The following is a 57671-nucleotide window of genomic DNA, read 5'->3' as shown; positions in this document are numbered from 1 at the left end:
TTTCGAAATGACAACAATCATTTCATTTACTTATGATTTGTAATTTATTTTAGTAATATTTGTAAGTAATAAAAACTTAGTAATCCGATAAATATGAAAGAGATAATTAATGATCCGGAAAATATAATAAGCGAAGTAATGGATGGCTTTATTAGTGCTTATAGCTACCTCTACGAGAAGGTTCCTGAAGTCAACGGTATTTTATTAAAAGAAAGACGTAAAGATAAGGTAACGCTTGTTATTGGCGGGGGAAGCGGACACGAACCTATGTTTGGGGGATTTGTAGGTGAAGGACTTGCTGATGCTGCTGCATGTGGGAATATTTTTGCTTCACCGGATCCCAACACCATTTATGAAACTGCAAAATCTGCACATGCCGGTAAAGGAGTATTATTTCTTTATGGATGTTATGCCGGAGATAATCTGAATTTTGATATGGCCGAAGAAATGCTTCAGGATGAGGGCATAAAAACTGCTCATATAAGAGTCTGGGACGATTGTGCTTCTGCTCCTATAGAACGTATAGAAGACAGGAGAGGTATTGCCGGAGATGTGTTTATGGTAAAAATTGCAGGTGCTGCCTGTGATGCCGGTCTTTCTCTTGAAGAAGTTGTACTGGTTTTGGAGAATGCAAGAAATAACCTTAGAAGTATAGGTATTGCTACTAAACCCGGAAAAATACCCGGTTTAGAAAAACCAACTTTTGAATTAAAAGATAATGAAATGGAGTTCGGAATGGGACTTCACGGAGAACCCGGTATCCAAAGAACCCAAATGAAACCTGCTGATGAACTGGTAGAGATACTTTACGGTCATATAACTAAAGATATGCCTCTTATCTCAGGCGATAATGTATGCATACTTGTTAATGGATTAGGTTCAACTACCATCATCGAAATGAGTATTGTTTTTAGAAAGGTTAGACAATTATTAGAATCTGATGGTATTCAGATTCACGATGCTGATATTAACAGCTATTGCACTTCTTTGGGAATGGGAGGATTTTCAATCAGCATACTTAAATTAGACAGTGAATTGAAAAAATATTATAATTCTCCTTGTTATTGCCCTTATTACGCTAAACAACAAAGATAAATATTTAGTTGTTTTTTGAGATTAATCAAATTTATCAACTGAATACGAATGATTTAATTATTGAATATAGATTATAATCTTAAATTTTTTATACTATGTCGTTAAATGTTATAAATACAAAAAAAGCTAAAGAAATGCTTATATATGTTGCTAATGAGATTATTGATAGTAAGCCATTATTAACTGAAATTGATAGTAAGATTGGAGATGGGGATCATGGTATCGGCATGTCGGGAGGATTAAAAAAAGCAAAAGAGAAATTAATGGCCTATGAAGAAACTTCTAATGTGTACGATGTTTTCAGTTTAACCGGTAAAACCATGCTGATGTCTATGGGGGGAGCTTCCGGAGTCATTTTTGGAAGCTTATTTCTTGCAGGAGCTAAAAATGTTTCTCCTAAAGAAGAACTAAATACCCGTGATGTGACAGAAATGTTTGACAAAGGCTTACAGGCAATTAAAGAAAGAGGGAAAGCCGAAGTTGGTGATAAAACCATGGTGGATGCTCTTGAACCTGCTGTAAAAGCAATGAAATCGTACGAGGATAACAATCTTTTAGAGATGTTTAAACTAGCTGAATCAGCGGCTCAGGAAGGTGTTGAAAATACAAAAAATTATATAGCCAAATATGGTCGGGCAAAATCACTGATGGAAAGGGCTATTGGTTATCAGGATGCTGGAGCAACATCAGTATGGATAATATTTAAATCTATGCGTGAATTTATTGAAAATGATTAATAAAAATTAATTAAAAATCATCCACAAACATGACAGAACAAAAAAAGATATATTTAGGTACCAATACAAAAATGTATAAAAATATATCGCAGACAGAAAGTTTTTTGAGAGAACTGAATCAACTTACTTCAGATATAGGCAGGGAAAAACTGGAATTATTTGTAATTCCTTCTTTCACAGCTTTAGCTAATGCAAGAAACTGTGTCCCTGAAGATAAAATTCTGATTGGTGCCCAAAATATGAACTGGGAAGATGAAGGACAGTTTACCGGTGAAATTTCGCCTCTGATGCTGAAAGAAGTGGGTGTTAACTTAATTGAGATCGGACATTCGGAAAGAAGACATATTTTAAAGGAAACAGATCAGGAGATTAATAAAAAAGTTTTAAGTGCTTTAAATCATTCTTTTAAGGCTCTTTTATGCATTGGAGAAACTTTGGAACAAAAAAATTTTCATACTAGCAATGAAATATTAAGAATTCAATTAAAAATAGGTTTACATGGAATTAAGGAAGAGCAAATTACTAATTTATGGATTGCATACGAACCCGTTTGGGCTATTGGTGTAAACGGAATTCCAGCGACTAAAGAATATGCCGCTGAAAAACATTCAATTATTAGGGATACTTTAAAAGAACTTTTCGGTTCTGATAAGGGAAAATCTATACCTATCCTTTATGGTGGAAGTGTTAACTTAGAAAATGCAAATGATTTAATTCAAATGCCAGACATTGATGGTCTTTTTATTGGTAGAAGTGCGTGGGATGCTAATAATTTTAACACCATTATCAGAAATGTTATCCCTTTATTTTATTCAAAAAAATAAACTTGAACGAAAAATTTAAAACAAGCTTGGTACATGGCAACATATCAAGCTTGTTTTAAATTTTCATGTTTATTACTACAACTTGTTTGCTGAGCCTAATACATCTTTAATTAAATGAATATAAACTGCTTTCATATCTTCTCTTGCTTTAGCCAAGTATAATCTAGGATCGTATTCCTGAGGCTTTTGTTCAAAAAATTCTCGTAAAGTTGCCGTCATTGTTAACCTACTATCAGAATCTATGTTTATTTTACAAACCGCTTGTTTAGATGCTTTTTTAAGTTGATTTTCCGGAATTCCCACAGCATCGTTTAGTTTCCCTCCGTATTTGTTAATTAATTTTACTTTTTCTTGCGGAACTGTGGATGAACCATGAAGTACTATGGGAAAACCGGTCAGCTTTTTTTCAATCTCTTCTAAGACTGAAAATGCTAATGGAGGAGGTTCCAGTATTCCGTTTTCATTTTTGACACATTGCTCTGCAGTAAATTTAAACGAACCGTGAGCCGTTCCTATAGAAATAGCTAATGAATCACAACCTGTTCTTCTGACAAAATCTATAACATCATCCGGCTCTGTGTATAATGAAAGTTTTGAATTTAAATACCCTTCAGCTCCTGCTATTACTCCTAATTCACCTTCTACCGTTACATCATATTTATGCGCATATTCCGTAACTTTTTGAGTTAACTCTATATTTTTTTCGAAAGGTAAATGAGAACCGTCAATCATTACTGAAGAAAAACCATCATCTATACAATTTTTACATAACTCGAAAGAGTCTCCATGATCCAAATGCATTGCGATTTGAGGTGATTCCAGCCCTAAATCCATTGCATATTTTACCAGACCCTGAACCATGTTGGGAACTAATTTAGCACCGATATATTCTCTATCACTTTTTAAAATCTGTAATATTAGCGGAGATCTGGTTTCAACAATCGCCTGAATGATTGCCTGAGCTTGCTCTAAATGGGAAAAATTAAATCCAGGAACTGCATAGCCACCTGCCAAAGCTTTTGACAACATTTGACGCGTATTTATAACGCCTAAATTTTTATAGTTTATCATTATCTCTGTTTTTAAGGTTTGTTTATTTAATCATTACTATTTAAATTTTTTCTCTGTTTTTAAAACAAAAAACCAACATTATAAATGATGGTTTTTTGTTTTCACACGTTTATATATAATAGATTGAATATTTTAATAAGGTGTTAAATCTTTTACTTTTTCTAATTGTAAGTATTTCTGGAATTCAATATTGTAATGTTCATGGTGTTCCTGATTAGGATAATATATGGTTGATATTTCCATTCCCATTTTTTCCTGAGCTTCCTGTACAGATTCATACACTCCGGCGACAACAGCTGCACACATGGCTACTCCTAAAGCACATGCTTCTCTTGTTGCAATTACTTTTATAGGCATACCTATAACGTCAGCCATTACCTGCATCACATAAGGTGATTTTTGAGAAATTCCTCCAACAGCAATAATTTCCTTTAATTCAACTCCATTATTTACAAAACGATCAATAATATTTCTCGCTCCATAAGCCGTAGCTTCAACTAAAGATTTATATACCAGGGGAGCAACACTTGATAGTGCTAACCCTGTTATAGTTCCCTTTAAATCATAATCCACATTAGGTGAACGTCTTCCGTTTATCCAGTCTGTAGCTATGATATGGCTATCTTTAGGCGGAATAACTTTTGCCTGTCTGGCCAGATTAGGTATCATTTCAGCATATACCTCATCTCTTAATTTCTGACGAGTTTCGGGATCACTGATATTAGACTTTAGCATAATATTATCCAGAGGCCACATTAAGAGCTTTTTAAACCAGGCATATAAATCTCCAAATGCTGATTGACCTGCTTCATAGCCTACCATACCTGGTAAAATAATATCATCGGCTTGTTGGGGTATACCGGGAACTAACTTATTTCCGGAACTTTTAGGTCCAACAGTTATAGCACATGTCGAAGTACCTACAATTTCAACCATTGCTTTATCTTTTACACCTGCACCGATAGCTCCTGCATGGCAGTCTAAATTACCTACAGCAATCAAAACCGACTTGGGTAACCCTAACTTATCAGCCCACTCTTCCGTAATAGTTCCCGCTGGTTGATCACAGGTATATGCTTCTTTATGAAATGTATCTACTAAACCGTCTAAAGCAGGATCCATAGCTTTGAAAAATTCATTAGGCGGATATCCACCCCATTCTTTATTCCACATTACTCTTGAACCGGCAATTCCCATTCCTCTCTTCATATCTTCCGGTCGGGTATTACCACATAATACTGCAGGAAGCCAGTCACTTGCTTCTACAAAAGAATGAGCTTTTTGACGAATTTCAGGCTTTTTAAATATATGCAATGCTTTGGTCCAGAAATGCTCGGTTGAATAATCTCCACAACCTGCAGATTTTGTATAGTCAATATGCCATTTTTTAGAAAAACTATTCAAATAATCGTTGTCTTTTTGTCCTGTGTGATCTTTCCAGAGTACAAACATAGCATCGGGATTTTCTTCAAATTCCGGAAGCAGAGATAAGGGTGTCCCTTCCTTATCAACGGCTACAGGTGTGGAACCTGTTATATCAACACTTATAGCTTTTACTTTGCTGGCTGCACCGGGAACTCTATTTAAAACATCTTTAACTATAAACTCTAATACTTCAATATAATCTTTAGGATGTTGTCTGAATTGAGATTTCACTGCATTGCAATACATTCCCTTTTTCCATCTTGGATATTCTTTTATAGATAATGCTAATTCTTTTCCGGTTTCGGCATCCATAAGAATTGCCCTCCCTGAATCAGTACCATAGTCCAAACCGATTACTAAATTATTTGATAATTCCATTTTTGTTATTTTAGTTTCTATTTTTGTGCTTAAAAAGCAACTAATATAGTTTGTTTGATAACTACCTGCCGCTTTTCATCAGTATAGTTATTATGTTAATTCTTTCACCTTTTCAAGTTGTCTGTATTTTTTATATTCATTATTATAATGCTTATGGTTTTCTTCATCTGGATAGTAAATTGTTGAAATACCCATTCCCATTTTCTCCTGAGCATCTTCCAAACGATTGTAAATTCCGGCTGCTACAGCTGCACACATGGCAACTCCCAACGCACAAGCTTCTCTCGTTGCAATTACTTTTATTGGCATACCTAAAACATCTGAGAGCACCTGCATTACATAGGGAGATTTTTGAGAAATACCTCCTACAGCTATGATTTCTTCAATTTCAATTCCATTGGTTATAAATTGTTCTACAATAGCACGAGATCCATAAGCTGTAGCTTCAACAATAGACTTATATAGTAAAGGTGCCGAACTGGAAAGTGTTATACCTGTAATTGTTCCTTTTAATGTATAATCTACATCGGGAGTACGTCTTCCGTTTATCCAGTCTGTTGCTATAATGTGACTGTCTTTTGCCGGAATTGCTTTTGCCTGACGGGCTAGTTCAGGAATCATCTTGTCATATACTTCCTGGATTACTTTTTGCTTTGTAGCTTCATCTATTGATTCTGTTTTAGCAAAAATTTCACGTAAGGGCCACATTAAAACTTTTTTAAACCAGGCATAATAATCTCCATACACAGATTGACCTGCTTCATATCCTACCATTCCCGGTATTACGGAATCATCTGCCTGTCCTGAAATTCCGGGAATCAACTGATTATCAGATTTTTTTGGCCCTACTATTATATCACAGGTTGAAGTGCCTATAATTTGTACAATCGCTTTGTTTTTAACTCCGGCACCAATACCTCCTGCGTGAGCATCTATATTTCCGGCAGTAACTTTAACATGAGTTGTAAGTCCTAGCCTTTCCGCCCATTCTTCTGTTAGTGTACCTATAGTTTCAACGCAAGTGTACACATCTTTTGAAAATGTATCTACAATACCATCCAATGCAGGATCCAAAGATTTAAAGAATTCATTTGGCGGGTATCCTCCCCACTCTTTATTCCAAAGCACCTTAAATCCAGCGGTGCATATATTTCTTTTTAATTCTTCGGGCTTATTTATTCCCACTACAACATTGGAAAGCCAATCACATGCATCTACGAAAGAATGACCTACTTCTTTTACCTGAGCATCAGTCCGGAAAACATGGAGGCATTTTGCCCAAAAATGTTCTGCCGAGTAGTTTCCTCCTCCTCCGGCATAACGTGTATAATCAATATGCCATTTTTTTGAAAACTCATTAATGTCATCACAGTCTTTGATTCCTGTGTGATCTTTCCAGAGAATAAACATTCCGTTCGGATTTTCTGAGAAATCATTTCTTAAAGCAAGTGGTGTTCCTTCTTTATCAACAACTATGGGTGTGGAACAGGTCACATCTATGGATAAGGCTTTTACCTTATTTTTAGAGCCTGGAACTTTATTTATTACGTCATTTACAATAAACTCAAGTACTTCTATATAATCTAAAGGATGTTGCCTAAACTGGTAATTCACCGCATCGCAATATAATCCTTGTTTCCACCGGGGATATTCTTTAACTGAAAGAGCTAGTTCATTTCCTGTTTCTGCATCCATAAGCATCGCTCTTGCTGAATCTGAACCATAATCTATCCCTATCACTAAATTATCTGATAATTCCATTTTTTTGATTTGTTTAGTTTTATTTTTGTATTGTATCGGATCTTATTGTCCGTAATAAGCATGATAACCATGCTTTCTGTCGTAGTGCTTGTTAATGAGAGCGTCTTTTAATCTTGGAGATTCAGGATTAATCTGTCTGGTTAGATAGGCCATTTTCGCAACATTTTCCAACACGGCACTATTATATACTGCTTTTTCTGCAGATTCTCCCCATGTAAAAGGTGCATGGTTTCCCACTAGAACCATTTCCATCTCCTGATGTTTAAGTCCTTTGTTTTTCAATATGTCCAGAATTTGAAATCCTGTCTGATATTCATAGTTACCTTCTATCATTTCATCACTCATTGGAGGAGCACAAGGTATATCTGAGGTGTTATGATCTGCATGCGTAGTCCCGAAAATCGGAATATCTAATTGAGCCTGAGCCCAGGAAGTAGCATAGGTACTATGTGTATGAGCTATTCCATTTACATCTTTCCAATGCTTATACAATACGGCATGCGTAGGAGTATCGGATGATGGTTTTAATTTGCCTTCAACCACATTTCCTTCAAAATCTACGATTACCATACTTTCAATAGTTAATTTTTCATAGGGTACTCCACTAGGTTTTATGGCAAAAACTCCTTCATTATGATCTGCTGCACTTACGTTTCCCCAAGTAAATAATACTAAATTTAATTTTGGTAATTTAAGGTTTCCTTCGTAAGCTTCTTCTTTTATATAACTATATTTTCCCATTTTATTTATTTATCTCTGGTGTATTCAATTAATTCTCCAAGTACTTCAATACTAGGTACAATTAGATCCAATTCAGGTTCTGCATTTTGTGCGTCTTCCAAAGTTGCCTCTCCTGTCAGAACCAAGACTCCAAATGCTCCTGCATTGTGAGCCATCATCATATCGGTATAAATTCGATCTCCTACCATAGCTATCTGCTCAGGTTTCAACTTTTTACTATTCAAGATCCCGTCTAACATCTCTTTTTGAGGTTTTCCTAAAACCAAATCAGGAGTTCTGCCTGTAGCTGTTTCGATACAAGCATAAATAGAGGCACAATCCACTAATACATTAGGTTGATCGGTTGGACATACCCTATCCGGATTAGTTGCTACATAGAGTACACCTTGTTTAGCCCACCAGGCAGCCCTGCATAATCTATCGTAGGTTAAAGTCATGTCAAAGGCCACGACTAAGGCATCTGGCACGTCTTCCGCTGAATCTGAGGTGGATATATAGCCTGAATTTTCAAATTGTTCTACCATACTGGGAGTTCCCAGAATGAAAAGTTTTTTTACTTCCGGATGTTCATTTTTAAGGTAATCAATTGTAGCTACAGCTGAAGAATACATTTCTTCTTCTGTTGCAGGTATACCTAATTTTTCAAGTTTTTTTAAGTAATCCGAAATACTTCTTGATGGATTATTGGTAAGAAAAGAATGACTGACTCCTATTTTTTTTAATCTTTCCAAAAAACTTATCGTATAAGGAAAAAGTGTTGTTCCGTTATAAATGGTACCATCCATATCCAAAGCAACATGTTTTAGTTTTTTTATTTTTTCCTGTAATTCGGGAGTTAATTGTTTTATATCTGTTATATAATTTTTCATTTGATAATCTGGACTTTATTTAAACCACATCCGTAATTGTTTAAATTACGGGATGCGGTTTACTTTAAAATATTAACCTTTTAAAACTCCGTTTTCACCGAATAATTCATTTACCCATTGGTCAAAATATCCGGCTCTGTAAGCAAAATCAAGAATTGTATATCTGCTCCTTATTTTATGCGCTCTATAGAAACTTTCTCTAAGCCTGTTTCTGTCTATTCCTATTTCTTCGGGCTCAACTGGTGCTCCTACAGCTGCCAAGCGTTTTTTAGTTTCATTATAAGGTATTACTTGTTTCCTAATACTTTCTTTTAACGCAGGCCAGTTATTTTTGATTTTAGTCAGCTGTTCTTTTAATTCTTCTTTGGATACATATTTATCTGTAGTCTGAGTTGTAGCAAAAGGATGAATGTCCGAACCTCCAAACATTTCATCTATCTCTTTTAACTGCTCTTCCAGCGAAGGCCATTTTTCTACTGCAGCATCAATATCCAATTCTTCTACAGGAGTTTTTAACATCAGTTCATACATGGCCGTAATTGCCAACGTACCTATACCAACTTTAAACCCATGAGAAGGAGCTTGTTCATCCTGATTGGGATATAAACCGAATTTTTTTGCCATTTCACCTTTGAAAGTATGATGTTCCATATCCCATAAATGACTGAACTGATGTTCAGATCCAGAGGCAGGTCTACTTACTCCTGCGCCCCACGATTCCATAGATTGCATTGCAAAACCTCCTAACATTAAACCTTCAGTTAATAATTCGATTGCTTTATGCTCTCCCTTTTTAGCTCCTTCCGGATCTTGTAATGCTTCAGCTAATCCATCCTGTACTATATTCCATGCACTGGTCATGGGTTCAATTCCTTTTTTAGGATTTTGTGGATCTGCCAATTCTGCTGCTAATAACCAATCTGCACCGGAAACAACTTTAGCGTATAAATCTGCATATCCTGAAGCAGTCATTAATGGTGGAGCATCTGCAATAATATCAATATCCGCAAGCAAAGCTTTTGGTGCTTCACAAGCATGAGTAATTTTAGCCCCTTTGTTAGTTATGGAAGCTCCTGCAGAGGAATAACCATCCATAGATGCAGCTGTTGCTACACACATATAAGACCTTTTAAGTTCTGAACTTGCTCTTTTTGCCAAGTCGTTTATTACTCCTGAACCTACGGCTACTGGCGTTACATCTTTATCTTTCAGATAATCTCTTATTTTTTCTACAAACACATAGTCTGCATATAAATTAGGATCATCTAATATATAAGGCTCCTCTCCTTCTAAACCAGCTTCTTTTAGAGCTTTGTGGACTTTTTCACCCGCTACTTTATAAGTATTAGGATCTGCTATCACTATGGCCTTTTTTCCTGGAAACTGTGCAGCAAATATTTCAGGAACTTTATTAATTATATCTGAGCCAATTTCTAAAAACTTAGTTTCGGTTGCCTGCTTCAGGGCTGAGGCTATACTTTCTTTTGACATTTTGTTTTTTTTAAGGTTAATATATTTAAAGGTCTATTAAAGTTTTTTGGCGTCTTCTATAAATTGTGCTAGTCCATTATCGGTTAAAGGGTGCTTTAATAACCCTACTATTGGAGCTAATGGAGCTGTTATTACGTCCGCTCCTATTTTCGCACAATTGATAATATGCATAGGAGATCGCACTGATGCAGCAAGTATTTCAGTTCTATAGCCATAATTATCATAGATAGTTCGTATGTCTTCTATGAGATTCAATCCATCGGTTGATATATCATCCAGACGACCTATAAAAGGAGAAACGTAAGTTGCTCCTGCTTTAGCTGCAAGGATTGCTTGTCCAGCTGAAAATACCAGCGTACAATTCGTTTTAATACCTTTTCCTGAAAAATATTTAATAGCTCTTATTCCATCATAAATCATGGGAATTTTAACCGTAATCTGATTATCAATTTTAGCCAATTCTTCACCTTCCCTAATCATTCCTTCATAATCTGTGGATAATACTTCTGCGCTTACATCACCGTCTACTATCTCGCATATTGCTTTATAATGCGCATGAATATTTTCTTTCCCTGTAATTCCTACTTTAGCCATAATTGAAGGATTAGTTGTTACACCATCTAATACCCCTAATTCCTGAGCTTTTTTTATTTGCTCTAAGTCTGCTGTGTCAATAAAAAATTTCATCTGATTAAATACTTATAGGTTTATAATTTTATTTTATACGATTACTTATCAGGTAATCTTTTTATATCTAAAAATTAGTTAGTGAAAATGTGCTGATAACGAATTCACGGATGGATTCATCAAAATATCCACCGATAACGCCATACAAAACTCCAGCGATAGATGCTCCGATAAGCGGAGCTATTGAAGCATACAAAAATCCATAGCCCCAATCACTTCCTCCTTTACCTTCAATTGGCAAAATCTGATGCGCCAAACGAGGCATCAAATCTCTGGCTGGATTTAAAGACCATCCTGTAATCCCACCAAATGCCATACCTATGGTAAATATCATGAAACCAGCAGGCAATGCTCCGATAGCTCCAAAACCAACGGTTCCGGCTGCTTCTCCTACACTTGCAGCACCTAAAGGTAGAGATGACATACATGAAACTATTAGCACAAGGAAAAATGTTGCAAGCATCTCTGAACTAAAATTGTTTACTGAATTATTCTCGCGTATTGATGAGCTGGTTGCAAATACCCCTAAAAGAGTACCCGGCTGATCTTTAGTGGCTTTAAAATGACCACGATAAACGAACCAAACGGTTATTGCTCCAAGAAAACATCCTATAAACTGAGCTACTACGTATGGCAATACATAAGCCCAATTGAATAATCCGGCTACTGCCAGACCTAAACTCACTGCAGGGTTAAAATGACCACCACTGTTAAAAGGTGAAGATATAATTACAGACATTGCAACTGCGAAACCCCAGGCAAGAGGCCCACTCAAAGCAGCTTTATTTCCGGCTCCGTAACTTTTATTTAAACTGAGATTCATGTTTATTCCACATCCGAAGGCTATTAGTGAAAAGGAACCTATAAGCTCCCCTACGAATTTTGTTGTTAATACTTGATCCATAATTTCAAATTTTTGGGTTTAGTTAAATTTTCTTTTTTATTAAATGATTAATACTTAATTTTAGACACAACAAATATATTTACTAAATCGAAACTAAACAATGATAAATCGCAATTTTTTTCATGACAGTTGACATAATTACGTAAGTGTTTAATTTCGAACATATAATACAAAAATACAAACAAAACATTAATAAACAATAATTTAACACCAAAAAAACATATTTTCTATTTCGAAAGCTTACTTATTTTTCATGTAAGAAAAAATAACTTTAATTTTTTTCATTGATATAAAATATATAATTTTGCGTTAATCTAAAAGCTTTTATTTTTTCTCTTTAACCTATAAACAAAATAAGAACAGTATAATTAATGAAAAATAATAATATAAACAATATAAGACAACAAGAAATATTAGATGAATTAAATTTAAATCATTACGTTTCCGTAACTGAACTTTGTAAAAAGCTAAACGTATCTGCTGTTACGATTCGGAAAGATTTAACTCATCTGGAAAAAATAGGCAAATTATATCGAACCCACGGCGGAGCCACAAGAGAATCTTTTATTGTTGAAGAGCGTCATATTAACAAAAAAGAAACTATACAGGTAGAAGAAAAAACAAAAATAGCCAAAGCTGCGCTCAACTTTATTGAAGATAATGATTTTATAATTATTTCATCGGGCACGACAACACAAATGATTGCTCAGGTGATCAGTAATAATTATGAAAAATTAACCATTCTTACTTCTTCTCTGAAACCTGCAATGCTACTTTACGGAAATCCTAATTTTGATGTGATACAACTGGGAGGTGACGTAAGAACCAAATCCGGATCTGTAATGGGGCCGTATGCAGAACTAATGATTAGCAACTATGCCTGTAATAAGCTTTTCATTGGAGGTGATGGATTAGATTATGAATTCGGATTATCTACATCAAGCACTATGGAAGCTAAAATGAATCAACTTATGATTAATAATTCAGAAAAAATTATTGTTTTGGCTGATTCAACTAAAATAGGAAAACGTGGATTTGGTAAAATTATAGACCTGGACAAAATACATGTCTTGATTACAGATGAGGGCATTTCTTCCAAAGACGTTGAAAAACTTGAAGATCTTGGCATTGAGGTTGTAATTGCCCGTTAGACGCCGGTCGAAAAGAAATTTTCATTCAAAATTATGGAGTTATCTGCCTTTTCAACTTCATATTCACCTATTTTTGCTCTATGTAAAGATGTAAGATATCCGCCAGTACCTAATTGATTTCCAAAATCGTGGGCTAAAGAACGAATATAAGTTCCTTTACTGCAATGTACTTCAAAGTCTACATAGGGTAATGCTATTTGAGTAATTTTAAAATCGTAAATAGAAATCATTCTAGCAGGAACGTCTACCTGCTCTCCTTTTCTGGCTAATTCATACAGTCGTTTACCCTCTTTTTTTAATGCTGAGAAAACAGGTGGTATTTGTTGAATTTCTTCTCCGATAAATTCATGAACCGCTTTGTTAATCATTTTTTCTGTCAAAAATTCGTAATTTTTTGAATTGATTTCCTCTGTCTCTGTATCGTACGATGGGGTTTGAACTCCTAATTTTATTGTGCCCGTATATATTTTTGAGGCATCCTGAATCTGCTGAATTTGCTTGGTTGCCTTTCCTACACACACAATTAATAGGCCTGTAGCCTTAGGATCCAAAGTTCCTGCATGCCCTACTTTAATTTTTTTTATATTAAAATGTTTGCGGATTCTCCATTTTATTTTATTTACAATATCGAAAGAAGTCCAATCTAATGGTTTATTAATTGAAAATATTTTGCCTTCCTGAAGTTCTTCTAATGAATACATAGAGTTAATGATATGGGCAAATATATTAAATAAAGCTGCATTTTTAGTATTATTTATAAATAGTTGTATTTTTGCACAAAGCAAATCAACCTTGTTGCTTCTATTTAATGGTAGAAGAGGAAAGTCCGGACACCATAGGATATCATAGCGGGTAACGCCCGTCCATCGTAAGATGAGGACCAGTGCAACAGAAAGAATGTACAGTTCGGCTGTAGTGAAATCAGGTAAACTCTATGAGGTGCAATGCTATGTATACCGGCGAATTAAGGGCTATCCGTCCAATGCCGGGGGGTAAGCAGTTTGAAATAAGGAGTAATTCTTATTCTAGATAAATAACAGGGCTTTTTTCAGCAATGAAAACTGACAGAATCCGGCTTATTGATTTGCTTTTTTTATTTTCAATGAATGAATTGTATCTAAAATTGCCCATGATGAATCTAAATAGCTTTGTAAAAACCCACGGACTAGGAAATGAATATATTGTTCTGGATGAAAATGCTATATCCTTTGAACTAAATCCAAAGTCTATATCCCGAATATGTAATGTTAATTTCGGTATTGGTTCGGATGGTATTTTATTAAAAACATCATCTTCACGAGCCGATATTGGTTTAAAAATATACAACCCTGATGGTTCAGAGGCTGAAAAAAGCGGAAATGGTTTACGAATTTTTTGTAAATATGTTTACGATTATCATATTGTTACTAAAAAACAATTTACTGTTGAAACTAAAGGAGGAATTGTAACGGCTGATATTATTGAAACTGAAAACGAAAGAGCGAAAATAATAACTGTCGATATGGGAAAAGCTATTTTTACTTCTCATTTAATTCCTACTCAGTTTAAAGATGAGGAAGTTCAAGATAAAATTATTTCAATAGATAATCATAATTTCACCATCAATTGTGTTTCTATGGGAAACCCTCATTGCGTAATTATTAAAGACGATTTGGTTGTTGAAGAGATTAAAGAATGGGGTCCGAAAATAGAAAATTATTTTATGTTTCCCAATCGAATAAATGTACAGTTTGCTAAAATAATATCCAGAAATGAGGTTCAAATTTTAATATGGGAAAGAGGGGCCGGATTTACTCTTGCATCCGGTAGCTCTTCATGTGCTGTTGCGAGTGTTTTAAGAAAAAAGAATCTTATTGATACCAATGTGACTATAAAAATGCTTGGAGGAGAACTCAAACTTGAGGTTAAAAATAATTGGGAGGTTCGTATGACGGGTGAAGTCAGACAAATTTGTGAAGGAACATTTCACCCGGAATTAATACAGGATTTACTTCTATAATTATTATTATTTTCTATATCATAATCTTCTGAATAGTTTCTAATAGTAAAAACAAGATTAACTGGTTAGTTTTTTAAGATTTCAGCCTTTATTAAAGGTATGAAAGGATTTTGTAAAAAGCCTGAAACCCGCAATTACTTAAGCGATAAAAACTTTTTTTTAGGCTATGATTTATTTTAACAAAAAACTATCCATTTTACTAATATTTTTAAAGATATTTGTGCTTTGAACTTTTTTGCAATTATAAAATGAAAATAAAATACCATGATTTAATCCAGCAGACTTTTGATTTTCCTCAGCCAGAGTTCAAAGTCGAAGATGGAAATTTATTCTTTCATGAAATCCCTTTAATGGAACTAATTGAAAAATTCGGAACTCCTTTTAAGTTTACATATCTCCCCAAGATATCACAAAATATACAACAAACTAAACGTTGGTTTAAAAAGGCTTTCAAAGAGAACGATTATAAAAACGATTATCGATATTGTTATTGCACCAAATCCAGCCATTTTTCATTTATACTGGATGAAGCTTTAAAAAATAAAATAAGCATAGAAACTTCTTTTTCTAATGACATGGAAATCATACGTCGTATGTATGAAAAAGGAAAGGTTACACAAGATATAGAAGTTATATGTAATGGTTTTAAAACCGATGAATATTTGCAGATTATTTCTGAAATGATTAATAATGGATTTTCCCATATTATTCCTGTATTAGATAATTTCCGTGAACTTGATCTTCTTTCAGACAGTATTGATACTAATTTTAATGTAGGAATCAGAATTGCTTCTGAAGAAGAACCTAAATTTGAGTTTTATACTTCACGTTTAGGAATTGGTTATAAAGATATTGTTCCTTTTTATGCGCAAAAAATTCAAAATCATCCGCATGCGCGATTAAAAATGCTGCATTTTTTCATTAATACGGGAATTAAAGATACTTCGTATTACTGGAATGAATTGTATAAATGTCTACGAGTGTATGCACGTTTGAAAAAAATTGCTCCGGAAGTAGATTCTTTAAATATAGGTGGTGGTTTTCCTATTAAAACGTCATTAAATTTTGAATACGATTATTATTATATGATTAATGAAATTGTTTATCAAATTAAGAAATTTTGTGAGGAAGAAGGTGTTGAAGAACCTACTATTTATACTGAATTCGGTTCCTATACAGTCGGTGAAAGCGGTGGAATCGTTTATAAAATACTGAACCAGAAAAGGCAGAATGACAGAGAAAAATGGAACATGATCAATAGTTCTTTCATGACCACTCTTCCAGACTCCTGGGCTATTTCGAGAAGATTTTTGATGCTCCCTGTCAACCGATGGGAAGATTCGTATGAGAGAGTTTTTCTTGGAGGGCTCACTTGTGATAGTGATGATTATTACAATTCTGAACAACATGTTAACGCCATATATCTTCCTATTTATAGTGAAGATAAACCATTATATATTGGTTTCTTTAATACAGGGGCTTATCAAGATGCTATCAGCGGTTTTGGTGGTGTTCACCATTGCTTGGTACCTCAACCGAAACATATTCTTATAAACAGAAATAAAGATGGAGAGTTTACCTATGAAGTATTCCGAGAAGAGCAAACTTATAAGGAAATTCTAAATCTTTTAGGATATTGATATTTTAATGAATAATAACTTAAAAAAAAATTAGTTTATAACTTATATACTGCATTATTTCTGTAGTTATATCAGATAAATGAAAAGATTAACCTTATTCATATTTATTAGCTTCTACTCATATTCTTATGCTCAGATGGGAGAGGAAATTTATACATTTATGAATATGACTGTATCTGCAAGACAATCTGCTTTAGGTGGTAATGCTAATTCGTCATGGGATAACGATCCTAATATGGCCATGTTTAATCCTGCAATGATGAACGAACGCATGCATAATCAGGCCGGACTTAATTATTCTTCATATTTAGCAGGAGTAAAATCAGGCTCACTTTCTTATGTATTTAATCCAGAGGAAAGCGAACATTTTTTTGCTGTTCATGGTAGATATATAGATTATGGTGATTTAAAAGGAGCTGATGAATCAGGAATTGCAACCGGAAATTTTTCCGCTAACGATGCTGCTGTAACATTGGGCTATGCTTATCGAATTTCTGATTTTTTTACAGTTGGAGGTAATCTTTCTTATGTAACCAGCAAAATTGAAAGATATAGTTCTTCTGCTATTTTAGCTGACATTGGAGTTGTTTTTCATGATATTGATTATTACACAACCGTTTCTGCCGTAGTGCGTAACTTTGGTAAGCAATTAACGTATTATAACGATAGAAGGGAAAAATTACCTATTCAGGCTAATCTGGGAATTTCTCAGAGATTTGAAAGAATTCCTCTGGAACTAAACGTTACGTTACATGATTTACAAAAATTCAATATATCTTCTCCTACAGATAAAAATGGACAGAAAGTAGGAGTTGGACGTAAAATTATAGATCACGTTTCTATAGGGGCAGAATTGTTCCCTGAAGCTGGATTTAATTTAAGAGCAGGATACAATTTTAAAAGAGGAAATGAATTAGCTATCGCTGATCAAAGATCCTTTGCTGGTATTACTGCTGGTTTTGGAATAAAATTTTCTTATTTCCGTTTAGATTATGCCTGGGGCAGGTACAATGCTGCTGGGAATACTCATACTTTTGGTCTTCGTATAGACATAGAAAATTTACTTGCTCCCAGATACGACTGGTAACTTACTATAATATGAAAAAAGATATAGACAAATATATTATTGCTATTGATGGTTATTCTTCTACAGGAAAGAGTACTTACGCCAAAATGCTTGCTAAAGAATTTGGATGGAAACATATTGATACCGGTGCCATGTACAGGGCGGTAACTCTTTATGGTATTGAAAATTATTATAAAGGAAACTCTATTGATGTAAGTGAATTAATTAAACATTTAAATTTAATTCAGATAAACTTCAAATTTAATCCGGAAACAAAAGAAAACGAAACCTATCTGAATCAGAAGAATGTTGAATCAGAAATTCGTGATATGCAAGTTTCCGAACAGGTTTCATCTGTTGCTAAAGTTGCCGAAATACGTACTTTTTTAGTTGATCAACAAAGAAAAATAGGTAATGTTGGAGGTATTGTTATGGATGGAAGAGATATTGGAACTGTAGTTTTTCCTAACGCAGATCTAAAATTTTTTATTACAGCCAGTGTTGAGGTCCGGGCTGCAAGACGCTTTTTAGAATTTCAAAACAAAAAAAGCTCCATTACTCTTGAAGAGGTTACTGAAAATCTAAAACAAAGGGATTTTATTGATGAAAACAGAGACATTGCACCCTTAAAAAAAGCTTTTGATGCTTATTTGATAGACAATTCAGAATTAAGTAAGCAAGAAACTTATTCTAAAATTGTAGACATCATTCATGAAAAATTGAATATTTAATTTTTTATATCTTCTTCTTGTTCAAACTTAAGCACAACATTTTCAGCAAATTTCCTTAATTGCTGCATTTGTTTTCTGGATTTAATTTGTCCTAATTTAACAGCAGCATAGGTAATAATTAAACCGATAATGCAAAATATTGAGGCAATTCCAACCCAGTTAAAATCTTCATCATTTTTACTTTTTGCTAAATGCATAGAGTAATAAAGACATCCTAAAGTTATTAATGTTGTTCCTAAACCTATATATAAAAACATAAAAAGTGTCCAGACAGACGGCCTTGGACCAAATATCCCCCTAATATACGTACATTCTCCGGGTTCTTCTTCTGCCCTTAAAGTCAGTCTTGGTTTCCAGACAGGATCATCTGGAGTTAAAACTTCAATATAAGTTTCCTGAGAAGTTATTTTGAATGAAAATTTTTGCCCTTCACTTTCCACTTCACAAATTCTGCTTTCCTTATATTTTTTTAACTGCTCTGTAAACTCTTCCGGAGTTAATGTTGTTTTAATTTTAAAACGGGGCCGATTACGAATTGCATTTAAAGACTCTCCCATTTTTTTAGCTTTTATATAAACTAAATATAATCATATTTTAAAATTAGTACTAAAATAACGTGTACTATTTTTTTAATTACTTATATGGATTAATAAAAGGGGAGTTGTAATTTTTATTATTTTATTTAATAAAAATCATTTTTAGGCAATACAGATGAAAGTGAAAATTGTTACCTAATGTAGGTAAAAAATCAAATTTATTATTTACACTATTTTTATTCGTTAATTTCTTCCTGCTTATGATAAGCTTCCAATATTTTCTTTACGAGTTTATGCCTTACCACATCCATTTCAGTGAGCTTAATAAATCCTATACCTTTAACATTTTTTAGTAAAACTATAGCTTCTTTCAATCCTGATTTTTGTTGTTTAAGCAAATCTATTTGACCCGGATCTCCAGTAATGATAAACTTTGCATTTTCTCCCATACGAGTTAAAAACATTTTCATCTGTAAATGTGTTGTATTCTGAGCTTCATCTAATATAACAAATGCATCGTCCAGAGTTCTTCCTCTCATAAATGCCAGAGGTGCTATTTCAATGATACCTTTATCAAGGTATGATGCGAGCTTTTCGTGGCTTATCATATCTTTAAGGGCATCATATAGTGGTTGAAGATAGGGATCTAATTTTTCTTTTAAATCTCCGGGAAGAAATCCCAGACTTTCACCTGCTTCTACAGCCGGACGAGTAAGAATTAATCTTTTTACTTCTTTATTTTTTAAAGCTCTTACTGCAAGTGCCACGCTAGTATAAGTCTTTCCTGTCCCGGCAGGGCCAACAGCAAAAACCATGTCATTTTTATCAACTAAATCTACCAGTTTCTTTAAATTTTCTGATTTAGCACGTATTAATTTACCTCCTATTCCATGAACAATTACATCATCTTCATTATCAGCTATTTTAATTAAATCGGATCTGTTTAATATTCCTTCCATAGCAAAGTCATTTAACTTATTATATTTATTAATATAATCTGTAATTTCTTTAACTTTTCTTTCAAAAATAGCGATATCTTCATCACTTCCAGAAACTGAAATTATTTGATCTCTTCCCGTTATTTTCAATTTTGGAAAATGGTTTACTAATAACTTAAAATTCTGATTATACTCACCATAGAATATTTTCAGATCTACTCCTTCTAATATGATTTGTAATTGATTCAAATTTTACCGGTTTTAAAATTTTACAAAACAAAAATAAGCAATAACTTTGTGTTAGAGATAAAAATATGGGAATAATAACACTCACAACCGATTTTGGATTAGACGACTTTCATGTGCCTTCAATTAAAGGGGCCGTATATAGTCAGCTTTCTGAGGTTACCTTAGTGGATATATCTCATCAGATTATGCCTTTTGATCTTATTCAAACCGCTTATATTCTAAAAAACTCATATAAAGATTTTCCGGAAGGAACCATACATATTATAGGTGTTGATGCTTTGCCTTCTCCTTTTGTTAAACCTATTGCTGCGGAGATGAATGGTCACTTTTTTATCTGTAATGACAATGGAATACTTTCATTGCTTGATAGTGAGTTCATACCGGATCAATTGGTAGAAATAACAATTAACAAATATGAGGAAATTCGTTTTCTTATAAAAGATATTTTTGTTCCTGTTGCCTGTCATCTGGCTAGAGGAGGAACGCTAGATTTAGTGGGTAGAAAGATTGCTGAATATAAAAAACTGACTCAACCTAAACCTGTAGAAAAAAGTGAAGATTCTTCATTATCAGGTATGGTTATTTATATTGACAATTATGGCAATGCTATTACAAATATTTCTAAGGAACAATTCAGACAGTTCGGAAAGAACAGAAAATTTACTTTATTTGCAAGAAATGTTGAATTTACTGAAATTGTAAATAAATATACGGATATCCTAGATGCTGAATCGGAAGAAAACAGATACCACGGGAAAGCTCTGGCCATTTTCAATTCTTCAGATTATTTACAAATATCTATGTATAAAAGCAATTTACGAACTGTAGGAGGTGCAAGTTCTTTAATGGGACTTGATATTGGCACAAATATCAGAATTGTTTTTTCATAAATTTATATAAATGTTAAAAATTTATAAATTGTTTATGTTATCTAAATTCTAATTATTTTTTTATCTATATTAGCATAAATGTATGAATAAATAGGGTATGCTGGTTATACATATTAGTACTGAATGTTATCCGGTTATTAAAAACGGGGGTCTAGCTGATGTAATTGGTGCATTACCAAAATATCAGTCAAAATATAATATAGACACTCAAACTGTTATTCCTTTTGTCGATAATAGTTTTACACAATCGGAAGAATTGACCACCGTATATGAGGGAAGCTTTTTTTTAGAAGAAGAAAAGATAAGTTTTTCGGTCTATAAAAATGTAAGTTTAAATCATGACTTATATTTTATTTATATACCTAGTCTGCTGGATCGTCCAAATGTTTATGGATATGATGATGATCCTATTCGATTTCTGGCTTTTCAATTAGGTGTATTAGAATGGTTAATTACCTGGAACAGAAAAATTGATATCCTGCATTGTCATGATCATAATACCGGTTTAATTCCATTTTTTATTAAACATACTCAGCCTTACGATTGTTTTAAAGATATTCCTGTTGTATTTACGGTTCATAATACTTTTTTTCAAGGAATTATGCCTTTGGAGATAATAAATAAACTTCCTTCCTTTGATCCGGTTCAGACAAAGTTTATTTTATGGAACAATTCGATTAACTCAATGGCTTCCGGAATATCTTGTGCAGATAAGGTTACAACAGTTTCACCTAATTATATGGATCAACTATGTTTAGATTCAAATGGTTTGGAATATATTTTTCAAATAAACCGATATAAATGCATCGGCTTATTAAATGGAATTGATGATTCAATCTGGAATCCTGAAACGGATCCTATGATTTTTGAAAATTATTCACTAAATAAAGTTGAGAAAGGCAAAACTTTAAATAAAAAATCTCTCTGTAAACAATTTAATCTGGATGATAAAAAACCATTAATTGCTTTTATCGGAAAATTGAATAATGCTAAAGGTGGAGATGTACTTGAAAATCTGATTGAAAAGGTTATTGATACTGGTCTACAATCAAATTTTATAGTTATGGGAAAAGGTGGCTACGAAATAACCAGAAGTTTAGAGTTGTTAAACATATCCAATAAAGAAAGACTATATTTTATTCCTTCCCTTGAGGAAAGCATAGTTCATCAAGTATTTGCCGGTGCAGATTTTTATCTAATGCCTTCACGTGAAGAACCTTGTGGTTTAGGGCAGCTTTATTCTTTAAAATATGGAACTGTCCCTATTGTAAGCAATAAAGGTGGTCTTGAAGACACTGTAAAAAATTTTGAAGATACTGACGGCTATGGTATAAAATTTTCTTATTTTTCGTTAGATGATATTTTATTTTCCATATCCAAAGCTGAAAAAATTTTTCAGGATAAAGGATTATTGCACGTCCTTAGAAAAAGGATGATGAAACTTGATTTTTCATGGCTTAGCCAAGCAAAACAATATATAAATTTATATAAAGAATTAACTGAAAACAAAAAAATAATATGGAAATTGACATAGAAAAATTCCTTGTAAAAGAAGGAGATAAGCTGAATATAAAAAAAATAGGTACTGAAGCTTCCGATAAGTTTCAGGATAAAGAATCAAATAAAAAAGAACTAAGTAAAATTGTTGAACAAATAGATGAATTACAGAATATTCTGTATGCTGAAAACAAACAGTCATTACTTGTTATTTTTCAAGGAATTGATGCTGCAGGTAAAGATAGTTCGATTAGGGCTATAATGACAGGGGTAAATCCTCAGGGTGTTGAGGTTTCTGCATTTAAAACACCTTCATCACTGGAATATGAGCATGATTATTTATGGAGACATATCTTAAAACTTCCTGAAAAAGGTAAAATTGGAATATTTAACCGTTCTCATTATGAAAATGTTCTTGTTTGTAAAGTTCATCCTGAATTTATTTTAAATGAAAATTTGCCCTCTGTTAGCAGCGTTGAAGATATAAATGACGAATTTTTTGCTACTCGTTACAAAGAGATTAAAAATTTTGAAAAATATATGTGTAATAATGGTACTAAGGTGATTAAATTTTTCCTTAATATCAGTAAAGAGGAACAAAAGAAAAGATTTATTAAAAGAATTGAAAATAAAGAAAAAAACTGGAAATTTTCTTCTTCAGATTTAAAGGAAAGAAAGTTCTGGGATAAATATCAGGAAGCCTTTACTTCAGCATTGGAAAATACTTCAACCTCTCAGAGTCCTTGGTATGTGATTCCTTGTGACAATAAATCGTATGGACAGCTTATTATGGCAACTGTTATTAAGGAAACTTTACAAAAAATGAATCCGAAATTCCCTAAAGTTAATCCTTCTGAAGAAGAAGCTTTAAAAAATGCGTATCAGGAATTATTAAATGAAAAAAATTAATAGTTTAATTTAAAGCTTTTTAGTGTTAATTATGCCGTAAATATTATTAATGTAAAGATAGCTTAATTTATCAAATTATTAGATTCGTTATGAGTGTAATAGTTTGTTTTTTATTTCTAATTATAGAATTATAACTGATTATTTTTTCGTTTTATGAAAATTTCAGCAAGTATCTTCATTTATTGGAAGATAAGTTAAGCTATCGTATTAATTTTAAAAAAATTTTAGCAGATTTAAGATTTTTTCTTTCCTAAATTTTCAACGTGCTCATATTGACTCTTGAAAAATTCTATTCTTTGAATTTCACCACTTTGAGAAATCAATACTGCATATCTTTTTAATGATTCAATCCATTCTTTCTGTGCTTCACATACTTTCGGATCCTGATAGCTAATACTATTGATACTAAACACTCTCATATGGCTAACTTGAAATTGTTCAAATTCATAATATGAATAACAGGCTTCAAAATTAATATTGGATATATAAATTAAAACCTCGTTGCCTTTTTTATTTTTCCCAATCCTTGCAAGTTCTTCCATATCTTCAAGCATCTGTTTTAGCTCCTTTTTTAAACTAAGAAGCTCTTCATCTGTTATGAGATTAAGTTTATAGAAGTATTCAATTTCTATGATAAAAGATGTAAAGGTATTTTTGTCTAGTATTATATGCGTGGATGCTAATGTTTCTAAATTTTGAGCGTATTTTGTTTGCGTAGTGAGTAGTTCTTTAGATAAATTTATTGTTGAATAAAAAACGGGAGTTTGTAAACTTACTGACTGATGAATCCATCGAAATAATCTAAATTTAAGTATATGTGAATAGGGGGTATAAAGTACAAACGGTAACGAATTATACGCTAATATTGCTTTAGACTTTTTTATATTTTCAATTTTATTAAAAACCTGAATATATTCTTTTATTGTTGTACAATAACTATTCATAAAAATATGAATACTTTCATTATTAAACAATTGAACATCAAAAACGGCTTTTTTATTGTGATAAATACCAATAATATTATCAAGCGATATTCCTAACTGATACGAAATTTTAGCAGCTTCATCAAGAGTAAATATAACCTCTCCTCTCATTCTTCTATAAGCCGCTTCTTTTCCAATACATAAAGTATCCATCAGTATGTTTACTACGTCATTTTTAGGGACATGATTTCTTATATAAGAAATCAAAGCTTCATTAAACGGGTTTCCCATAGTTAATCTATATTCTACTTTTTGTAGGTTTTATGAATTTAAATAAATGATTTTTAGGTGCTAAAATTGAATACCAAATCTGCAAAATATTCTAAACCGAGAAGTATTATCTAATAAATTAACTAATAAATATTATCTGACTTGCAAATTACAAAAAATATTACAAAGTCTTTTACTTTTAGTTTACATTATATGTATTCTAAATTATAAATTTGTAATAATTATATTTTTATAAATTTATATAATAAGAAGTATAACAGTATTTTAATTATGAAAAATCATTATACATTTAAAAAACTTATTTACATAACTATGTAAACTTAATTTAATGATAACTTGAAATTATTTTTTTTCAATTCTTTTAACTTTCGTTATTCCTTCTAAACTGTGAAGTGCCTGAAGTATTTCTTCCAACTGTACCGTATTTTTAACAAATAATGTTAGATTTCCTTTAAAAATTCCATCATCTGAGTTTATATTAATTTTCTTAATATCTACTTTCAACATATTAGATACAGTAGTTGTTATATCATTAAGTATTCCCGTCCTGTCAATCCCCTCTAATGCTACTTCAATTAAAAAATTTCTATTGGCGCTATTAACCCACTTGGCAGGAATAACTCTATAATCATAATTAGCCCGCATATCTACTGCATTAGGGCAGGTTTCTTTGTGAACTTTAATTCCTTTATTAATGGTTACAAATCCGAAAATTCTGTCTCCGGGAATAGGATTACAACACTGAGCCAATTGATAGTCCAGTTTTTTTTCGTCATCACCAAAGACAATCATATCTAATTTACCTTCTTCTTTGGTCTCTGAGGTTTCTTTAGGGTCTACTAATATGGGACGCTTTCTAAATCGTGAAAGAAAATTATTTAGTACTCCTTTACTATCTGCATATTTTTTTAATTCTTTACTATCTATTACTCCTGTAGCTACCTGATAAAAAATATCATGACTTGTCTTAGCTCCAAAATATTTTTGTATTGAATTAAGTTCTGCTTCTGTAAAGTTTATTTTAAGATGTCTTAATTTTCTAATTAAAAGTTCTTTTCCTTCTTCCGTATATTTTCTCTTCTCTGTATTTAATGCTGCCTTTATTCTTGATCTTGCCTTGGAAGTAGTTACAAAATCCAGCCAATCAGGTTTTGGTTTCTGATTTATAGATGTTAATATCTCAACCTGATCCCCACTTTTAAGTTTATGGCTTAAAGGAACGAGTTTATTATTGACTTTAGCTCCCAAACAATGATCTCCTATACTTGAGTGAATAGAATATGCAAAATCTAAGGCTGTAGCTCCAATTGACAAAACTTTTAAGTCTCCTTTAGGCGTAAAAATAAATATATCTTTTGTATATAAATTAAGCTTAAAATCATCTAGAAGTTCTTTAGTACTAGTTGAATCCTGATTTTCGAGCATTTCACGAACCTGAGTTATCCAGTTTTCAATCTGATTATCTTCTTCTATTTTATATCCTTCTTTATATTTATAATGAGCAGCTATACCTTTTTCGGCTATTTCATCCATTCTTTCTGAACGAATCTGTACTTCTACCCATTTGGATTCCGGTCCTATAACGGTAACGTGAAGACTTTCATACCCTGTAGACCTAGGTGTAGTTATCCAATCTCTCATCCTGCTTGGATTGGGTATAAATTCATCAGTAACTATTGAATATATTTTCCATGCCAGAAATTTTTCATTTTTTACATCCGATTTATAGATGATCCTTATAGCAAATAAATCATAAACTTCTTCAAAAGACACATTCTGCTTTTTCATTTTTTTATAAATGGAAAATATAGATTTGTGTCTTCCTTTTATATAAAAATTTAAATTTTCATCTTTCAGTCTCTCACTTATAATCTTAGTAAATTCGTCAACATATCTTTGACGATGAATTTCTGTTTCCTCTAATTTTTTTACGATTAATATGTAATTTTCCGGATCTGTATATTTAAGACTTAAATCCTCTAATTCGGATTTAATTGTATATAACCCCATACGATGAGCTAAAGGGGCATAAATATAAGTAGTTTCTGCAGCAATTTTCTTTTGCTTGGAGACTTTCATACTGTCCAAAGTCCTCATATTATGAAGTCTGTCCGCTATCTTAACCAGAATTACCCGTACATCTTCAGATAACGTTAAGAGAAGTTTCCTGTAATTTTCAGACTGCATAGACAGGTTCTGATGATCTATATTGGATATTTTAGTCAACCCATCTATAATTTTAGCTATTTTGGGGTTAAATAATCGACTAATATCTTCTACAGTATAATCGGTATCTTCTACGACATCATGTAATAATGCACAAACGATGCTTGTAGCACCTAAACCTATTTCATCTGCTACAATTTTAGCAACAGCCAAAGGGTGATATATATAAGGTTCTCCAGTTTTTCTTCTTTGGTCTTTATGAGCTTCTTTGGCTATTTCAAAAGCTTTTCTTATAAGAATTTTATTTTCGTCAGTCAATACCCTATAGGTATTACGAAGCATATCCTTATAACGTCTGGCTATTTCTTCTTCTTCTTTATCTAGATCAACCTGGTACATAAACTTGTTCTTTATTATTTTAGCGTATAGAAAACTCTTTGTGATAAAAGTCTTTCATAGGTTAATATACAAAAACTTTATCTGCTTATAACAAATTTAATTAATTAATTTAAAATACATTCAATTTGTTAGTATCTCTAATTAAAATCACTTCAATTTTTTTATATTTGAAAAATACGTTTTTTTATATGAAAATAAATACGAAATTAATTCTGATTACTCTGATCTTACTTGTTAACCAACAAGGGTTTAATGCTCAGCAAGGTGGAGGAATGTGGATTCCTAATCAATTAAATGAAAAGGAAATGAAACAAATGGGAATGAAAATTTCTGCAAAACAAATTTTCGATCCTGATAAAACAAGTATTAAAGATGCAATTGCTCACTTTGGAGGAGGTTGTACATCGGAAATAATTTCGCCTCAGGGTTTATTATTGACCAATCATCACTGTGGATATTCTCAAATACAATCTCATTCCACGGTAAATAACAATTTACTTTCCAATGGTTTTTGGGCAAACAGCTTAGAGAGTGAACTCCCCAATGATGGATTAAATGTTACGTTTATTGTGGATATAAAGGACGTTACTACATCTGTTTTAAATGGTATTAAACTAAATTTGTCTGAAACAGAACGCAGTTCTATAATTGATTCAAATATTGCCGCCCTTGCTCAAAGTTTTAAAAAAGAAGACTATCAAGGTATTAAAATTATACCTTTTTACAATGGAAATCAGTATTACTTATTTTTAACAGAAACTTTTGAAGACGTACGATTAGTTGGAGCTCCTCCGTCTTCTATTGGTAAATTCGGTTCTGATACTGATAATTGGGTATGGCCAAGACATACCGGTGATTTTTCATTATTCAGAATTTACGCTGATAAAAATAATAAGCCAGCTAAATTCTCAAAAGATAATGTTCCTTATAAACCCAAATATTTTTTACCTATATCAATTAAAGAAAAAAAATCAGGAGATTTTTCTTTTGTCTACGGGTTTCCTGGAAATACTCAGGAATACTTACCTTCCTATGCATTGATACAGAGAATTGAAACTATTAACCCTGCGAGAATTTCATTAAGAGATGCTACTCTTAAAATTTTGGATAAAAAAATGAGGGAAGACAAAGAAATTAAAATTAAATATTCTTCAAAATATGCTTCTATTGCAAATGGATGGAAAAAATGGATAGGAGAAAAACAAGGATTGGTACAATCTCAAGCAGTAGCTAAAAAGTTAGCTTATGAAAAAGAGTTTTCCTCTTTCTTAAATGCCCACCAGGATGAAAAAAATAAATATGGTGATTTATTAAATTCTTTTAATCAGATCTACTCTAAAAACAATACTTATGTAAAAGGTTTTGTTTATTTTAATGAGGTTTTCTACTATAATTCAGAAACCTTTAAAATGGCCATTTTGTTATCAGATCTACTAAAAACTTTAAGCTCTTTTAGTGTTTCTAAAGAAAAAACAATAGGTACTATAAGCGGAATTTTAAAAAACTATGATGCAGAATTAGATAAGCAAGTTTCGGCACAATTAGTTTCTTTGTATTCTCAAAATATAGAACCTAAATTTCAACCTCAAAATTATATTGAATTTCAATCGAAAGAGTATACAGAAAATTATATGTCTCAGCTTTGGGATCATTCATTGGTAACTGGAAAAAAAGGTAATCTGATACAATTTCTTAAAGATTCAAAACAAGATGAAATAGTTAAAGTGTTAAAAAACGATCCGGTTATTAATTTTGTATCTTCTTATTTAGATATATACAGGAATGGTATTGCTCCTGATTATTATTTTTATCAGGACAAACTGGACAGCTTACAAAGACAGTATATGGAAGCTCAACTAAGAGCTTTTCCTAATAAAAAATTCTTTCCCGATGCTAACTCGACTTTACGTGTAACTTATGGTAAAATTGATGGATATCAGCCCAAGGATGCTGTATATTACGAGCCGTTTTCAACATTAAAGGGTGTTGTAGAAAAATATGTACCCGGAGATTATGAGTTTGATGTATCTGATAAACTATTAGATTTATATAATAAAAAAGAATATGGTTCTTATGCGCAAAATGGTGAATTACCTGTCAATTATATTGCTACGAATCATACGACTGGTGGAAATTCCGGAAGTCCTGCTTTAGATGCTGACGGAAACTTAGTAGGACTAAATTTTGACAGAGTATGGGAAGGAACGATGAGCGACCTTAATTATGATCCTAAAATCTGTAGAAATATTATGGTAGATATGCGCTATGTTCTTTTTATTATGGATAAATACGCAAATGCGCAAAGACTGATTAATGAACTAAAAATTATAAAATAGAAAAAAGCCTCTTAAAGAGGCTTTTTTCAACTACCTATTTTCCAACTATTTTCAAAAGCTACATTGGCAATCGTAATTGTTTTAGCAACAATTAACATTTTTATTGACATGGGATCTGAATTTACTGAATTAAATTCTTCAGAAAATTCTATACAATATCCTTTTTCAAATTTTACTTCCTGCAAACGACTCATAGCATCTCTACGATAAAATATTATTGAGGCATCTTTTGTTTTTTCAGAAGATAACATCCAATCTATAAAATTTGATTTCCCATTAGATTCAACAGTCAATTCAATTTGTCCACCTCTTATAGTTGCCTGAGGTTTTCCGGTACTATCAACACCTTGAACAAAACTGTATCTACAATTTAAAACATTATAACTTTCTCCGTCGATTTCTATTTTAGCTAAAAAAGATGACATAATTGTAATTTTATAATTAATACGCTATGAAAAAAGGGAGTCAAAAACCCCCTTTTATTTTTAATTTCCTATGTGTACTTATCTAGGTGAATGTACTAAAAAAGGGTTATACCCATTCATTAATATGTTCTCCAGTACCCATTTTGATCCCCTTTGCTGATATGGTAAAAGTCTCAGTTAAAGGATTTCTACCAATAGCATCAAAATTTTCTTTGTACTTTACAACGTATCCGTCAAAAAAATTAAGTTCTTTGAGAGTTGCGTCAGAGTCTCTTTTTACAAAGACAACTTTTCCGTCCTTTCTCTCAAAACTGTTGGTCATCCATTCAAAAATATCTGTTTCTCCCGTAGATTCTACAGTAATTTCTATTCTACCTCCTCTTGTTTGAGAAGACGGTCGTCCTGTTGGATCTGTTTCTTGAGCAAGCGAGTAATTAATATTTAAAATATTATACTTTTTACCTGCTACTTCTAGTTTGGCTTTAAATGACATAATAAGAATTTTAATAATATTATTTAGTTAAAAAAAATAAATTTCTGTGTTAACAATCGCTTTTTGAGACTTTGTACAAAAATAGTTATTATACCCTATCTGACAATATTTCAAAATTGTTAAAAATATGTTAAATAAATAACAAAAATCAAAGATAAAACATACAAATATTTTTAATTTTAAATGTTAAACCTACGAATAATGAAATAAAAATAATTATATCAAAATGCATATAATCTGATAATCAGAAAGTTTTATCTAATCTTGTATTAAAATATCACCTGTCATTTCAACAGGGATAGGTAATCCCATTAAAGTTAAAATTGTAGGAGCTATATCTCCTAATTTTCCCTGTTTCAATTTATATTGCTGTTCATCTACAACAACCAAAGGTACCAGATTGGTTGTATGTTGAGTGTTTGGAGATCCATCTTCGTTTTTCATTTTATCAGAATTACCATGATCTGCAATGATCAATGTAGTATATCCATTTTTCAATGCAGTCTGACAAATATCACTAGCACATTCATCCACAACTTCCGCTGCTTTTACAGCTGCTTCAAAAACTCCTGTATGACCTACCATATCAGTATTAGCAAAATTCAGACAAACAAAATTAACTTCTTGTTTTTCTAATTCCGGAATAATTGCATCTCTTATGTCATAGGCTGCCATTTGAGGCTTAAGGTCATAGGTAGGAACATCTTTAGGCGAAGGAGCTAAAATTCTTTGTTCATTGGCAAAAACTTTTTCTTCCCCACCCGAGAAAAAGAAAGTAACATGGGGATATTTTTCAGTTTCAGCAATACGTATTTGTTTCATAGCAGCATTTGCTATAACTTCTCCTAGAGTATTTTTAATTGTATCTTCTTTAAATATAACGTGAATATTGGAAAATGTTTCATCATACTCAGTCATAGTAACAAAATATAAATCCAGTTTTTTTATTCCTACTTCTGGATGATCATGCTGAGATAAAACATCAACAATTTCTCTTGGACGATCAGTTCTAAAATTAAAACAGATAACTACATCTCCTTCCTGAATTTTTGCAACTGGATTTCCATTTTCAGAGACAACAATCGGCATTAAAAATTCATCGGTTATTCCTTCATTATAAGATTGTTGAATAGCTTCTAATGGTTGATCTGTTAAATTTCCTTCTGCATTAATCATAACATCATAGGCAATTTTCACTCTTTCCCATCGTTTATCTCTATCCATCGCATAATATCTACCAACCACTGATGCTAATTTAGCATTGTTTTCTTTACAAAAATCAATAGTTTCACTAATGAACTTTTTACCGCTTTGCGGATCACAGTCTCTTCCGTCTGTAAAAGCATGAACATAGACATTTTTCACATCCGAAGCGTTTGCTGACTCAACTAAAGCCTTTAAATGAGTAATATGAGAATGTACACCTCCATCAGATACTAATCCTATGAAATGTACAGGTTTATTGTTTGACTTTGCAAATTCAAAAGCTTTTTTTAATTCTTCCTCATTTCCAAGTGTTCCATTTTCTACAGCCAAATTTATTTTTGTTAAATTTTGGTAAACAACTCTTCCGGCTCCTAAATTCATATGCCCAACTTCAGAGTTTCCCATCTGTCCTTTAGGCAGTCCTACATCCAGACCGTAAGTAACCAAAGTAGTATTTGAATATTTTTGAAAACAACTATCCATAAATGGTGTATGAGCCTGATCTATAGCTGAGACACTTTTATCTGTAGCTATACCCCACCCATCTAAAATCATCAAGATTACTTTTTTATTCATTGTTTATTTATTTTTTACAAAATTACTCTATTTCTTTATGTATTTTACGATTTTTAAGTGGTAATTTCTATGATATTTACTACCCAAAATAAAAAAAGACCTGAATATTCAGGTCTTTTTTTATTTTATGTAATGTTAAGTATTATTCAACAGTAACAGATTTTGCTAAATTTCGTGGCTGATCTACATTAACACCTCTTAAAACAGCTATATAATAAGCTAACAACTGTAAGGGAATTGATGTTAAAATTGGAGTAAAACATTCGGAAACATCTGGTACTTCGATAGATTCTGTAACCATTCCTTTAACTTGGGTATCACCTTCAGTAACAATGGCTATTACTTTTCCTCTTCTGGAGTTAATCTCCTGAATATTACTTACAATTTTTTCGTAATGTTCTGTTTTTGGAGCAATAACAACTACAGGCATGTTTTCATCAATTAATGCAATAGGCCCATGCTTCATTTCTGCAGCAGGATAACCTTCTGCATGTATATAAGAAATTTCTTTCAATTTAAGAGCACCTTCCAAAGCTATCGGATAGTTATACCCACGTCCTAAGTATAAACAATTACTAACGCCAGCATATTGTTCAGCAATCTTTTTAATCTGTTCTTCAGTTACTTTAATTACTTCCTCTACTTTTTCCGGTATAGTTTCCAGCTCGGTAATTAATGAATTAAATTTTTCTTTGCTAATCGTACCTTTGTGTTTAGCTAATTTAATTGCAATCATTGCGAGAACTGCAAGCTGAGCAGTGAAAGCCTTTGTTGAAGCAACTCCTATCTCAGGACCTGCATGTGTATATGATCCAGCATCGGTTAACCGTGCTATGGATGAATCTACAACATTACAAATACCATAAATAAACGCTCCTTTTTCCTTGGCAAGTTTTAATGCGGCTAAAGAATCTGCAGTTTCACCAGATTGAGAAATAGCTATTACTATATCCTTATCTGTTATAATTGGATTTCTATATCTAAATTCAGATGCATATTCAACTTCTACCGGTATTCTTGCCAAATCTTCAATTAAATACTCTCCAACCAATCCTGCATGCCACGACGTTCCACATGATATTATAATGATTCTTTCAGCATTTAAAAATTTTTCCTGATAATCCCATATACCTGCCATCTGAATAATACCTTCTTCAACCAATAATCTTCCTCTCATGGTATCCATGATAGATTTAGGCTGTTCGTGTATTTCTTTTAGCATGAAATGCTCATACCCGCCTTTTTCTATTTCTTCCAAGCTAAGTTTTAATTCCTGAATAATAGGACTTACTTTGGTATTATCTTTAATTTTATATACATCAACTCCTTTTAAAGTAATGCGTGCCATCTCACCATCTTCAAGGTACATAGCTTCTTTAGTAAATTCTATAAAAGGCGATGCATCTGAAGCAATAAAATATTCATTTTCCCCTATTCCTATTGCTAAAGGACTACTTAATCTGGCTACAACAATTTCTTCCGGTTTGTCAACTTCCATTACTGCAATTGCATAAGCTCCGATAACTTCATTTAATGCATATCTAACTGCTGTGGATAAATCTACTTGCTGAGAATCCTGCATAAACTGAATAAGGTTAACTAAGACTTCTGTATCTGTTTCACTTTTGAATGTAAAACCTTTGGAAGTAAGCATTATTTTCAGTGTATCATAGTTTTCAATGATTCCGTTATGTATAAGTGCTATTTTTCCATTGTTTGATAAATGAGGATGAGAATTGGTATCACTTGGTACACCGTGTGTTGCCCAACGAGTATGACCAATTCCGATAGTAGCCTTTGAATTTAAATCTGTACATCTTTCTTCTAAATCAGAAACCTTACCTTTAGTTTTTCTTAACTCAAAGTTACCATTTTCAATCAGTACTATACCCGCACTATCGTACCCTCTGTATTCCAGTCTTTTTAACCCGTTTATTATGATGGGATAAGCTTCTTTACTACCTATATACCCTGTTATTCCACACATACAAATTTAAATTTAGTATTAAATATAATTTTAATTTTTAGTATAAGTTACTTCTAATCGCAATTTTTTATCCCCGGTAGTTTTATTACCATAAAATACGAGTCTAAATGGTTCGTAAGGTCTCGATGTTCTGTAATATCCTATAGCTACGCTACTACTATTGACTAAGAAATTTCCTATACCAACCTGTAGCTCATCGTTAGCTTCATTTTTTTCAACTATGTTTTTAATGGACTGCGTCACATTTAAAACATAATAACCCGGATTATTTGTAAAATCATAGACTGGGTTAAAAGCATATCCTGTTAAACTTCCAAAACTGGTTAAATCAACCATTTGTTTTTTCTGAGTGAAATTATATCCATAAATACGGTTAGGTTTTGATACAGGTTCTTGCGCTATATAAAATTTTAATTTAGCATCAATAACAGCCCAACCTTTATTTTCAACAGAATCTTTTATTGCTGCTAGCTGAGTATCGTCTAACTTTATGTTAATTGAAGGGCCACCCATTCCTTGTAAAAATAATTGTTCTTCTCCAGAAGTTTTGTCAGGAGCAGACATTTGCTGATTGAATTGATTACTTGCTTTTGTCCTATCGAATCTATATTCACCCAAGGATGAATTATAAGAAGACCCCATGGTGAAAGCATATTGTGCACTTTTATATTCAGTATCCGTACTGGCATCTTTATATCTGTAATAAGCAATCAAAGTGATAGTACTTGTAGGAAAATTAAACATGAATTTTGATGTAATATCCGAAGCTGAAATTCTTATACCTTTAAAGTATTGAATGAATCTTGAATTATCACTTAGATCTGAAGATCCTTTTTTATCAAAAAAGTTTTGTTTAAAATAAGAAGTATTAAGCTTAACTCTATAACCTGGTGTATTCGTTTCTTGTACAACCGTGCCATCAGTTTTCTTTATCCCTGTACTAAAAACTGAATCATTAACCGTTAACGTACCTAGTAAATCTCCAACTGAAACTTCTTTATTAGAATAAAACTGAGATTCTGATGATTCTAAAAAAGTTTCAATTCTATGTACGTTCAAATTCATACTTGTTCCTGTTTTTCCCAAAAAATAAGAAAGTGGATAAGTTGTTACAGTTTTTATTCTATCACCACTTAAAGAAACTTCTTTTGTTTTTGATGATGAAGAGTTGTAAGTTGGAAAAATTGCTAAAACCACAGAATCAACAACCTGTACAGTTCCTGATATTTCATTGGTTGAAGCCAGCCTGACTTGAGTATTGAAAGCTGCTGTAGAAGTACCAAAAACATTATCTTCGAAAATACCTACCAAACCATTGGTTAAAGTTTTGTAGTCAGCACGAATAGAATCGTTATTTGTTACGTTATAAGCAACTGCATCTACATAAGCTACTTTCCCTGTAGATTTATCAGGAATTAAATTGGATCCGATATCTGTCGTATCATTTTCACAACTTAATAAAAAAGTTATTGATATAAAACTTAATACCAATAACTTTAACTCATATTTAAATATTTTCATATATCTAAGTTACTCTTGAATCTTAATTTCGTTAGCCTCCTGATAAACGATAGTAATATCGTCATTTTGAAGAAAATCAAATTTTGGGTTTTCTAAATTAGTAAACATATCTTCCAGCTCATCCAAAAGAATTTCTTCACCTTTGATTACTGTATCGGAATCCTGCATGGCCTGTTTTACAACACTAACGTAAGAATTGTCTGTTAAGTATGTAAGATTACCGGTATTTATATTATCAAATTCAAGAATATCTTTCAAATTATCACTGAACAATGCATCTTTACCATGATTGTAAACAGAAGTAACAATTTTGATATCGCTAAAAAAAGCATCTGAAGAGTAATTGGTTCTCAAATAAATAGGCAAAAAACTGGCCATCCATCCATGAACATGTATTACATCAGGAACCCAATTTAATTTTTTAATAGTTTCTAAAACACCTTTTATAAAAAAAACTGCTCGTTCATCATTATCACCAAACCACTGGTTTGAATCGTCCTGATATGTAGCTTTTCTTTGAAAATATTCCTGATTTTCTATAAAATAAACCTGCATACGTTCTCCCGGAAGAGAAGCTACTTTTATAACTAAAGGTTGATCCAAATCATTGATGATCAGATTCATTCCTGATAGTCTGATTACTTCGTGAAGCTGAAACCTTCTCTCATTAATTAATCCAAATCTTGGCATAAAAATCCTGACGTCATTTCCTTGGGCAAACATTTGTTTGGCTAAATTGTATACTCCTGAAGATATAGGATTCTCATTAAAATAGGGGACTAATTCAGAAGTAACATGAAGTATTCTTTTTGAACTCATTGCTCGAAGTATAAACTGATTACTAAAATTTAATTGCAAAGTTACAAAAAATTAATCAAATGTAGTAAGTTTGCACTTTAAAGTATGATATTTGTCACTAAATAAAACGGAATGCTTATACTAAAAACGAGAGAAGAAGTAGTTGATTTTGTTCAGTCAATACGCTCTAAAGGACTAACCCTGGGTTTTGTTCCGACCATGGGAGCTTTACATCAAGGACACCTTACACTTATAAAAAAATCAATCGAAGAAAATCAATATACGTTGTGCAGTATTTTTGTTAATCCTACACAATTTAATAATCCGGACGATTTACAAAAGTATCCCAGAACTGAGACTGAAGATATAAAAAAACTGGAAATAACAGGTTGTGATGCTGTATATTTCCCCAGTATAGACGATATCTATCCGGAGGGACCTGTAAGTGAAAATATTTATTTAAACGGATTAGATAAGGTTATGGAAGGTACTTTCAGGCCTGGTCATTTCCAAGGAGTAGCTACTGTTGTAAAAAGACTGTTTTTACAGATACAGCCTACACACGCCTATTTTGGTGAAAAAGATTTTCAACAACTCCAAATTATCCGAACTTTAGTGGATGCAGAAAAATTACCTGTGAAAATTGTAGGAATCCCTATCGTTCGAGAAACTGACGGTTTAGCAATGAGCTCGAGAAACATGAGACTGGAACCTGAATTTAGAAATAATGCAGCAATTATTTACCTGAGCTTGAAAAAAGCTGAAGAACTGGCAGAAAATTCCTCACCTAATGAGATAATTTCCAAGGTTGAAAAAATATATTCAGAATCTAAATTAGAACTGGAATATTTCATTATAGCAGAAGAAGATACCCTGTTACCAGCAGTTAATTTTGAAGAAGGAAAAAGCTATAGGGCTTTCGTATCTGCTTACGCCAAAGATGTTCGTTTAATTGACAACCTGCAATTAAAATAATTTAAAAACAATATATTTGTTATCTGTATTTTTAAAATATAAAAAATGTTGATTGAAGTATTAAAATCAAAAATTCACCGGGTTACGGTTACAGGTGCTGAATTGGATTATATAGGAAGTATAACTATTGATGAAACTCTTATCAATGCTTCAGGACTGATTGCAGGTGAAAAAGTGAGTATTGTTAACGTAAACAATGGAGAAAGATTTGAAACTTACGTTATCAAAGGAGCTGAAAACTCGGGTGAAATAACCTTGAATGGGCCTGCTGCCCGAAAAGTTCAAAAAGGAGATATTATTATAATTATTGCTTATGCCTTAATGGATCCTGAAGAAGCTAAAAATTTTCAGCCAAGTATAATTTTCCCGAATGAAAAAACAAATCTTTTAGATTAAAATTTATCTGAAAGTCTAACTATGATTACTATTTATGAATAAAAATTTAAAAAACACTTTAACTATTGGTGTTTCTATATTAATCGCAGGAGGATTAATGTACCTAGTTTCCAGAAGTCTTGGTGGAGATTTTGTAGAAAAAACAATTGCTGTAGTTAAAAAGGCCGATTATTTTTGGATAGGAATTGCTGCTGTATTTGGTCTTGGTGCTTATTGGATCAGAGCTATCCGATGGAACCTACTTTTGGAACCTATGGGATACAAAATCAGCAACTCAAATTCACTATGGTCCTTATCCTTTGGTTATTTCTTAAATCTTGGAATTCCAAGGATGGGAGAAATCGGTCGAGCCAGCGCATTACAGACTGTTGAAGATGTACCCTTTACCGAATCCTTCGGAACCATTGTAACTGAGCGCATCATTGATTTATGCTTTATGCTGATATTTCTTTTACTTGCTCTTATCTTCAATTACAATGCACTTTTGGCCTTTTTTGATCTATTAGGAAAATCAGAACACCCTGAAGCTGTTAAAGATTATACATTATATTACTTTGCGGGATTTTTAGTCGTAATAATTGGACTAATCTTTATTATTTTCAGAAGAAAAATTTTACAATTATCAATATCTAAAAAAATTATTAAATTATTAAAAGGTATAGCAACAGGATTGATTTCTGTTTTTAAATTAAAACAACGAATTAAGTTCATATTACTTTCCTTTGGAATATGGATATGTTACTTTTTTGCTTCTTATCTGGTCATTTTTGCTTTACCTGAGACCTCTTCCATACCATTGCAAACTGGTTTTTATATTCTTGCTGTAGGAACTTTAGGCATGTTGGTTCCAGCTTCTGGTGGAATAGGAGCTTATCACGGAGCAATGATGATTGGGTTTTCTGCTTTATTTTTAAGTCTTGGAAATTCTGCTGTTGAAGGTAAAGATATCGGCTATTCTTATGCATTACTATCTCACGGTTTGCAAATGGTAATTATGATTTTTATGGGCTTGATATCAATCATTATGCTTGCTAAAAACAAAAAAAAGATTGTTAGAAAGGAAACAATATACTAATATCATAGTTTTAAAAAAGGTATTCGTTAAATTTTAAATTTATACTTATTTTTGTTTTTAAGAAATCCTGTAAATAATGAAAACAAAAAAAGTAATAGCTTTAATCAGTAATGATTTTGAAGATTTAGAGCTTTGGTATCCGGTTTTAAGACTAAGAGAAGAAGGTATTGAGGTTATACTTACCGGAGAGAAAAGCAAAGAAAAATATATAGGTAAATATGGTGTTCCTGCCATTTCTGACGATTCTTACTTAAGTATTAATTATAAGGACTATGATGGTATTTTGGTTCCTGGAGGATGGTCTCCGGATTATTTAAGAAGAGTACCTCGCATACTGGAAATGATTCAATATTTCCATGAAGAAAAAAAGCCTATCGGACAAATCTGTCATGCCGGGTGGGTACTTATTTCCGCAGGAATACTTAAAGGGATTAACGTCACAAGCACACCGGGTATAAAAGATGATATGACTAATGCTGGCGCTATCTGGCATGATGCGGCTGTAATAACAGACGGGCATATCATATCCAGTAGAAGACCTCCTGACTTACCGGAATATTTACCCAAATTTATTGAAACTTTGAAGAAATAAAAAAAAGCTGTCGAATATCGGCAGCTTTTTTTATTGATTTTATTTTTGTTATTCTCCAGCAGATTCTTCATCATCAACTGGTCCGGCTTTAACATTACGAGATGTTTTAACTGCTGCAATAACAGTACTATCCGGGTGTAGAATCTGGAAATTTTTCTTTTCAACTTTAGACACTTCAAATTTATTTCCAACGTCTAATGAAGTTATATCAACAACTATTTCATCTGGTAAATCAGCAGGTATAGCTCTTACTTTTAATTTTCTCAAATTAATACGTAAAGCTCCTCCTCTTACTACCCCTTTAGCTCTACCGGTAATAACAACCGGAACTTCCATAGTTACTGGCTTCTGTGGGTTTAATTCATAAAAATCAGCATGTATGATTTTATCTGAAACCGGGTGAAATTGTAAGTCTTGTAAAATAGCTTCTATTTTTTTACCTTCAACTTCTAAAGTAACTGTGTGTGCTTCGGGAGTATAAACCAAGTTTTTAAAACTTTTTTCATCTGTTGAGAAGTGTAAAACTTCTTTTTCTCCATAAACAACACAAGGAACTTTTTCAGCATTACGTAAGGCTTTTGATGAATTTTTACCTACGCTTTCTCTTTTTTCTCCTTGAATTGTAATTGATTTCATAAAATATATTTATATTATAAATTTCTTACTTATTGATTCTCTGTTATGTACCAGATTCATTATCTCGCCGAACAGAGGGGCGCAAGATAACACTTTTATTTTACTTATAAAAGTATTTCTTAATGGAATAGAATCAGTTACAATAACTTCTTCTAATTTGGAATCGTTGATTCGTTCATAAGCTCCACCCGAAAATACAGGGTGAGTAGCCATAGCCCTAACACTTAAAGCTCCGGCATCCATTATAATATCTGCCGCTTTAGTCAAAGTTCCGGCAGTATCAATCATATCATCAACCAGAATAACATTCCTTCCATTAACATCTCCAATCAAAGTCATATAATCTACATTATTAGCTTTTTTACGCTCTTTATAGCAAATAACCACATCTGCATTTAAATGACTGGCGTAAGTTCTAGCTCTTTTAGCTCCTCCCATATCCGGAGATGCTATTGTAAGATTATCTAAATTTAACGATTGTACATATTTAACAAAAATACTGGATGCAAACAGGTGATCTACAGGTATTTCAAAAAATCCCTGAATCTGGTCAGCATGTAAATCCATTGTCATCACTCGTGTAGCTCCTGCTGCACTCAATAAATTGGCCACTAGCTTGGCTCCTATCGGAACCCGTGGTTTATCTTTTCTATCCTGTCTTGCCAGACCAAAATAAGGAATTACTGCTGTAATTTTATCTGCAGATGCTCTTTTAGCAGCATCAATCATCAACAACATTTCCATTAAATTATCTGCCGGTGGAAAAGTTGATCCGATAATAAAAACTCTGGATCCTCTTACCGACTCTTCTAAACAAGGTTGATATTCTCCATCACTAAAATCAAAGAAGCTCATTTTTCCTAAAGGCATCCCATAATTTTGTGATATTTTTTCTGCTAAAGCTACATTTTCTCTGGTTGAGAAAATATGAACAGGTTGACTCATTTATAATTAGTTAAATTAGTTTCGAAACGATTGCTGCAAATTTATAATTTTTTCACACACTATTTATAAAAAAACTGAACAAAAATTTTGCTCAGTTTAATCACATTAAATATTTAATCATGTTAAGGGAATGTTATTCCCTGATATATATTAGGGTTTACCTGTGGTAAATTGGATAAATATTTCTTATTAATTGCTTTTATAAATTCATTAGCTATGAAAGCATACCCTCTGCTTGTTGGGTGTACTCCATCCAGGGAAAAAGCTCCTCCGGTTACAAACTTGCTTGTATAGCTCACTCCATCGTAAATTATTCCGGATTTTCCGCTTAAATCTACCATTAAGCTGTTTACATCAGCAAAAGCTAAACCGTATTGATCTGCTGTACTCTTTATGATAGAATTAAACTGGGTAGTTGCTGTATTAATATTCGCAATTTCATCAGAAGTTAACACCCATTTGTCTGCAAGCGGATATGTAATTCCATTAACTGCTAATTCAGCCGGAACACCAGAATTTATTGCCTCAGAATTCGGTTTCCCTAAAACACCTGATATAGTTAATAATAAGTAATCAGACTTTGTTGCCTGTCTGGATTGACCGTATAATGAACCATATAACGCTGCCTGCGTAGAAGAAATTCCCTGAGAAACCAATACCTGGGTAATCTGTGCACCAAGATCTGTTAGAGCTTTATCTTTAATCAGTACTGGATTTGATGATGTGGAAGAGTAACTTACTTTTCTTTCCGGATGATTTAAATAATCAAAAACTTGATTTAATTGTGAAAAAGCCTGATTTAACTTTTCAATCTGATTAGGATCACTGGCGGTTAGAGTAGCCGGAGTTAATGGATTATAGGGTACCGTTGTAAAAAACGGAATACTGGTTACATTAGGAAGGTTTGCTACTACACCTTTGGCTCCTTTGGCTACTAATGCCTGAACTAATTGTAAATAAGCAGACTGAAATTGCGAGGTTGCAGTGATTGAATTAGAACCGTCTCCACCTGAAGTCGCATATCCCAAGACATCGTTATTTCCAATCCATAATGAAAAAAATGTAGGATTTTGAGAAACGGCATCTTCTAAAACTGTAGCATTCGCACTGGAAGCAAATCTTACGAAATAAGGATTTGCATTACCTGAGGCTAAATTAGCCGGATTTCCATATCCTGGAGCTATCAAATGAAAAGATTTAGCACCTGGAACTCCTAAGTTTTGGAAAGGTCCTTGTGAATAAATATTATCTAATGTAGTGGTTGCTGTACCAGTTACCAGAACCGGAGCTAAGCTACTGCCTACCACAGATAAAATTAATTTGTTATTAACTCCGACTGATGGTATACCTCCTAGCTCATCAGACATATAAGGAATTTTAAAATCTCCTCCTCCAGCTCGTTTCATTTGCTCTGCAATAATTGCCGGATACGATTCTCTTTGTCCTGATATGTATAAAGCATTATCTCTATAACCGGAAGTAAGTGAATTTCCTAAAGCTACATACTTGGAAAAATCAGCAGTTCCAGATTCTACTTTAACGTCTGATACATCATTATTGTTACAGGATACTACCAGCGTTAAAAAAATTAATATTACAGTTATTATATTATATTTTTTCATTTTTTTCATTTTTAAAATTTTGTGTAATTGATTAAAACGGATTCCATGTAATTCCAAATCCTAAAATGAAACTGTTAAGTTTTGCATCTCCATAAAAATTATAGAATTCATTGGCAACTCTTCTTTGTTGACCTACATAGTAAATACCCGTCAAATCCAACATTAATTTTTTATCAAAAAAACTATATCCTACCCCTCCTGTTAAAGCATTATTATCAGTACTTGGTGTTTCCGGATTCCAGTAAACATCTTTTACAGGCGATTGATCGTGATAATACCCCAAACGTAAAGCTAAAACATCAGTTGCTAAATATTCTGCTCCTACCCTAAACGTACTTGTTGATTTGTAAAATTTAGGTGATGTTGAAATATTTGGATGTAAAGGATCATTTCCTATTTTATTTTTTTCAAATTCAAAAGTCAGATATTCGTATCTTTCCCATCCGGATACATTCCAATCTGCAGAAACAGATAATTTGGGAATCACTCTATAGGTCACTCCTAAAGTAAATTCAGAAGCTAATGGTAAAGTTGCATGAAATTTATCATGTGCTGTAACAAATAAATCCGTTCCCACTAATGATGAAGGTAAATCGAAATCAGCTTTTCCGTTTACAGCATCCATATCTACTTTTGAACGGTAGGCAATACTAATATCCAAATCTTTGGTAGGCTTAAAATACATTCCCAGATTAAAACCATTACCTGAAGCATTTTTATCTTCCAATTTCATCCTGCCGTTTACGGCTGAAAGAGAACGTTGTAAATTTACACTTCCCACTGCATGAATAAATCCTACACCTGCACTAAACCAATCGTTAAAACGGTATGCGATAGTTGGCTGTAAGAAAAATGAACGTAATTCAATTTTTGTAATCAGATCCTGACCTGCCCAATTTCTCCCCCAATCAACACCACTTCCAAAGGGAGTAGTTAAACTGAAACCTACAGATAATTTATCCGTTGCCTTGTATGCAATATTGAAAGCCATAGGAGTACTTACAGGATTATCGGTATGAGATTTGTATAAAATTTCTCTATTCTGATATTCTGCTTTTCCAAAAACACCGAAACCTCCGGCTGAAATACTAAGTTTGGAAGGAATAAAGGCTATTCCGGCAGGATTAAAAAAAGCAACGCTGGCATCTCGGGTATGGGCACTTGTATGCGCCATAGCTGCCTGGCGAACTCCTTGCAATGAAACCCTGAAACCTCCGGCCTGCACAAGGATTGTGGTAATAAAAAAGGTGAAAAATAATACTTTTTTCTTCATAATTATAATTTTCAATAGAAAAACAAAACTATATGAATTTTAATATATTTCTAATGTCAGCATTTTTTATTTCGTAATATAATAATGTATATTAAGTTTTTAATTGAGCTAAAAACCAATAATACAACTGATTATAAATACATTAAACATTTTTTAAATTTATTTAGATTAAATACAAATAATTCATATATTTGCGAAAATCATAATATCTAAAATTATGCTTAGCAGTGTTTCTTTATCTATACTTAAACCTACTCAATCAGCAAAGGTTATCGGATTTTCTGAAGAAGAGGTTCCCGCAAAAATATTAGAAATGGGAATTGTACCTGGAGTTGTGGTGAAACTTAAAAGACAAGCCCCATGGAACGGTCCGCTATATCTGGAGTATGGTAAAGAAAAAAGTACTATAATGCTAAGAAAGGAAGAAGCCAAGAGCATTTTGATTGAATTGGTGTAAGAAAAGGAAAATGAACAAAAAAAATATCGCTCTTATTGGTAATCCTAATTCAGGAAAAACTACCCTATTTAATCAATTAAGTGGTTTACATCAAAAAACCGGTAACTACCCTGGAATAACTGTTGAAAAAAAGAAAGGCAAATTTATATTTAAAAATATTGAATACAATCTGCTGGATCTTCCGGGAACTTATAGCTTATGTCCTTCTTCAGCAGATGAGGAACTGGTTTTAAATATTTTAACATCTCCCAACAATCCAGATTATCCTGATTGTATAGTTGTAGTGGCAGATGTTCACAATATGAAAAGAAGTTTATTTCTTTATGAACAAGTTAAAGATTTAGAACTTCCGGTAATATTAGCCATTAATCAGATTGATGATATTGAAAAAGAAGGAATTATTATAAAAGAAAATAATATTCCTGAATTTTTTGATACTCCTGTTGTCCTAATCAGCTCAAGAAAAGGCAAAGGAATTACAGAACTGAAAGAAGCTATTTTTAAAGGGACTACTGCTTCATCTTCTCCATCTTTTAAATATCCTAGCGAGTATGAAAAAGCTGTACAAGAATTTAAAGAAAATTTTAAATTAAATGATTATTTAGCATGGTTGTTATTATCGCAGTCTAAAAACGAAATTATTCCTAACCAATTTAGAGAAAAGGCTGCTGAAATTATAAAAGAATATAAATTAGTTCCTAAAAGGCTCCAATTAAAAGAAACTATTTCAAGACATCAGAAAATTGATAGCTTAGTAGAAAAAATAATTCATAAAGATCCTACGTTTCAGACTTTGACCAATAAAATAGATAAAATAGCAACTCATCCTTTTTGGGGCTATATTTTATTTTTTGGTATTTTATTCCTCATATTTCAATCTCTTTTTTATCTATCCAGCTTTCCTCAGGATTGGATTGAAGAAATATTTGCTTATTCTAGCAACCTACTGAAAGAACATTTACCAAGTGGACCTCTTATGGAGCTTGTTGCTGATGGTATATTACCAGGTATTAGCGGAGTTGCCGTTTTTGTACCTCAAATAGCCATTTTGTTTTTTTTCCTTATGTTAATGGAGGAAAGTGGTTATATGTCGCGTGTGGTTTTTCTTATGGATCGATGGTTTAGGCCAGTAGGCTTAAACGGTAAAAGTGTAGTTCCACTATTGTCGGGTGCAGCCTGTGCAATTCCCGCTGTTATGTCTGCCAGAAACATTGAAAATGCTAAAGAAAGACTCATTACCATATTAGTAACCCCTTTCATTACTTGTTCAGCAAGGTTACCAGTATACTCTATAATTATCGCATTAATTATTCCAAAAGGTAAAGGTTTCTTCAATTATCAAGGATTAACAATGATGCTTATGTATCTTCTAGGCGTAATTATGGCATTCATTGGAGCAGCTATTGCCAATAAATTTATAAAATCTAAATATAAGAGTTATCTGATTCTTGATATGCCTAATTATAAGGTACCATTCTGGAGAAATGTATTTTATGGTTTATTTGAAAATTCGTGGAGTTTTGTTGCTAATGCTGGTAAAATAATTTTAGCCGTCAGCGTTATACTATGGGCTCTGGGTACTTATGGCTTTGCTAAAAATGAAGAAGATCAAAAATTATACTTTTTAAAAGAAACTTCTTTAGAAGATTCTTATTTGGGAAGATTTGGTAAAAGCATTGAACCCATTTTTGAACCGTTAGGTTACGATTGGAAAATTGATATAGGTATTTTATCTTCATTTGCCGCCAGAGAAGTATTTGTTGGAACCTTAGCGTCTATTTACAGTATGGAAGATGATGGTGAAGAAAACCTAAAATTAAAAGAGCTTATGCGCAAAGATATTAACCATAATACAGGAGAACCTACTTTTAACTTTGCAACAGGTGTCTCTATATTACTTTTCTATGCCTTTGCTATGCAATGCATTAGCACTCTTGCCATTGTGAAAAAAGAAACTAATTCATGGAAGTGGCCCACAATTCAATTATTTGCAATGACTGGCATCGCATATTTATTTGCTTTGATGGCGTATCAATTGCTTAAATAATTGATACATAAGACTATTTGATTTGATTTGATTAGCTGTATCCATACAATTATAAACAGTGAGATTATCCTTAGAAACTGCAATCAATGCTTTTTTAATGTTAAAAAATAATAACTTTTATAATAAATTTATCAGCAATTGTAATTTAATCAAAAAAAGAGAGTCTTAGCAAAATAATATTACTTTTTCCCTTAAACATTTAAAAGATTTATACTCATTTATTTACATATAAATGAATTTATTAATTTTTCTCTAAGCTGTTACATTAATGAATATAAATATTTTTTCACTAATATAAAGTTTTTAATCAAATTTAAAACTGTAACTTTAAATATTACAGAATAATTTATATATTTGAAAAAAATAAGAAAATGAAAAAAGTAATCTTAAGCATTGTCGTTTTAATTTTAGGAATGATATCAAGTTGTGAAAAGAAAAAAAATGAAACGGAAAACAAGACTTCAACTGAACGTTTTGAAACAATAAATAATTCGGCAGAAAATAACAAAAAACTAGTATTAGATTTTTATCAGAAACTTTTTGGAGATAAAGACTTATCTGCAATCGACAAGTATGTTGCTGAAGACTATATTCAACATAATCCTACAGTTGCAGACGGAGCAGAAGCATTAAAAAAAGAAGCTGAAATATGGTTTAAAGGTCAGGGAAAAACTAGTATTGACGTGCAGCACGCAGCAGCTGAAGGAGATCTAGTTTTTTTACACATTAAAAATTCAAATCCTGATGGAACACTTACTTCTACTATAGATATTTTTAAGGTAATCAATGGAAAAATAGTTGAGCATTGGGATGTACATCAAAATGTACCTAAAGAATCTAAAAACCAACACCCTATGTTCTAAGATTCTAAAATAATTTAAAACAAATTATGCTTCAAAACTTAAGCTTTTTGAAGCATACTTTTTTATTAAATTTTCGGATAAAATCTTATTTATATATTACTGATAGTAAAAAAATTTTGCTAATATTGATTGGTTCTTAATAATACCAATGTACAGGCCTCTTCTGAAACAATATTGTTATCCTGTGCCAAGTTTACTAACTCATTATTTTCTGTTCCCGGATTAAATATAATTCTTTTAGGCTTCAAAGAAATAATATATTCATAATACTCTTTTTGCCTATCAGGATTTAAATATAAAGTTATGGTATCCAAATCAATGATATCAGGCAATTCTTTGGAAAAAGAGACATCTCCTATTGAGCCCTCTTTATTTCCTATAGCTACAACCGGATGCTCATATTGTCTTAAAAGTTTAACCGCTTTGTAACTATATCTTTCTGGATTTTCCGAAGCGCCTATAACCAACGTTTTTTTCATTTAATTATTTATTTATACTGTTATAGAATCAAATGAAAATTCTATACCAAACTTTATTATAAAAATCTCAACGAATTTACAAACATCTGCCTTTCTAAAGAATATAGTTTTAAAAATTTATATTTAGTAAATGAATTTTGCGTTTACAGCAAAAGGTAACAGGGTTAGAAGATATATTGTAATTTGATGTGTACACTTTAAGAAAAATCATATTTATATTATTAAATTTATTTTTAAAATCAAAGGTACTGCACAAAAATGGCATCACTTGCTTACATCTGGAAGTGGCAAAGCATAAAAGATTTAGCATTTTAGTTATTGCAGAATTTTAAGATAAACCGATATTGAACTAACACTTAAAATTCTATTAAAAATAGCTAAATATAAAATAAAAAAGCAGTTTTTATAATCTTAATATATTGGCAAAATTGAAATAAAAAAAATTTAATTCTAAAATAAAAGTGAGAGATAAATTCTGGATATTTATAAAAAAAACATTCTATAAAGATAAGCAAAAATTATAAGATAAATATTTGCATTACTAGCTTAAGACTTATTATATTTGGAAAAACCAATCAATATTTATTATGCAAAAAATAAAAGTACTTAACCCGGTAGTTGAAATGGATGGGGATGAAATGACCAGAATAATCTGGAAATTTATCAAGGATAAATTAATTCTTCCTTATTTAGATATCGACTTAAAATATTTTGATTTAGGAATTGAAAATAGGGATAAAACAAATGATCAGGTAACTATTGATTCGGCAGAAGCTACAAAAAAATATAATGTTGCAGTAAAGTGTGCAACAATCACTCCTGATGAAGCCCGCGTAAAAGAATTTAATCTTAAAAAAATGTGGAAATCTCCCAATGGTACTATTCGTAATATTGTTGGTGGAACTGTATTCAGAGAACCCATAATCATGAATAATGTTCCTCGTTATGTACAGGGATGGACACAACCTATTGTTATAGGAAGACATGCGTTTGGTGATCAATATAAAGCCACAGACGTTGTCACGAAAGGTCCTGGTAAATTAACCATGACTTTTACACCAGAAAACGGAGAGCCTCAGACCTGGGATGTTTATGATTTTAAAGATAGCGGTGTTGCCTTATCAATGTATAATACCGATGAATCCATCAGAGGCTTTGCCCATTCGTCTTTCCAAATGGCATTAACTAAAAAATGGCCATTATATTTATCTACAAAAAATACTATTCTGAAAGCATACGATGGAAGATTTAAAGATATATTTCAGGAAATTTATGAGAATGAGTATCAGAATAAATTTAAAGAGCTAGGTATTACTTATGAACACAGATTAATTGATGATATGGTAGCATCAGCAATGAAATGGAATGGTGGATTTGTATGGGCATGTAAAAATTATGATGGTGATGTACAATCTGATACTGTAGCACAAGGTTTTGGCTCTTTAGGACTGATGGCTTCCGTATTGGTTACACCGGATGGTAAAACTGTAGAAGCAGAGGCTGCTCACGGAACAGTTACCCGCCATTACAGACTTCATCAGGAAGGAAAAGAAACATCTACTAACCCTATTGCTTCTATCTTTGCCTGGACAAGAGGATTAATACATAGAGGAAAACTAGACAATACTCCTGAGCTGGTAAATTTTGCTGAAACTCTTGAAAAAGTTTGTATAGAAACTGTTGAAAATGGAAAAATGACTAAAGATTTAGCTCTTTTAGTTAAAGGAGATAAACTGACCAGAGCAGATTACTTAAACACGGAAGAGTTTTTGGACGCTATTGATCAAGGTTTACAAACAAAATTAAATTAAGAATAATTATTGCCTGTTCATTTTTTAACTATAATTTTTTAATGTAAATAGACTGAAAAAGGTCATTTATTTTAATAAATAATCTTTTCATTTACATGAAATTAGTAAAAATTAACAGGTAGTCTTTTCTTTAAAAATATATTAATTTTTAAATCTTCTTTTTTTTATTCAAACTTCTTGTCTGTTAGTAAAAAAAATTGTAGATTTGCCACTCAAATTTTTAGCAAAATGAAAAAAGACATTCATCCGGATAATTATAGATTAGTTGTTTTCAAAGACATGAGTAACGACGAGGTGTTTATTTGCCGTTCGACAGCAGAAACAAAAGACACTATTGAGTATGAAGGAACAGAATACCCATTGGTTAAAATGGAGATTTCAAGTACTTCTCACCCATTCTATACCGGAAAAGTTAAGTTAGTTGACACTGCCGGAAGAGTTGACAAGTTCTTTAATAAATACAAGAATTACAAAAAGTAATTTTATTACTTATTAAAATACTCAACCCATTGTATTCATTTACAATGGGTTATTTTCGTTAACATGTATTTGGCACGAATATTGGGCATTTAAATACAATTATAAACAGAATATTGCAAGTATAAATTAATTATTTCAAATACTAACCTGATTTTTTTATACCTTGCAGATACTAAATACATAACTATGAAAAATAAACTTTTAATTTTGTTTTTGAGCTTATTTTCAGTAATTGGATTTTCTCAGGAAAAATATAAATACAGAGAAGATATCCAATCTACAGCAGATAAAGTACAAAGCGTAGAGTCAATAGTTAAGGAAGAATTCGGCAATCCGTCATCTCCAGGAATATGGACATCTGACAATGCTGATTATGGACTGATGGTTAGAACTAAAGGTAATACCTTTTCTATCAGTGCTTGGCAGATTTCCGATAAATCGGATATTAAAGCCAGAGTGGAAAGGCTTATGGCTAAGATCAAACCTTCTTTGTGAAAATCTAGTAAATCTTAACATACTAAATGAAACTTCAGTAATTTTACTGAAGTTTTTTGTAACTATATAAAAACCGATAAAATGAAATTAGATATTTTAGCTATAGGAGCTCATCCTGATGATGTAGAGCTTGGCTGTGGCGGAACATTAGCCAAGATGATTTCTTTTGATAAAAAAGTAGGAATTATAGACTTAACTCAAGGAGAACTTGGTACCCGTGGAACTGCTGAAACCCGTAAATACGAAGCCAGCGAAGCTTCTAAAATTTTAGGAGTTTCAGTTAGAAAGAATTTAAACATGAGAGATGGTTTTTTTCTAAATAATGAAACAAACCAATTGGAGGTTATAAAAATAATACGGAAATATCAACCTGAATATGTTTTAGCTAATGCTGTTGATGATAGACACCCAGATCATGGCAAGGCTTCTAAATTAGTTTATGATGCCTGTTTCTTATCAGGTCTAGTCAAAGTAGAAACATTTTATGATGATAAGCCTCAACCGGTATGGAGACCTAAGTATGTTTTTAATTACATACAATGGAATGAAGCTAAGCCAGACTTTATTATAGATATTTCTGAATTTTTAAATCAGAAAGTAGAAGCTTGTATGGCTTATAAGACCCAGTTTTATGATCCAGACTCCAAAGAACCCACTACACCTATAACTTCTTCTAATTTTAAGAAAAGTATTATTTACAGGGCAGAAAATCTGGGAAGACTTATCGGAACTGATTCAGGAGAAGGTTTTACTACTCAAAAATGGATTGGATTAAAAGATTTTGAAAATTTTATTTGATATTAAGAAATCTATTTATATATTTGCATTCCCAAAACGGTGGCCATAGCTCAGTTGGTTAGAGCGTCGGATTGTGGTTCCGAAGGTCGTGGGTTCGAGACCCATTGGCCACCCTAACAAAAAAGGTGATTTATCAATTGATAAATCACCTTTTTTATTTTAAGAAACCTTTTTACGGTTTTCCTCAATAATTTTTAACTAATAGAGAGTATATTTATATTCTTCAAATCAGAACTTAATTGTTAATAATTCCAAACAATTGATTAATTAGTTTTAAAGCCCTCTAAGTAGGGCTTTAATTATATGTAAAAACCTTGCCGCTAATAATCAAAATCATTAAAAACGGAAATATAAAATCAAGTATTAATTACATCAACTGATTAATTATATCTGAAAGTTGCCTATTGCTTTTCGTAGACTTTAGTCTTGAAAACATTAATATATTCAGAATAGCTTACTTCCTGGCAATCCTTAGGCATTTTCACATCCAGTTCTCCAGTATCTAGCCCTACATACCCATCAGTTAATCCAAAACCGGCATAAAAACATTCATTTTCATCGTATCCGATATAGTCGTTAAAATCTCTAAAATCTACTACCGAAATACCTTTAAATTCAGAAATAATATTTCTTCCATCAATTGTATTAGCCTTCGGGTAATATCCGTTTCTATACTTTTTCCAAACTTTTGGATTAGGATTGGTATCAAACCAGACAGCTGATATCTCTGTTGAGCAATTGTAATCAGGTATCCATCTTTTGAATCCATATTTTTCTGACAACTTTTTAATTTGATTATAAACTTCCTTTCTTTTTTCCAACAATTCTTTGAGCCTTTTTCCTGTCTCAGAATCATCTTTAATAACATAATACATATCCTATATTTTTTAACATATTTTCTTTTTCATGCTTCCTCATTAACTTTTTAAACAAAAAATGTTACAACAAAATTTCCATCATTATTTTTTAAGTATAAATATAGTTATTTTTTTATCTTTTTATATAAATATATTTAAACTTTTTTATAAAAAATCCTTCATATTAAACCTTTTCATATCTAATAATCCTTATTTAGGTAAAAACTTATTTCTAATAAGTTAGTTTTTCACAATCAATTTTAAAATAACATTAGAAAATAAGTATTTTATATTTTAATTTATCATTTATTCAATAATCTTAAAAACAATAAGCTATACATATATAAAATAAAAAAAACGTTAATTTTTTGGAAATTTCATTAATTAAAGCTTAAAAAATAAATAAATTTCCATATAAACACAATATACATTAACATACGTAATATATAATTAAATTTTAATTTACGAATTTTCTTTTTGTTCAGTACTGATATTTAATTTATAGTGGCTTTATTTTATTGCTATCTTTTTCAAATTGGAAAAGACAATAATTTCATAGACTAAGTACAGATTTTTAACTAAAATATTCATGAATTTGAAATAGATAAAAAAATACAGCTTATATAAAGAATGTAATAATAGTATTTTTTTTAATGTTTATAAAACAACAAGTTTTATAAAATCAAATTATGATTATATAAAACATAAATTTTACAAATAAGAAAACTTGAAAATAACTATTTAAATTTTTTAGCCACAGAAACAGTATAAATACCCCAGGGATCAATAAGCTGTTCTACTTTTTCAAAACCAAAATTTTCAATTAGCTGATCCATTTCTGCTTGTATTCTTCTTCTTATAATTTGAGGAGTTTTGTTTTTTAAAGAACTTTTATTCAATATTCTGTTTAATATTTCATTATGCGTATGACCGGATTGATTAGTATAGATTAAGTAACCTCCCTTAGGTATAATTCCGGTAAGAAGCTCTAAAGCGTGATTTAATTTATTATTATCAGGGAACAATTCACAAAAACCTGAAATAATGCTTAAAGTGGGTAGGAATTTAATATTTGAAAAAAGAGATTCGCTAAAAAAATCAGATTTTAAACATTGAGCTTTATTTTGTAATTTATTTTGTTTGATATATTTTTCTCCTGCTCTAACATTCGATTCATTTACATCACATAACAGGATACTGTCAATTTTATCTTTATACAGGTCAACGATATTCAGTATGCACCCTCCGTGCCCGGTAGCTACATCTAAAATACTTACGGAAACTTCAGATTTATTTAATTTTTTAACGTATTTACCTACAAGATTTTCCAAGTTACTTTTCCTAATTCTCAATCCTTTCCATATTAGCCGATCTAAATATTTTTTATCTAAATATTTACCTATACCTACATTTTTCATAACCCCTATAGCCTCTGGTTGATTATTATATATGTACTCTAAAGAAATAGGAGAATTTAAACCGAATTGGTGACTTAATTTCAAGCCTTTGGAAATTCTTTTTCCAACCATCTTTATGTATGACTTTAAGAAAAAATAATAAATATTTTTTATACTATAAAAAGGGATAGGAAGAATTGATTGAACGTATTCATCATACGTTACCCCCTTTTGATCTGAATTTTTTAAATTTATCGGAACATAAATAAACTCTACTTTTTCAATAAAATTTTTAATCGCTTTAAATGCTTTGTATCTTTCTTTTTCTCCTAATGTATCGTGAAAAAAGCCACTGAAATTATGTTTTTCTTTAATGGAAGAACCTAATGCGAGATAAAATTCTTCTTGAACTTTTTTGTGAACTATTTTATCCTCTTCAGAAATGAGCAACAATGTAGGTACTTGTATTGCTTGTGCATCAGATACAATTCGAGCAGATGTATCAAATATACCAATTAACAAATTAGACGATATCTGCAAGGATACTAAGGGATCATTATGATAAGAAGTAGCCCTGTTTAAATCATGGGAAAGTTCTTTACCTTTGATATATGATTTTAAATAAAAATTGCCTTTAATTTTTTGCCATATTTTAACAGCAATTAGAGCACCGGGATATCTTAAATGTAATTTAAATGCTGGTGAAGTTAAAATTAAAGCTTTAATTTTTGGGGCATAATCATGAACCCAGGTTGTTGCTATTACTGCACCTAAACTTTGTGCAATAATTATAATACTGCTTATAGGTATCTGGTACTTTTCAGATATATGTCTTATAAATAATTCCAAATCATTGACAAGAGTTGCAAAATCAGGACTATATCCTCTCTCTCCTTCCGACTTTCCGTTTCCACGTGCATCCCAGGCAAAAAATGAAGTATCTTTAAATCCTAATTCCTCAACTATATGAGCTACCCTGCCAGAATGCTCATGTCCTCGATGCAATATAACAATAGTACGAACATATTGATTAACCTGATTAGGCTGCCAATGTCTGTAATATATAGAGACCCCATCTGCTGTTGCAAAATGGTTTTCGGAAATAGACCAATCGGGTTCGGATTTATTCATTGTAAATGATTTTAATTCATCGCTAAATTTCTTCAACCATTATTATTTCAAATTATACAAAAACAAAATTTAATTACTAAATACAGTAAACTCATTAGATTCGGAAAATTTATTTAAAAAAACTTATAATCATATCGTATCTGCTGATTTTAGCTGATAATAATAATTTTCTACTTAAGTTAAACTACTGTTAATGTGAATTTGCAAAAATGAAATGATAATTTTTCACCCGAATTAATCATAATAATTTACATTATCATTTTCATTTTTCTTTTAATTCAAAAATTTCTCTTTGAATCTGATCTACTATTTCCTGAGGATCATCTGAACTAATCATTTTAGGAGTTCCGAAGGTAAGCGAAGCTTTATGAGGTAAAATTAAATGATCCCCCTTGGGTAAAGCTTTTCCTAATCCTTCAAGATAAACCGGAATATAATTGACCTGCTTATTTGATAGCAATACGTATGCCACACCTTTCTTAAGTGGCTGAGAAACATCTGGATTCCCTCTGCTCCCTTCAGGAAATATTATAAGCGAATATCCTTCTTTTAAAGCATTATCCATTAAATGTATAGGGTCACCTTGAGAATTATTATTTAATAAAACTTTTTTTCTATCTATTAAGAGGGTGTTAACGAAATAATTACTTAATTTTTCTTGCAACCTTGTTTTACCAAAATAATCTTTTGCTGCTACAGGTTTAACTTTGTCTATAAGTGAAGGCGGTAGAGAAGCCATAATGGAAAGTGCATCCAAATGACTGTTGTGATTAGCCACTATTATAAAGCTCTTTTCTTTTAAAAGAAAAGATGATGAATCAAATTTGACTCCTATTACCCACTTGAGAAAATTTTTAATACAAATGGTATATACAAAAATCAGTATAAGCTTTCTCATTCTTAATATGCAAAATAATATACCAGATGAAAAAATACGGGTGCTGTATAAAATAAAGAATCTACTCTATCCAGTATACTTTTCTGTCCGGAAACAGCATTATTCTCTTCTAATATTCCAATATCTTTTTTTATAGCAGTTATCACCAACGATCCAAAAAAACCAGATACCGAAATCATAAAGCTTACCAATAGCAAGGGCCACAATGACAAAGGAGTCAGAAATCCTAAAAAATATCCAATAATTGTTGTACTTATAATTCCTCCTATTAAGCCTTCCCAGGTTTTATTTTCGCTGATTGTGGGTATTATTTTATGTTCTCCCAGTATCTTGCCCCACACATACTGCGAAATATCATTTATTTCTGTCATAAATACTAAAAATAAAAGAAGACCTCTGCCTCCGTTCAAAAAACCATGAATTTCTGGTAAGGATAATAGAAATGCAGTATGGCTGAGGCAAAATATGGATAAAACAGTAATCCATTGTAATGAAGCCATGGACTTAACAATACCTTTAGTATCACCTTTGATGATAAGCCTTACAGGTAAAAATAAAAACATCCATACAGGTATAAATACTATAAATGCACTATACCAACCTGCATACGCCAGATAATAATTGATGGGTATTGCTAAAAATGACCAAAAAACAGCTCTTCGGTCAGAATCTCTGAAATCCAGTATTGAATATAATTCACGGAAAGATAAAAAAGAAAGAAAAGCAATTCCTACAAAGGAAATTCTTTTATCTAAAAAAATAACAATTATAAATATAAAAACGATAATCCACCATGAATTGGTTCTTGACTTTAACTCTTTTAATATGGGCGTAGGTTTTATCAGTCCTATTATAAAAAATAATAGTGAAGCAACTATTAAAAGGACAAAAATTATTGCTATGACTAATAATATTTCATCCTTTTTTAAAATATCCAACCGAAAAAGTGAATTCATATTTAAAAAAAATACAGCCTCAAATTTACGTTTTTTCAGGCTATCATAAAATTATATATGCCGGAAGTTTTAATACCTTCACTTTACGTAAAAATATTTTCATTAATATTTAAATTAAAATTTACATTTATTTAGTTGTTTAATACGCTTTTATAATTGTACTATTTCATTTCGTATTTTTTTAGAACTTACTTTGTTTTAGCTTACGAACCAGATGTTACATGATTAAAATACTTATAAAACCACTTTAAAAATCACCATAATTTACCTGAAAACAAGATAGCTTCAACTCTTTTCTCCACATATCAACGACTTGATTTCTGTCGTCTAATATAAATTCAATGTAATATTGATTTTCAATATATTCTTTATAAATTTCCGTTTTCACTATTGAATCTTTTCTGTAATCGTCAGATTTTCTCATCCATAAATTATCGTATGGAATTTCATATTTTTCAAGAAATTCTAACGTAGGTTCTCTATGCTTTTCTTCTCTCCCGGAAACCAGTAATATTTTATATCCTAATTTAAAATAATTTTTGAGGACATTTCCTACTGGTAAATTTAATTCATCTTCATTTGATTTTCCTGCATCGAAAGGATTCCTTCCCTTCATCAGTGCTAATGTCCCGTCTAGATCACAAATTAAAGCTTTAGGCAGATTCATATCCTGAACCTTATCTGCATTTGCCGGTTGAGTTAATATTTTTGGTCTTGTAGAAAAATCAAAATTTTGTTTTAAATTCTGAAACTGTTCAAACATTCGTTCTAAAACTCT

Annotated in this window: 52 protein-coding genes, 1 tRNA gene and 1 other RNA gene (1 of these 54 cut by a window edge); 25 read left to right on the top strand and 29 right to left on the bottom strand. The window is 31.8% G+C overall.

The annotated features are described in order from the left end of the window. Positions 1 to 93: 93 nt before the first annotated feature. From EOV51_RS08490 to EOV51_RS08480, 3 genes are all read left to right on the top strand, one after another. Positions 94 to 1095, top strand: a complete 1002-nt coding sequence (locus EOV51_RS08490; RefSeq protein ID WP_128151816.1) for a dihydroxyacetone kinase subunit DhaK — start codon at positions 94 to 96, stop codon at positions 1093 to 1095. 95 nt (positions 1096 to 1190) lie between these two features. Further along, on the top strand, positions 1191 to 1832 hold the full coding sequence (dhaL, locus tag EOV51_RS08485; RefSeq protein ID WP_128151814.1) for a dihydroxyacetone kinase subunit DhaL: 642 nt from the start codon (positions 1191 to 1193) through the stop codon (positions 1830 to 1832). Positions 1833 to 1861: 29 nt separating this feature from the next. Then, positions 1862 to 2656 carry a triose-phosphate isomerase gene (locus EOV51_RS08480; RefSeq protein ID WP_128151812.1) on the top strand — a complete coding sequence of 265 codons (795 nt, stop codon included), beginning with the start codon at positions 1862 to 1864 and terminating at the stop codon, positions 2654 to 2656. A gap of 75 nt (positions 2657 to 2731) precedes the next feature. On the opposite strand, the gene EOV51_RS08475 is transcribed toward EOV51_RS08480, so the two are convergent. The 8 genes from EOV51_RS08475 to EOV51_RS08440 all read right to left on the bottom strand — a co-directional run bounded on the left by EOV51_RS08475 (position 2732) and on the right by EOV51_RS08440 (position 11983). Beyond that, on the bottom strand, positions 2732 to 3727 hold the full coding sequence (locus EOV51_RS08475) for a ketose-bisphosphate aldolase (RefSeq protein WP_128151810.1): 996 nt from the start codon (positions 3725 to 3727) through the stop codon (positions 2732 to 2734). Between the two features lie 132 nt (positions 3728 to 3859). After that, entirely contained in the window at positions 3860 to 5530 is a 1671-nt protein-coding gene (locus EOV51_RS08470) for a ribulokinase (protein WP_128151808.1), read from the bottom strand. Positions 5531 to 5620: 90 nt separating this feature from the next. Continuing rightward, positions 5621 to 7291 carry a ribulokinase gene (locus EOV51_RS08465; protein ID WP_128151806.1) on the bottom strand — a complete coding sequence of 557 codons (1671 nt, stop codon included), beginning with the start codon at positions 7289 to 7291 and terminating at the stop codon, positions 5621 to 5623. Positions 7292 to 7333: 42 nt separating this feature from the next. Then, the gene (locus tag EOV51_RS08460; protein ID WP_128151804.1) at positions 7334 to 8032 is read right to left on the bottom strand and encodes an L-ribulose-5-phosphate 4-epimerase; all 699 of its coding nucleotides are present in this window, start codon (positions 8030 to 8032) and stop codon (positions 7334 to 7336) included. Between the two features lie 5 nt (positions 8033 to 8037). Further along, complete coding sequence (locus EOV51_RS08455; protein WP_128151802.1) at positions 8038 to 8901, bottom strand: HAD-IIA family hydrolase; 864 nt, start codon at positions 8899 to 8901, stop codon at positions 8038 to 8040. A gap of 72 nt (positions 8902 to 8973) precedes the next feature. Then, positions 8974 to 10392 (bottom strand): sn-glycerol-1-phosphate dehydrogenase, encoded by a 1419-nt coding sequence (locus tag EOV51_RS08450; RefSeq protein WP_128151800.1) that lies wholly within the window; start codon positions 10390 to 10392, stop codon positions 8974 to 8976. A gap of 36 nt (positions 10393 to 10428) precedes the next feature. Further along, on the bottom strand, positions 10429 to 11079 hold the full coding sequence (gene fsa, locus EOV51_RS08445; RefSeq protein ID WP_128151798.1) for a fructose-6-phosphate aldolase: 651 nt from the start codon (positions 11077 to 11079) through the stop codon (positions 10429 to 10431). A 67-nt stretch (positions 11080 to 11146) separates the two neighbouring features. Then, complete coding sequence (locus EOV51_RS08440; protein ID WP_128151796.1) at positions 11147 to 11983, bottom strand: MIP/aquaporin family protein; 837 nt, start codon at positions 11981 to 11983, stop codon at positions 11147 to 11149. 371 nt (positions 11984 to 12354) lie between these two features. Here EOV51_RS08440 and EOV51_RS08435 point away from each other — a divergent pair, with 371 nt between their 5' ends. After that, the gene (locus EOV51_RS08435) at positions 12355 to 13134 is read left to right on the top strand and encodes a DeoR/GlpR family DNA-binding transcription regulator (protein ID WP_128151794.1); all 780 of its coding nucleotides are present in this window, start codon (positions 12355 to 12357) and stop codon (positions 13132 to 13134) included. Here EOV51_RS08435 and truB read toward each other — a convergent pair. After that, complete coding sequence (truB, locus tag EOV51_RS08430) at positions 13131 to 13835, bottom strand: tRNA pseudouridine(55) synthase TruB (RefSeq protein ID WP_128151791.1); 705 nt, start codon at positions 13833 to 13835, stop codon at positions 13131 to 13133. The genes EOV51_RS08435 and truB overlap by 4 nt on opposite strands. A gap of 77 nt (positions 13836 to 13912) precedes the next feature. On the opposite strand from truB, the gene rnpB reads away from it, so the two are divergent. The 5 genes from rnpB (at position 13913) to cmk (ending at position 18570) form a co-directional block, all read left to right on the top strand. Beyond that, positions 13913 to 14229, top strand: an RNA gene (rnpB, locus tag EOV51_RS08425) — RNase P RNA component class A. Between the two features lie 34 nt (positions 14230 to 14263). Next, complete coding sequence (gene dapF / locus EOV51_RS08420) at positions 14264 to 15133, top strand: diaminopimelate epimerase (protein ID WP_228427604.1); 870 nt, start codon at positions 14264 to 14266, stop codon at positions 15131 to 15133. Positions 15134 to 15381: 248 nt separating this feature from the next. Beyond that, the gene (locus EOV51_RS08415; RefSeq protein WP_128151787.1) at positions 15382 to 16773 is read left to right on the top strand and encodes a type III PLP-dependent enzyme domain-containing protein; all 1392 of its coding nucleotides are present in this window, start codon (positions 15382 to 15384) and stop codon (positions 16771 to 16773) included. Positions 16774 to 16852: 79 nt separating this feature from the next. Continuing rightward, positions 16853 to 17860, top strand: coding sequence for a type IX secretion system protein PorQ (porQ, locus tag EOV51_RS08410; RefSeq protein ID WP_128151785.1), 1008 nt, complete (start codon positions 16853 to 16855; stop codon positions 17858 to 17860). Between the two features lie 11 nt (positions 17861 to 17871). Continuing rightward, positions 17872 to 18570 (top strand): (d)CMP kinase, encoded by a 699-nt coding sequence (cmk, locus tag EOV51_RS08405; protein ID WP_228427603.1) that lies wholly within the window; start codon positions 17872 to 17874, stop codon positions 18568 to 18570. On the opposite strand, the gene EOV51_RS08400 is transcribed toward cmk, so the two are convergent. Together EOV51_RS08400 and EOV51_RS08395 are read right to left on the bottom strand one after the other, a co-directional pair. Beyond that, entirely contained in the window at positions 18567 to 19127 is a 561-nt protein-coding gene (locus EOV51_RS08400; protein ID WP_128151783.1) for a hypothetical protein, read from the bottom strand. The two genes, cmk and EOV51_RS08400, sit on opposite strands and share 4 nt — an antisense overlap. Positions 19128 to 19342: 215 nt before the next feature. After that, complete coding sequence (locus tag EOV51_RS08395; RefSeq protein ID WP_128151781.1) at positions 19343 to 20293, bottom strand: PhoH family protein; 951 nt, start codon at positions 20291 to 20293, stop codon at positions 19343 to 19345. A gap of 65 nt (positions 20294 to 20358) precedes the next feature. Here EOV51_RS08395 and EOV51_RS08390 point away from each other — a divergent pair, with 65 nt between their 5' ends. The 3 genes from EOV51_RS08390 (at position 20359) to EOV51_RS08380 (ending at position 23589) form a co-directional block, all read left to right on the top strand. Then, a complete protein-coding gene (locus EOV51_RS08390) occupies positions 20359 to 21183 on the top strand; it encodes an SAM hydrolase/SAM-dependent halogenase family protein (RefSeq protein WP_128151779.1) in 825 nt (274 codons plus the stop codon). A 97-nt stretch (positions 21184 to 21280) separates the two neighbouring features. Continuing rightward, positions 21281 to 22717 carry a glycogen synthase gene (locus EOV51_RS08385; protein ID WP_128151777.1) on the top strand — a complete coding sequence of 479 codons (1437 nt, stop codon included), beginning with the start codon at positions 21281 to 21283 and terminating at the stop codon, positions 22715 to 22717. Then, positions 22702 to 23589: a PPK2 family polyphosphate kinase gene (locus tag EOV51_RS08380; protein ID WP_128151775.1), complete on the top strand. Its 888-nt coding sequence runs from the start codon at positions 22702 to 22704 to the stop codon at positions 23587 to 23589. The genes EOV51_RS08385 and EOV51_RS08380 overlap by 16 nt, the downstream gene beginning before the upstream one ends. Before the next feature lie 233 nt (positions 23590 to 23822). Here EOV51_RS08380 and EOV51_RS08375 read toward each other — a convergent pair whose 3' ends face one another. Next, positions 23823 to 24803 carry a hypothetical protein gene (locus EOV51_RS08375; RefSeq protein WP_128151772.1) on the bottom strand — a complete coding sequence of 327 codons (981 nt, stop codon included), beginning with the start codon at positions 24801 to 24803 and terminating at the stop codon, positions 23823 to 23825. 342 nt (positions 24804 to 25145) lie between these two features. Continuing rightward, positions 25146 to 27368: a RelA/SpoT family protein gene (locus tag EOV51_RS08370; protein WP_128151770.1), complete on the bottom strand. Its 2223-nt coding sequence runs from the start codon at positions 27366 to 27368 to the stop codon at positions 25146 to 25148. 188 nt (positions 27369 to 27556) lie between these two features. Between EOV51_RS08370 and EOV51_RS08365 the strand changes: the two genes are divergently transcribed. Next, the gene (locus EOV51_RS08365; RefSeq protein ID WP_128151768.1) at positions 27557 to 29704 is read left to right on the top strand and encodes a S46 family peptidase; all 2148 of its coding nucleotides are present in this window, start codon (positions 27557 to 27559) and stop codon (positions 29702 to 29704) included. A 26-nt stretch (positions 29705 to 29730) separates the two neighbouring features. Here the strand turns inward: EOV51_RS08365 and tssD (EOV51_RS08360) are convergent, their stop codons facing one another. From tssD (EOV51_RS08360) to EOV51_RS08335, 6 genes are all read right to left on the bottom strand, one after another. After that, a complete protein-coding gene (gene tssD / locus EOV51_RS08360; protein WP_128151766.1) occupies positions 29731 to 30129 on the bottom strand; it encodes a type VI secretion system tube protein TssD in 399 nt (132 codons plus the stop codon). A 106-nt stretch (positions 30130 to 30235) separates the two neighbouring features. Next, entirely contained in the window at positions 30236 to 30622 is a 387-nt protein-coding gene (tssD, locus tag EOV51_RS08355; protein WP_128151764.1) for a type VI secretion system tube protein TssD, read from the bottom strand. 258 nt (positions 30623 to 30880) lie between these two features. Then, positions 30881 to 32404: a 2,3-bisphosphoglycerate-independent phosphoglycerate mutase gene (gpmI, locus tag EOV51_RS08350; protein WP_128151762.1), complete on the bottom strand. Its 1524-nt coding sequence runs from the start codon at positions 32402 to 32404 to the stop codon at positions 30881 to 30883. Between the two features lie 142 nt (positions 32405 to 32546). Continuing rightward, positions 32547 to 34391, bottom strand: a complete 1845-nt coding sequence (glmS, locus tag EOV51_RS08345; protein ID WP_128151760.1) for a glutamine--fructose-6-phosphate transaminase (isomerizing) — start codon at positions 34389 to 34391, stop codon at positions 32547 to 32549. 30 nt (positions 34392 to 34421) lie between these two features. After that, positions 34422 to 35912 (bottom strand): DUF4270 domain-containing protein, encoded by a 1491-nt coding sequence (locus EOV51_RS08340; RefSeq protein ID WP_128151758.1) that lies wholly within the window; start codon positions 35910 to 35912, stop codon positions 34422 to 34424. A 9-nt stretch (positions 35913 to 35921) separates the two neighbouring features. Continuing rightward, positions 35922 to 36731, bottom strand: coding sequence for a glycogen/starch synthase (locus EOV51_RS08335; protein ID WP_128151756.1), 810 nt, complete (start codon positions 36729 to 36731; stop codon positions 35922 to 35924). Between the two features lie 111 nt (positions 36732 to 36842). Here EOV51_RS08335 and panC point away from each other — a divergent pair, with 111 nt between their 5' ends. The 4 genes from panC (at position 36843) to EOV51_RS08315 (ending at position 39748) form a co-directional block, all read left to right on the top strand. Further along, complete coding sequence (gene panC / locus EOV51_RS08330; RefSeq protein ID WP_128151754.1) at positions 36843 to 37685, top strand: pantoate--beta-alanine ligase; 843 nt, start codon at positions 36843 to 36845, stop codon at positions 37683 to 37685. 45 nt (positions 37686 to 37730) lie between these two features. Further along, positions 37731 to 38081, top strand: coding sequence for an aspartate 1-decarboxylase (panD, locus tag EOV51_RS08325; RefSeq protein ID WP_128151752.1), 351 nt, complete (start codon positions 37731 to 37733; stop codon positions 38079 to 38081). Between the two features lie 34 nt (positions 38082 to 38115). Beyond that, the gene (locus EOV51_RS08320; protein ID WP_128151750.1) at positions 38116 to 39156 is read left to right on the top strand and encodes a lysylphosphatidylglycerol synthase transmembrane domain-containing protein; all 1041 of its coding nucleotides are present in this window, start codon (positions 38116 to 38118) and stop codon (positions 39154 to 39156) included. A gap of 76 nt (positions 39157 to 39232) precedes the next feature. After that, positions 39233 to 39748 (top strand): type 1 glutamine amidotransferase domain-containing protein, encoded by a 516-nt coding sequence (locus tag EOV51_RS08315; protein ID WP_128151748.1) that lies wholly within the window; start codon positions 39233 to 39235, stop codon positions 39746 to 39748. Between the two features lie 48 nt (positions 39749 to 39796). Here EOV51_RS08315 and EOV51_RS08310 read toward each other — a convergent pair whose 3' ends face one another. The 4 genes from EOV51_RS08310 to EOV51_RS08295 form a co-directional block, all read right to left on the bottom strand. Then, positions 39797 to 40384 (bottom strand): 50S ribosomal protein L25/general stress protein Ctc, encoded by a 588-nt coding sequence (locus EOV51_RS08310; RefSeq protein WP_128151746.1) that lies wholly within the window; start codon positions 40382 to 40384, stop codon positions 39797 to 39799. A 9-nt stretch (positions 40385 to 40393) separates the two neighbouring features. Next, positions 40394 to 41329 (bottom strand): ribose-phosphate pyrophosphokinase, encoded by a 936-nt coding sequence (locus EOV51_RS08305; RefSeq protein WP_128151744.1) that lies wholly within the window; start codon positions 41327 to 41329, stop codon positions 40394 to 40396. 122 nt (positions 41330 to 41451) lie between these two features. Next, positions 41452 to 42951, bottom strand: a complete 1500-nt coding sequence (locus EOV51_RS08300) for an SGNH/GDSL hydrolase family protein (protein WP_128151742.1) — start codon at positions 42949 to 42951, stop codon at positions 41452 to 41454. A 31-nt stretch (positions 42952 to 42982) separates the two neighbouring features. Next, positions 42983 to 44224, bottom strand: a complete 1242-nt coding sequence (locus tag EOV51_RS08295) for an OmpP1/FadL family transporter (protein ID WP_128151740.1) — start codon at positions 44222 to 44224, stop codon at positions 42983 to 42985. A 217-nt stretch (positions 44225 to 44441) separates the two neighbouring features. Here EOV51_RS08295 and EOV51_RS08290 point away from each other — a divergent pair, with 217 nt between their 5' ends. The 3 genes from EOV51_RS08290 (at position 44442) to EOV51_RS08280 (ending at position 47591) form a co-directional block, all read left to right on the top strand. Beyond that, positions 44442 to 44681 carry a FeoA family protein gene (locus EOV51_RS08290; RefSeq protein ID WP_128151738.1) on the top strand — a complete coding sequence of 80 codons (240 nt, stop codon included), beginning with the start codon at positions 44442 to 44444 and terminating at the stop codon, positions 44679 to 44681. Between the two features lie 10 nt (positions 44682 to 44691). Next, positions 44692 to 46728: a ferrous iron transport protein B gene (feoB, locus tag EOV51_RS08285; protein ID WP_128151736.1), complete on the top strand. Its 2037-nt coding sequence runs from the start codon at positions 44692 to 44694 to the stop codon at positions 46726 to 46728. 371 nt (positions 46729 to 47099) lie between these two features. Continuing rightward, complete coding sequence (locus tag EOV51_RS08280; protein WP_128151734.1) at positions 47100 to 47591, top strand: nuclear transport factor 2 family protein; 492 nt, start codon at positions 47100 to 47102, stop codon at positions 47589 to 47591. Between the two features lie 119 nt (positions 47592 to 47710). On the opposite strand, the gene EOV51_RS08275 is transcribed toward EOV51_RS08280, so the two are convergent. Next, positions 47711 to 48070, bottom strand: coding sequence for a CoA-binding protein (locus tag EOV51_RS08275; protein WP_128151732.1), 360 nt, complete (start codon positions 48068 to 48070; stop codon positions 47711 to 47713). A 587-nt stretch (positions 48071 to 48657) separates the two neighbouring features. Here EOV51_RS08275 and EOV51_RS08270 point away from each other — a divergent pair. The 5 genes from EOV51_RS08270 to EOV51_RS08250 all read left to right on the top strand — a co-directional run bounded on the left by EOV51_RS08270 (position 48658) and on the right by EOV51_RS08250 (position 51767). Further along, positions 48658 to 49881, top strand: coding sequence for an isocitrate dehydrogenase (NADP(+)) (locus EOV51_RS08270; protein WP_128151730.1), 1224 nt, complete (start codon positions 48658 to 48660; stop codon positions 49879 to 49881). A gap of 228 nt (positions 49882 to 50109) precedes the next feature. Then, positions 50110 to 50361 (top strand): type B 50S ribosomal protein L31, encoded by a 252-nt coding sequence (locus tag EOV51_RS08265; RefSeq protein WP_128151728.1) that lies wholly within the window; start codon positions 50110 to 50112, stop codon positions 50359 to 50361. 186 nt (positions 50362 to 50547) lie between these two features. Further along, positions 50548 to 50856 (top strand): hypothetical protein, encoded by a 309-nt coding sequence (locus EOV51_RS08260; RefSeq protein WP_128151726.1) that lies wholly within the window; start codon positions 50548 to 50550, stop codon positions 50854 to 50856. Positions 50857 to 50937: 81 nt separating this feature from the next. Then, entirely contained in the window at positions 50938 to 51654 is a 717-nt protein-coding gene (gene bshB1, locus EOV51_RS08255; RefSeq protein WP_128151724.1) for a bacillithiol biosynthesis deacetylase BshB1, read from the top strand. A 39-nt stretch (positions 51655 to 51693) separates the two neighbouring features. Continuing rightward, positions 51694 to 51767: transfer RNA gene (locus EOV51_RS08250), tRNA-His, on the top strand. A gap of 288 nt (positions 51768 to 52055) precedes the next feature. Here the strand turns inward: EOV51_RS08250 and EOV51_RS08245 are convergent. The 5 genes from EOV51_RS08245 to EOV51_RS08225 form a co-directional block, all read right to left on the bottom strand. Next, positions 52056 to 52529, bottom strand: coding sequence for a hypothetical protein (locus EOV51_RS08245; protein WP_128151722.1), 474 nt, complete (start codon positions 52527 to 52529; stop codon positions 52056 to 52058). A 719-nt stretch (positions 52530 to 53248) separates the two neighbouring features. Beyond that, positions 53249 to 55039, bottom strand: a complete 1791-nt coding sequence (locus tag EOV51_RS08240) for a bifunctional alpha/beta hydrolase/class I SAM-dependent methyltransferase (protein ID WP_128151720.1) — start codon at positions 55037 to 55039, stop codon at positions 53249 to 53251. 262 nt (positions 55040 to 55301) lie between these two features. Next, entirely contained in the window at positions 55302 to 55937 is a 636-nt protein-coding gene (locus EOV51_RS08235; protein ID WP_128151718.1) for a lysophospholipid acyltransferase family protein, read from the bottom strand. A 2-nt stretch (positions 55938 to 55939) separates the two neighbouring features. Next, positions 55940 to 56893 carry a phosphatidate cytidylyltransferase gene (locus EOV51_RS08230; RefSeq protein ID WP_128151717.1) on the bottom strand — a complete coding sequence of 318 codons (954 nt, stop codon included), beginning with the start codon at positions 56891 to 56893 and terminating at the stop codon, positions 55940 to 55942. Positions 56894 to 57140: 247 nt separating this feature from the next. Next, positions 57141 to 57671 carry the 3' portion of a phosphatase domain-containing protein gene (locus EOV51_RS08225; RefSeq protein WP_128151715.1) on the bottom strand. 390 nt of this gene lie beyond the right edge of the window, so the window shows 531 of its 921 coding nt (coding positions 391–921); the start codon falls outside the window, past its right edge — the gene reads right to left on this strand; it ends in the stop codon at positions 57141 to 57143.

Origin of the sequence: Apibacter raozihei, assembly GCF_004014855.1 — a bacterium.
GTDB lineage: Bacteria > Bacteroidota > Bacteroidia > Flavobacteriales > Weeksellaceae > Apibacter > Apibacter raozihei.
The sequence above is the reverse complement of the archived record's forward strand: the minus strand, read 5'-3'. Positions and strand labels throughout refer to the sequence as shown.

What these genes read in the sequence shown, in the direction of transcription:
- EOV51_RS08490 (WP_128151816.1), top strand. Translation starts at nt 94, where the DNA reads ATGAAAGAGATAATTAATGATCCGGAAAATATAATAAGCGAAGTAATG.
- dhaL (WP_128151814.1), top strand. Translation starts at nt 1,191, where the DNA reads ATGTCGTTAAATGTTATAAATACAAAAAAAGCTAAAGAAATGCTTATA.
- EOV51_RS08480 (WP_128151812.1), top strand. Translation starts at nt 1,862, where the DNA reads ATGACAGAACAAAAAAAGATATATTTAGGTACCAATACAAAAATGTAT.
- EOV51_RS08475 (WP_128151810.1), bottom strand. Translation starts at nt 3,727, where the DNA reads ATGATAAACTATAAAAATTTAGGCGTTATAAATACGCGTCAAATGTTG.
- EOV51_RS08470 (WP_128151808.1), bottom strand. Translation starts at nt 5,530, where the DNA reads ATGGAATTATCAAATAATTTAGTAATCGGTTTGGACTATGGTACTGAT.
- EOV51_RS08465 (WP_128151806.1), bottom strand. Translation starts at nt 7,291, where the DNA reads ATGGAATTATCAGATAATTTAGTGATAGGGATAGATTATGGTTCAGAT.
- EOV51_RS08460 (WP_128151804.1), bottom strand. Translation starts at nt 8,032, where the DNA reads ATGGGAAAATATAGTTATATAAAAGAAGAAGCTTACGAAGGAAACCTT.
- EOV51_RS08455 (WP_128151802.1), bottom strand. Translation starts at nt 8,901, where the DNA reads ATGAAAAATTATATAACAGATATAAAACAATTAACTCCCGAATTACAG.
- EOV51_RS08450 (WP_128151800.1), bottom strand. Translation starts at nt 10,392, where the DNA reads ATGTCAAAAGAAAGTATAGCCTCAGCCCTGAAGCAGGCAACCGAAACT.
- fsa (WP_128151798.1), bottom strand. Translation starts at nt 11,079, where the DNA reads ATGAAATTTTTTATTGACACAGCAGACTTAGAGCAAATAAAAAAAGCT.
- EOV51_RS08440 (WP_128151796.1), bottom strand. Translation starts at nt 11,983, where the DNA reads ATGGATCAAGTATTAACAACAAAATTCGTAGGGGAGCTTATAGGTTCC.
- EOV51_RS08435 (WP_128151794.1), top strand. Translation starts at nt 12,355, where the DNA reads ATGAAAAATAATAATATAAACAATATAAGACAACAAGAAATATTAGAT.
- truB (WP_128151791.1), bottom strand. Translation starts at nt 13,835, where the DNA reads ATGTATTCATTAGAAGAACTTCAGGAAGGCAAAATATTTTCAATTAAT.
- dapF (WP_228427604.1), top strand. Translation starts at nt 14,264, where the DNA reads ATGATGAATCTAAATAGCTTTGTAAAAACCCACGGACTAGGAAATGAA.
- EOV51_RS08415 (WP_128151787.1), top strand. Translation starts at nt 15,382, where the DNA reads ATGAAAATAAAATACCATGATTTAATCCAGCAGACTTTTGATTTTCCT.
- porQ (WP_128151785.1), top strand. Translation starts at nt 16,853, where the DNA reads ATGAAAAGATTAACCTTATTCATATTTATTAGCTTCTACTCATATTCT.
- cmk (WP_228427603.1), top strand. Translation starts at nt 17,872, where the DNA reads ATGAAAAAAGATATAGACAAATATATTATTGCTATTGATGGTTATTCT.
- EOV51_RS08400 (WP_128151783.1), bottom strand. Translation starts at nt 19,127, where the DNA reads ATGGGAGAGTCTTTAAATGCAATTCGTAATCGGCCCCGTTTTAAAATT.
- EOV51_RS08390 (WP_128151779.1), top strand. Translation starts at nt 20,359, where the DNA reads ATGGGAATAATAACACTCACAACCGATTTTGGATTAGACGACTTTCAT.
- EOV51_RS08385 (WP_128151777.1), top strand. Translation starts at nt 21,281, where the DNA reads ATGCTGGTTATACATATTAGTACTGAATGTTATCCGGTTATTAAAAAC.
- EOV51_RS08380 (WP_128151775.1), top strand. Translation starts at nt 22,702, where the DNA reads ATGGAAATTGACATAGAAAAATTCCTTGTAAAAGAAGGAGATAAGCTG.
- EOV51_RS08375 (WP_128151772.1), bottom strand. Translation starts at nt 24,803, where the DNA reads ATGGGAAACCCGTTTAATGAAGCTTTGATTTCTTATATAAGAAATCAT.
- EOV51_RS08370 (WP_128151770.1), bottom strand. Translation starts at nt 27,368, where the DNA reads ATGTACCAGGTTGATCTAGATAAAGAAGAAGAAGAAATAGCCAGACGT.
- EOV51_RS08365 (WP_128151768.1), top strand. Translation starts at nt 27,557, where the DNA reads ATGAAAATAAATACGAAATTAATTCTGATTACTCTGATCTTACTTGTT.
- tssD (WP_128151766.1), bottom strand. Translation starts at nt 30,129, where the DNA reads ATGTCATCTTTTTTAGCTAAAATAGAAATCGACGGAGAAAGTTATAAT.
- tssD (WP_128151764.1), bottom strand. Translation starts at nt 30,622, where the DNA reads ATGTCATTTAAAGCCAAACTAGAAGTAGCAGGTAAAAAGTATAATATT.
- gpmI (WP_128151762.1), bottom strand. Translation starts at nt 32,404, where the DNA reads ATGAATAAAAAAGTAATCTTGATGATTTTAGATGGGTGGGGTATAGCT.
- glmS (WP_128151760.1), bottom strand. Translation starts at nt 34,391, where the DNA reads ATGTGTGGAATAACAGGGTATATAGGTAGTAAAGAAGCTTATCCCATC.
- EOV51_RS08340 (WP_128151758.1), bottom strand. Translation starts at nt 35,912, where the DNA reads ATGAAAATATTTAAATATGAGTTAAAGTTATTGGTATTAAGTTTTATA.
- EOV51_RS08335 (WP_128151756.1), bottom strand. Translation starts at nt 36,731, where the DNA reads ATGAGTTCAAAAAGAATACTTCATGTTACTTCTGAATTAGTCCCCTAT.
- panC (WP_128151754.1), top strand. Translation starts at nt 36,843, where the DNA reads ATGCTTATACTAAAAACGAGAGAAGAAGTAGTTGATTTTGTTCAGTCA.
- panD (WP_128151752.1), top strand. Translation starts at nt 37,731, where the DNA reads ATGTTGATTGAAGTATTAAAATCAAAAATTCACCGGGTTACGGTTACA.
- EOV51_RS08320 (WP_128151750.1), top strand. Translation starts at nt 38,116, where the DNA reads ATGAATAAAAATTTAAAAAACACTTTAACTATTGGTGTTTCTATATTA.
- EOV51_RS08315 (WP_128151748.1), top strand. Translation starts at nt 39,233, where the DNA reads ATGAAAACAAAAAAAGTAATAGCTTTAATCAGTAATGATTTTGAAGAT.
- EOV51_RS08310 (WP_128151746.1), bottom strand. Translation starts at nt 40,384, where the DNA reads ATGAAATCAATTACAATTCAAGGAGAAAAAAGAGAAAGCGTAGGTAAA.
- EOV51_RS08305 (WP_128151744.1), bottom strand. Translation starts at nt 41,329, where the DNA reads ATGAGTCAACCTGTTCATATTTTCTCAACCAGAGAAAATGTAGCTTTA.
- EOV51_RS08300 (WP_128151742.1), bottom strand. Translation starts at nt 42,951, where the DNA reads ATGAAAAAATATAATATAATAACTGTAATATTAATTTTTTTAACGCTG.
- EOV51_RS08295 (WP_128151740.1), bottom strand. Translation starts at nt 44,224, where the DNA reads ATGAAGAAAAAAGTATTATTTTTCACCTTTTTTATTACCACAATCCTT.
- EOV51_RS08290 (WP_128151738.1), top strand. Translation starts at nt 44,442, where the DNA reads ATGCTTAGCAGTGTTTCTTTATCTATACTTAAACCTACTCAATCAGCA.
- feoB (WP_128151736.1), top strand. Translation starts at nt 44,692, where the DNA reads ATGAACAAAAAAAATATCGCTCTTATTGGTAATCCTAATTCAGGAAAA.
- EOV51_RS08280 (WP_128151734.1), top strand. Translation starts at nt 47,100, where the DNA reads ATGAAAAAAGTAATCTTAAGCATTGTCGTTTTAATTTTAGGAATGATA.
- EOV51_RS08275 (WP_128151732.1), bottom strand. Translation starts at nt 48,070, where the DNA reads ATGAAAAAAACGTTGGTTATAGGCGCTTCGGAAAATCCAGAAAGATAT.
- EOV51_RS08270 (WP_128151730.1), top strand. Translation starts at nt 48,658, where the DNA reads ATGCAAAAAATAAAAGTACTTAACCCGGTAGTTGAAATGGATGGGGAT.
- EOV51_RS08265 (WP_128151728.1), top strand. Translation starts at nt 50,110, where the DNA reads ATGAAAAAAGACATTCATCCGGATAATTATAGATTAGTTGTTTTCAAA.
- EOV51_RS08260 (WP_128151726.1), top strand. Translation starts at nt 50,548, where the DNA reads ATGAAAAATAAACTTTTAATTTTGTTTTTGAGCTTATTTTCAGTAATT.
- bshB1 (WP_128151724.1), top strand. Translation starts at nt 50,938, where the DNA reads ATGAAATTAGATATTTTAGCTATAGGAGCTCATCCTGATGATGTAGAG.
- EOV51_RS08245 (WP_128151722.1), bottom strand. Translation starts at nt 52,529, where the DNA reads ATGTATTATGTTATTAAAGATGATTCTGAGACAGGAAAAAGGCTCAAA.
- EOV51_RS08240 (WP_128151720.1), bottom strand. Translation starts at nt 55,039, where the DNA reads ATGAATAAATCCGAACCCGATTGGTCTATTTCCGAAAACCATTTTGCA.
- EOV51_RS08235 (WP_128151718.1), bottom strand. Translation starts at nt 55,937, where the DNA reads ATGAGAAAGCTTATACTGATTTTTGTATATACCATTTGTATTAAAAAT.
- EOV51_RS08230 (WP_128151717.1), bottom strand. Translation starts at nt 56,893, where the DNA reads ATGAATTCACTTTTTCGGTTGGATATTTTAAAAAAGGATGAAATATTA.